This is a genomic window from Priestia sp. YIM B13486, assembly GCF_042787865.1.
GTDB classification, from domain to species: Bacteria; Bacillota; Bacilli; order Bacillales; family Bacillaceae_H; genus Priestia; species Priestia megaterium.
In genome coordinates this window covers 1-50,000 of the sequence record NZ_JBHZOZ010000018.1, presented here as the reverse complement: position 1 = coordinate 50,000, position 50,000 = coordinate 1, and the positions used below count along the sequence as shown (strand labels likewise).

49 protein-coding genes and 4 tRNA genes are annotated in these 50,000 nt (G+C 37.9%); 46 read left to right on the top strand and 7 right to left on the bottom strand.

Annotated elements, in window-relative coordinates:
* From ACFX4G_RS26415 to rocF, 4 genes are all read left to right on the top strand, one after another.
* Positions 1–73, top strand: a tRNA-Lys gene (locus tag ACFX4G_RS26415).
* Between the two features lie 9 nt (positions 74–82).
* A tRNA-Gly gene (locus ACFX4G_RS26410) sits at positions 83–157 on the top strand.
* A 22-nt stretch (positions 158–179) separates the two neighbouring features.
* Positions 180–255, top strand: a tRNA-Ala gene (locus ACFX4G_RS26405).
* A gap of 163 nt (positions 256–418) precedes the next feature.
* Entirely contained in the window at positions 419–1,318 is a 900-nt protein-coding gene (rocF, locus tag ACFX4G_RS26400; protein ID WP_013054967.1) for an arginase, read from the top strand.
* An 82-nt stretch (positions 1,319–1,400) separates the two neighbouring features.
* Here the strand turns inward: rocF and ACFX4G_RS26395 are convergent, their stop codons facing one another.
* Complete coding sequence (locus tag ACFX4G_RS26395) at positions 1,401–1,571, bottom strand: aspartyl-phosphate phosphatase Spo0E family protein (protein WP_223260213.1); 171 nt, start codon at positions 1,569–1,571, stop codon at positions 1,401–1,403.
* A gap of 155 nt (positions 1,572–1,726) precedes the next feature.
* On the opposite strand from ACFX4G_RS26395, the gene sigW reads away from it, so the two are divergent.
* The 12 genes from sigW to ACFX4G_RS26335 all read left to right on the top strand — a co-directional run bounded on the left by sigW (position 1,727) and on the right by ACFX4G_RS26335 (position 18,073).
* Positions 1,727–2,290, top strand: coding sequence for an RNA polymerase sigma factor SigW (sigW, locus tag ACFX4G_RS26390; RefSeq protein WP_013054969.1), 564 nt, complete (start codon positions 1,727–1,729; stop codon positions 2,288–2,290).
* A gap of 14 nt (positions 2,291–2,304) precedes the next feature.
* Entirely contained in the window at positions 2,305–2,910 is a 606-nt protein-coding gene (locus ACFX4G_RS26385) for an anti-sigma factor family protein (RefSeq protein ID WP_013081391.1), read from the top strand.
* 192 nt (positions 2,911–3,102) lie between these two features.
* Positions 3,103–3,924: a diadenylate cyclase CdaA gene (gene cdaA / locus ACFX4G_RS26380; RefSeq protein ID WP_013054971.1), complete on the top strand. Its 822-nt coding sequence runs from the start codon at positions 3,103–3,105 to the stop codon at positions 3,922–3,924.
* Positions 3,917–5,470: a CdaR family protein gene (locus ACFX4G_RS26375; protein ID WP_097825458.1), complete on the top strand. Its 1,554-nt coding sequence runs from the start codon at positions 3,917–3,919 to the stop codon at positions 5,468–5,470. The genes cdaA and ACFX4G_RS26375 overlap by 8 nt, the downstream gene beginning before the upstream one ends.
* Positions 5,471–5,498: 28 nt before the next feature.
* Entirely contained in the window at positions 5,499–6,845 is a 1,347-nt protein-coding gene (gene glmM / locus ACFX4G_RS26370; RefSeq protein WP_013054973.1) for a phosphoglucosamine mutase, read from the top strand.
* A 430-nt stretch (positions 6,846–7,275) separates the two neighbouring features.
* A complete protein-coding gene (gene glmS / locus ACFX4G_RS26365; protein ID WP_043977775.1) occupies positions 7,276–9,078 on the top strand; it encodes a glutamine--fructose-6-phosphate transaminase (isomerizing) in 1,803 nt (600 codons plus the stop codon).
* A gap of 861 nt (positions 9,079–9,939) precedes the next feature.
* Positions 9,940–10,656 (top strand): YebC/PmpR family DNA-binding transcriptional regulator, encoded by a 717-nt coding sequence (locus ACFX4G_RS26360; protein ID WP_013054976.1) that lies wholly within the window; start codon positions 9,940–9,942, stop codon positions 10,654–10,656.
* 158 nt (positions 10,657–10,814) lie between these two features.
* Positions 10,815–12,146 (top strand): SH3 domain-containing protein, encoded by a 1,332-nt coding sequence (locus ACFX4G_RS26355; protein ID WP_377577990.1) that lies wholly within the window; start codon positions 10,815–10,817, stop codon positions 12,144–12,146.
* 160 nt (positions 12,147–12,306) lie between these two features.
* Positions 12,307–14,199: a PTS mannitol transporter subunit IICBA gene (locus tag ACFX4G_RS26350; protein WP_097825559.1), complete on the top strand. Its 1,893-nt coding sequence runs from the start codon at positions 12,307–12,309 to the stop codon at positions 14,197–14,199.
* A 60-nt stretch (positions 14,200–14,259) separates the two neighbouring features.
* Positions 14,260–16,350, top strand: coding sequence for a BglG family transcription antiterminator (locus ACFX4G_RS26345; protein WP_377577987.1), 2,091 nt, complete (start codon positions 14,260–14,262; stop codon positions 16,348–16,350).
* Between the two features lie 5 nt (positions 16,351–16,355).
* Positions 16,356–17,498 (top strand): mannitol-1-phosphate 5-dehydrogenase, encoded by a 1,143-nt coding sequence (locus ACFX4G_RS26340; RefSeq protein ID WP_377577984.1) that lies wholly within the window; start codon positions 16,356–16,358, stop codon positions 17,496–17,498.
* A gap of 89 nt (positions 17,499–17,587) precedes the next feature.
* Positions 17,588–18,073: a VOC family protein gene (locus ACFX4G_RS26335; RefSeq protein WP_075422356.1), complete on the top strand. Its 486-nt coding sequence runs from the start codon at positions 17,588–17,590 to the stop codon at positions 18,071–18,073.
* 37 nt (positions 18,074–18,110) lie between these two features.
* On the opposite strand, the gene ACFX4G_RS26330 is transcribed toward ACFX4G_RS26335, so the two are convergent.
* Positions 18,111–18,650, bottom strand: a complete 540-nt coding sequence (locus ACFX4G_RS26330) for a L,D-transpeptidase (RefSeq protein ID WP_230185242.1) — start codon at positions 18,648–18,650, stop codon at positions 18,111–18,113.
* Between the two features lie 280 nt (positions 18,651–18,930).
* On the opposite strand from ACFX4G_RS26330, the gene mscL reads away from it, so the two are divergent.
* From mscL to ACFX4G_RS26280, 10 genes are all read left to right on the top strand, one after another.
* Positions 18,931–19,326: a large conductance mechanosensitive channel protein MscL gene (gene mscL, locus ACFX4G_RS26325; RefSeq protein ID WP_043977792.1), complete on the top strand. Its 396-nt coding sequence runs from the start codon at positions 18,931–18,933 to the stop codon at positions 19,324–19,326.
* A gap of 195 nt (positions 19,327–19,521) precedes the next feature.
* Entirely contained in the window at positions 19,522–21,591 is a 2,070-nt protein-coding gene (locus ACFX4G_RS26320; RefSeq protein WP_377577981.1) for a sulfatase-like hydrolase/transferase, read from the top strand.
* 196 nt (positions 21,592–21,787) lie between these two features.
* The gene (locus ACFX4G_RS26315) at positions 21,788–22,330 is read left to right on the top strand and encodes a helix-turn-helix domain-containing protein (RefSeq protein WP_013054985.1); all 543 of its coding nucleotides are present in this window, start codon (positions 21,788–21,790) and stop codon (positions 22,328–22,330) included.
* 20 nt (positions 22,331–22,350) lie between these two features.
* On the top strand, positions 22,351–23,460 hold the full coding sequence (locus ACFX4G_RS26310; RefSeq protein WP_028410433.1) for an ABC transporter ATP-binding protein: 1,110 nt from the start codon (positions 22,351–22,353) through the stop codon (positions 23,458–23,460).
* On the top strand, positions 23,450–24,250 hold the full coding sequence (locus tag ACFX4G_RS26305; RefSeq protein WP_377577978.1) for an ABC transporter permease: 801 nt from the start codon (positions 23,450–23,452) through the stop codon (positions 24,248–24,250). Before ACFX4G_RS26310 ends, ACFX4G_RS26305 begins: the two co-directional genes overlap by 11 nt.
* Position 24,251: 1 nt before the next feature.
* The gene (locus ACFX4G_RS26300; RefSeq protein ID WP_043977800.1) at positions 24,252–25,058 is read left to right on the top strand and encodes an ABC transporter permease; all 807 of its coding nucleotides are present in this window, start codon (positions 24,252–24,254) and stop codon (positions 25,056–25,058) included.
* Positions 25,055–26,128, top strand: a complete 1,074-nt coding sequence (locus ACFX4G_RS26295; RefSeq protein ID WP_377577976.1) for an ABC transporter substrate-binding protein — start codon at positions 25,055–25,057, stop codon at positions 26,126–26,128. Before ACFX4G_RS26300 ends, ACFX4G_RS26295 begins: the two co-directional genes overlap by 4 nt.
* A gap of 218 nt (positions 26,129–26,346) precedes the next feature.
* Positions 26,347–27,459 (top strand): acyltransferase, encoded by a 1,113-nt coding sequence (locus tag ACFX4G_RS26290; RefSeq protein ID WP_377577973.1) that lies wholly within the window; start codon positions 26,347–26,349, stop codon positions 27,457–27,459.
* 145 nt (positions 27,460–27,604) lie between these two features.
* Positions 27,605–28,282 carry a response regulator transcription factor gene (locus ACFX4G_RS26285; protein ID WP_377577970.1) on the top strand — a complete coding sequence of 226 codons (678 nt, stop codon included), beginning with the start codon at positions 27,605–27,607 and terminating at the stop codon, positions 28,280–28,282.
* Entirely contained in the window at positions 28,275–29,510 is a 1,236-nt protein-coding gene (locus tag ACFX4G_RS26280) for a sensor histidine kinase (protein ID WP_162215155.1), read from the top strand. Before ACFX4G_RS26285 ends, ACFX4G_RS26280 begins: the two co-directional genes overlap by 8 nt.
* Positions 29,511–29,526: 16 nt before the next feature.
* Here ACFX4G_RS26280 and ACFX4G_RS26275 read toward each other — a convergent pair whose 3' ends face one another.
* The 3 genes from ACFX4G_RS26275 to ACFX4G_RS26265 are packed head-to-tail and all read right to left on the bottom strand — an operon-like array spanning position 29,527 to position 31,854.
* Positions 29,527–30,414, bottom strand: coding sequence for an RnfABCDGE type electron transport complex subunit D (locus ACFX4G_RS26275; protein WP_377577967.1), 888 nt, complete (start codon positions 30,412–30,414; stop codon positions 29,527–29,529).
* The gene (locus tag ACFX4G_RS26270; protein ID WP_230185234.1) at positions 30,398–31,327 is read right to left on the bottom strand and encodes an FAD:protein FMN transferase; all 930 of its coding nucleotides are present in this window, start codon (positions 31,325–31,327) and stop codon (positions 30,398–30,400) included. Before ACFX4G_RS26270 ends, ACFX4G_RS26275 begins: the two co-directional genes overlap by 17 nt.
* Before the next feature lie 14 nt (positions 31,328–31,341).
* On the bottom strand, positions 31,342–31,854 hold the full coding sequence (locus ACFX4G_RS26265) for an FMN-binding protein (protein WP_097825547.1): 513 nt from the start codon (positions 31,852–31,854) through the stop codon (positions 31,342–31,344).
* Positions 31,855–32,147: 293 nt separating this feature from the next.
* Here ACFX4G_RS26265 and ACFX4G_RS26260 point away from each other — a divergent pair, with 293 nt between their 5' ends.
* The 4 genes from ACFX4G_RS26260 to uvsE all read left to right on the top strand — a co-directional run bounded on the left by ACFX4G_RS26260 (position 32,148) and on the right by uvsE (position 37,484).
* Entirely contained in the window at positions 32,148–33,230 is a 1,083-nt protein-coding gene (locus ACFX4G_RS26260) for a D-alanine--D-alanine ligase (protein WP_097825546.1), read from the top strand.
* Between the two features lie 96 nt (positions 33,231–33,326).
* The gene (locus ACFX4G_RS26255) at positions 33,327–34,709 is read left to right on the top strand and encodes a UDP-N-acetylmuramoyl-tripeptide--D-alanyl-D-alanine ligase (RefSeq protein WP_377577962.1); all 1,383 of its coding nucleotides are present in this window, start codon (positions 33,327–33,329) and stop codon (positions 34,707–34,709) included.
* A 196-nt stretch (positions 34,710–34,905) separates the two neighbouring features.
* Positions 34,906–36,417 (top strand): degradosome RNA helicase CshA, encoded by a 1,512-nt coding sequence (gene cshA, locus ACFX4G_RS26250; RefSeq protein WP_016762753.1) that lies wholly within the window; start codon positions 34,906–34,908, stop codon positions 36,415–36,417.
* Positions 36,418–36,512: 95 nt separating this feature from the next.
* Positions 36,513–37,484, top strand: a complete 972-nt coding sequence (uvsE, locus tag ACFX4G_RS26245) for a UV DNA damage repair endonuclease UvsE (RefSeq protein ID WP_377577960.1) — start codon at positions 36,513–36,515, stop codon at positions 37,482–37,484.
* Positions 37,485–37,492: 8 nt separating this feature from the next.
* Here uvsE and ACFX4G_RS26240 read toward each other — a convergent pair whose 3' ends face one another.
* A complete protein-coding gene (locus ACFX4G_RS26240) occupies positions 37,493–38,095 on the bottom strand; it encodes a rhomboid family intramembrane serine protease (RefSeq protein ID WP_097825545.1) in 603 nt (200 codons plus the stop codon).
* Between the two features lie 64 nt (positions 38,096–38,159).
* On the opposite strand from ACFX4G_RS26240, the gene acpS reads away from it, so the two are divergent.
* From acpS to ACFX4G_RS26170, 14 genes are all read left to right on the top strand, one after another.
* On the top strand, positions 38,160–38,525 hold the full coding sequence (gene acpS / locus ACFX4G_RS26235; protein WP_025753519.1) for a holo-ACP synthase: 366 nt from the start codon (positions 38,160–38,162) through the stop codon (positions 38,523–38,525).
* A 58-nt stretch (positions 38,526–38,583) separates the two neighbouring features.
* Complete coding sequence (locus ACFX4G_RS26230) at positions 38,584–39,642, top strand: LolA family protein (RefSeq protein WP_013081419.1); 1,059 nt, start codon at positions 38,584–38,586, stop codon at positions 39,640–39,642.
* Between the two features lie 62 nt (positions 39,643–39,704).
* Positions 39,705–40,946 (top strand): alanine racemase, encoded by a 1,242-nt coding sequence (gene alr / locus ACFX4G_RS26225; RefSeq protein ID WP_483879943.1) that lies wholly within the window; start codon positions 39,705–39,707, stop codon positions 40,944–40,946.
* A gap of 200 nt (positions 40,947–41,146) precedes the next feature.
* Positions 41,147–41,428: a CopG family ribbon-helix-helix protein gene (locus ACFX4G_RS26220; protein WP_013055003.1), complete on the top strand. Its 282-nt coding sequence runs from the start codon at positions 41,147–41,149 to the stop codon at positions 41,426–41,428.
* A gap of 4 nt (positions 41,429–41,432) precedes the next feature.
* A complete protein-coding gene (ndoA, locus tag ACFX4G_RS26215; protein WP_013055004.1) occupies positions 41,433–41,783 on the top strand; it encodes a type II toxin-antitoxin system endoribonuclease NdoA in 351 nt (116 codons plus the stop codon).
* Between the two features lie 157 nt (positions 41,784–41,940).
* Positions 41,941–42,777, top strand: coding sequence for an RsbT co-antagonist protein RsbRA (locus ACFX4G_RS26210; protein ID WP_013055005.1), 837 nt, complete (start codon positions 41,941–41,943; stop codon positions 42,775–42,777).
* Positions 42,778–42,779: 2 nt separating this feature from the next.
* Positions 42,780–43,136 (top strand): STAS domain-containing protein, encoded by a 357-nt coding sequence (locus tag ACFX4G_RS26205; protein WP_013055006.1) that lies wholly within the window; start codon positions 42,780–42,782, stop codon positions 43,134–43,136.
* Positions 43,137–43,139: 3 nt separating this feature from the next.
* Positions 43,140–43,541, top strand: coding sequence for an anti-sigma regulatory factor (locus ACFX4G_RS26200; protein ID WP_013055007.1), 402 nt, complete (start codon positions 43,140–43,142; stop codon positions 43,539–43,541).
* 13 nt (positions 43,542–43,554) lie between these two features.
* Positions 43,555–44,565 carry a PP2C family protein-serine/threonine phosphatase gene (locus ACFX4G_RS26195; protein WP_377577951.1) on the top strand — a complete coding sequence of 337 codons (1,011 nt, stop codon included), beginning with the start codon at positions 43,555–43,557 and terminating at the stop codon, positions 44,563–44,565.
* A gap of 59 nt (positions 44,566–44,624) precedes the next feature.
* Positions 44,625–44,957: an anti-sigma factor antagonist gene (locus tag ACFX4G_RS26190; protein WP_013055009.1), complete on the top strand. Its 333-nt coding sequence runs from the start codon at positions 44,625–44,627 to the stop codon at positions 44,955–44,957.
* Positions 44,954–45,439 (top strand): anti-sigma B factor RsbW, encoded by a 486-nt coding sequence (gene rsbW / locus ACFX4G_RS26185; RefSeq protein ID WP_013055010.1) that lies wholly within the window; start codon positions 44,954–44,956, stop codon positions 45,437–45,439. The genes ACFX4G_RS26190 and rsbW overlap by 4 nt, the downstream gene beginning before the upstream one ends.
* Complete coding sequence (sigB, locus tag ACFX4G_RS26180; protein WP_013055011.1) at positions 45,405–46,199, top strand: RNA polymerase sigma factor SigB; 795 nt, start codon at positions 45,405–45,407, stop codon at positions 46,197–46,199. Before rsbW ends, sigB begins: the two co-directional genes overlap by 35 nt.
* Positions 46,199–46,804, top strand: coding sequence for a PP2C family serine/threonine-protein phosphatase (locus ACFX4G_RS26175; RefSeq protein ID WP_057243274.1), 606 nt, complete (start codon positions 46,199–46,201; stop codon positions 46,802–46,804). Before sigB ends, ACFX4G_RS26175 begins: the two co-directional genes overlap by 1 nt.
* 84 nt (positions 46,805–46,888) lie before the next feature.
* Positions 46,889–49,063: a Tex family protein gene (locus ACFX4G_RS26170; protein WP_097825543.1), complete on the top strand. Its 2,175-nt coding sequence runs from the start codon at positions 46,889–46,891 to the stop codon at positions 49,061–49,063.
* A 56-nt stretch (positions 49,064–49,119) separates the two neighbouring features.
* Here the strand turns inward: ACFX4G_RS26170 and cmpA are convergent, their stop codons facing one another.
* Positions 49,120–49,236: a cortex morphogenetic protein CmpA gene (gene cmpA, locus ACFX4G_RS26165; RefSeq protein ID WP_013055014.1), complete on the bottom strand. Its 117-nt coding sequence runs from the start codon at positions 49,234–49,236 to the stop codon at positions 49,120–49,122.
* Positions 49,237–49,345: 109 nt separating this feature from the next.
* Between cmpA and ACFX4G_RS26160 the strand changes: the two genes are divergently transcribed.
* A complete protein-coding gene (locus ACFX4G_RS26160) occupies positions 49,346–49,795 on the top strand; it encodes a SprT family protein (RefSeq protein ID WP_097825542.1) in 450 nt (149 codons plus the stop codon).
* Positions 49,796–49,929: 134 nt separating this feature from the next.
* A tRNA-Asn gene (locus ACFX4G_RS26155) sits at positions 49,930–50,000 on the top strand.

Genomic DNA, 50,000 nt, shown 5'->3' with positions numbered 1-50,000 from the left:
GAGCCATTAGCTCAGTTGGTAGAGCATCTGACTTTTAATCAGAGGGTCGAAGGTTCGAGTCCTTCATGGCTCATTTTAATAAGCGGAAGTAGTTCAGTGGTAGAACACCACCTTGCCAAGGTGGGGGTCGCGAGTTCGAACCTCGTCTTCCGCTCCATTTCTATATAAAAAAAGATATTGGGGCCTTAGCTCAGCTGGGAGAGCGCCTGCCTTGCACGCAGGAGGTCAGCGGTTCGATCCCGCTAGGCTCCACCATACATATAAACGTATAACCTTTAAGCAAATTGCTTAAAGGTTTTTTTGTGTAGTTTTTACAAATTAGAATTGTATATATATTCAAAAAAGTGTCGAGTTGAGCCATCGCTCATTTAGCCGTTACAATAGGAGAGTAGCAACATTTGTGATGGGGGGACATATTATGAATAAGCTTTCAATTATTGGAGTACCAATGGATTTAGGTCAAACTCGCCGAGGGGTGGATATGGGGCCAAGTGCGATACGATATGCAGGTGTTATTGAACGCATCGAGAATATTGGATATAGTGTAGAAGATAAAGGGAATATTGAAATTGCCTTAGCTGAACGAGTACATAGTGATGAAAATACAAACTTAAAGAATTTAAAAGCTGTAGCAGATGCTAGCGAGAGGCTTGCTCAGACCGTAAGTGATGTTATTACAAATAAAAGGTTTCCTTTAGTGCTAGGGGGAGATCACAGCATCGCTATCGGAACACTAGCAGGAGTAAGTCGTCATTATAAAAACTTGGGCGTGATTTGGTATGATGCACACGGAGATTTGAATACAGCAGATACGTCTCCTTCAGGAAATATTCACGGTATGCCATTGGCGGCAAGTATAGGTATAGGAGACGACGCATTGACTCGAATTGGTGGTTATACACCTAAAGTCAAGCCTGAAAATATTGTGATTATCGGAGCACGTTCTTTAGATGAAGGAGAAAAAGAGTTAATAAAGGAAAAAGGGATTAAAGTGTATACGATGCATGAGATAGATCGAATGGGTATGACAAAAGTAATGGAAGAAACAATTTTATATTTGCGTGATAAAACAGATGGCGTTCATCTATCACTCGATTTAGATGGATTGGATCCACATGATGCACCTGGAGTAGGAACGCCGGTCATCGGTGGAATAAGCTACAGAGAAAGTCATTTAGCTATGGAGATGTTAGCAGAATCTCAGCTAATCACTTCTGCTGAGTTTGTGGAAGTGAATCCTATTTTAGATGAACGGAATAAAACAGCTACCGTAGCTGTTGCATTAATGGGCTCACTTTTAGGAGAGAAATTAGTATAAAACATTAGTACCTACCAAAAGGTACATAAAATATATATGAAGATAAAAAAAAGAAGCTCTTAGTTCGGATTCGAGAGCTTCTTTATATAGAGAAAAACTTTTCATATTCATTTAATAAACCATCTAGCTCTGAACTGACTCTCACTACTGTTAGTGATGATAAAGGGTTTTCTGCTGCAAGAGTGACCATGTTATTTCTGCATTCTTCAATTTGATTCAAAAGGTTCTCTTTTGTATGAGTCAAGCTTTCCACTCCTCTTCTTTTCATCTATACTAATTACATAACCTACGTATGATCTTTTTAAACGTATTTGACAAATTTTTGTTAAAATAATTAAGCATAAGTGAAACTTTATGATAAAGTACACGTATATATACTATCCCGCAATGGGCGGAGGTAACCGTTACATGGATTTATTATTAAAAAGAAAAATAAAAAAAGTAAAAAAAGGTGACCAGGATGCGTTTGCTGACATAGTAGAATATCACAAGGATAAACTTTTTCATCTATGTTATCGAATGTTAGGAAACCGGGAAGAAGCCCAAGACGCTGCCCAAGAAGCGTTTATTCGAGCCTATGTAAATATTCATAGCTATGACACGAGTAAAAAGTTTTCCACCTGGTTATATCGAATTGCTACAAATCTTTGTATTGATCGAATTCGTAAAAAAAAGCCAGACTATTATTTAGATGCAGAAGTAGCCGGGACCGACGGGTTAAATATGTACTCTCAAATAGCTGCCGATCAGGCCTTACCAGAGGAAGAACTAGAGCAAGTAGAATTGCAAGAATTCATTCAGTCGGAAATATTAAAGCTACCTGAGAAATATCGAACTGTCATTGTCCTAAAATATATAGATGAGCTGTCGTTAAAAGAAATCAGCGATATTTTAGACCTGCCTCTTGGTACGGTAAAGACTAGAATTCACAGAGGACGTGAAGCTTTAAGAAATCGACTTCGCCACTTGTAAGGAGTGAACTAAGAATGAAATGTCCAAAAATGTATGTAAATCTCATTCATGAGCATTTAGATGGAGATATTACAAAAGAAAATGAACTGTTATTAAAAGAGCATTTGCATCAATGCAAAGGTTGTCAGCAGCATATGCATCAGTTAAAAAGAACCATTGCATTTGTGCAAAGCACTTCTCATATAGAATTACCTATGAACTTTACAGCAGGTGTTATGGCTGGGTTACCACGTGAGAAGAATCGAATTCGAATGAATAGATGGTTTACAAACCACCCGATTCTTAGTGCAGCTGCTGTATTTGTGCTGTTAATGTCCGGCACCGTGTTTTCAGCTTGGGAAACGGATGAAGACTTTTCTGTTTCAAAGCAGCCGAACTTGGTCATTCACGATAAAACAGTCGTTGTACCAAAAGGTGAGACCGTCAAAGGTGATATTACTGTGAGAAATGGCGATATTAAAATTGAAGGAAAAGTAGATGGAAACGTTACTGTTATACATGGTGATAAGTATCTAGCTTCTGCAGGAGAAGTGACAGGCAATATTGAAGAGTTAGACAAGATTTTTGACTGGGTATGGTATAACGTCAAAACTCATGCCAAACAAGCTGTTGACTTTTAATAGTTGAAACATAAAACCGTCCGCTTATCTTGTTAGAGAGGAACAGTGGACGGTTTTATTTATATAAAAAGAAGGCTACATTATATAGGAACAAGGATTTAAAAATAAGATGTAATTTACAGTGTAATTTTGTTTTATGGTATAATAAAACGGTTATGTTATCTTTATTACATATATAGAGGAAGTGAGAAGATGCCTATTGGAGACCTGCCAATCCTCTCATATTTAGGAAAAATTGTTGATGTTCTCCTGGTATGGTTCGTCATATATAAATTAATTATGGTCATAAGAGGTACAAAAGCAGTACAGCTTTTAAAAGGAATTACGGTGATTTTAGTTGTTCGCTTTATAAGTAACTTCCTTGGACTAAATACGCTGCAATGGTTAATGGACCAAGCGTTAACGTATGGGTTTTTAGCTATCATTATTATCTTCCAGCCAGAGCTGCGCCGAGCGCTTGAACAGCTTGGGAGAGGACGTTTGTTTTCACGCAGTAATTTGCCTGAAGAAGACGAACGTACCGTTACGATTGAGGCGATTATAAAAGCAACGCATTATATGGCTAAAAGACGCATAGGTGCATTGATCTCAATCGAAAGAGAGACGGGTATGGGTGATTATATTGAAACAGGTATACCGCTCAACTCTAATATTTCTTCTGAATTATTAATCAACTTATTTATACCAAATACACCACTTCATGATGGAGCGGTTATTTTACAGCGGGATCAAGTAGCCGCTGCAGCATGTTACTTACCTTTATCTGAAAGTCCTTTTATTTCAAAAGAATTAGGTACTCGCCATCGTGCTGCTGTAGGAATAAGTGAAGTAACAGATAGTGTGACTGTCATTGTATCTGAAGAAACTGGAGGCATTTCCGTTACCAAAAATGGTGAATTGTATCGTGAATTGACAATTGATACATTGAGAGAAATGCTAGAAAAAGAATTAGTCACAACTTCTAAAGCAACTTCTTCCACTCGTTGGCAATGGAGGTTGAAGAAGAATGGATAAATTGATGAATCGATCGTGGGTTATGAAAATTATCGCGTTGCTGTTAGCCTTCATGTTATATTTATCTGTTAATTTAGATGATGGTGCCAGTTCATCAAATAAGATTCTGAACCGAAGCAGTTCTGCCAACACTGGAGTAGAAACATTAACAGATGTTCCGGTTCAAGTATCCTATAATGAGAAGAACAGAATTGTAAGAGGTGTTCCGGATACGGTGATTATGACACTGGAAGGTCCTAAAAATATTTTGGCTCAAACAAAGCTACAAAAAGATTATCAAGCTTATATTGACCTTGATAATTTAAGCTTAGGGCAGCATAGAGTCAAGGTTCAGTATCGAAATATCTCTGATAATTTAAACGTAGTGGTTAAGCCTGATATTGTAAACGTAACAATTGAAGAACGCGATTCAAAACAGTTTTCAGTAGAGGCAAGCTATGATAAAAACAAGGTCAAGAATGGATATGAAGCAGGGGAAGCAACTGTTAGTCCAAGAGCCGTCACGGTAACGGGCGCATCAAGTCAATTGGACCAAGTTGCTTATGTGAAAGCTATTATTGATTTAGATAATGCTTCAAAAACAGTGACGAAACAAGCAACTGTTGTCGCACTAGACAAGAATTTAAATAAATTGAACGTAACAGTTCAACCAGAAACGGTCAATGTAACAATCCCAGTGAGAAATATTAGTAAAAAAGTGCCGATCGATGTGGTTCAAGAAGGCACGCCAGGCGACGGTGTCAACATTACGAAGCTAGAGCCTAAAACAGATACAGTAAAAATTATCGGTCCATCTGATTCTTTAGAAAAAATCGATAAAATTGATAATATTCCAGTCGATGTTACCGGTATTACGAAATCTAAAGATATTAAGGTGAACGTCCCTGTTCCAGACGGAATAGATAGTGTAAGTCCTAAACAAATTACCGTTCATGTGGAAGTAGACAAACAAGGTGATGAGAAAGACGCAGAAGAAACGGATGCAAGTGCAGCTGAGACTAAGTCATTTAAGAATTTACCGGTTTCTTTAACTGGTCAATCCTCAAAGTACACGTATGAACTGCTTTCTCCTACTTCAGTAGATGCGGATGTAAAAGGACCAAAATCTGATTTAGATAAGTTGACGAAAAGCGGCATTAGCTTGTCAGCGAATGTAGGGAATTTATCTGCCGGGGAGCACACGGTTCCTATTATGATAAATAGTCCCGACTCCGTTACATCAGCTCTATCGACTAAACAGGCAAAAGTTCGTGTAACAGCGAAAAAACAATCAGGGACAAATGATGAGCAAACAGATAAAGAAACAAGTGGAAGTACGAGCGATAAAGAAACAAAGCCAGACACGGGAACTGGATCAGGAACAAATCCTGGGACGGGAAATTCAGGTGATTCAGCTGATAAACCAAGCGAAGAGACTGATACACCTGAAGACAATACAGATACACCAACAGATAGTACAGAAACTGGTGACGACAGTAGTAATAATCAAAGTGATGAAAATTCTACACCCGTAGATGGACAGACAGATAATACATCAGGAAACTAAATGTTTTGACATGAAGGAGAGAAAATTAATGGGTAAGTATTTTGGAACAGACGGAGTAAGAGGAGTTGCCAATAGTGAATTAACTCCTGAGCTTGCTTTTAAAATTGGACGCTTAGGTGGTTACGTTCTAACAAAAGATTCAGAGCGACCAAAAGTATTAATCGGACGCGATACACGCGTTTCTGGTCATATGTTAGAAGGAGCGCTTGTTGCAGGATTGCTTTCAATTGGAGCAGAAGTTATGCGACTAGGTGTTATTTCAACTCCAGGGGTAGCGTATTTAACAAAAGCACTTGGCGCACAAGCAGGAGTCATGATCTCTGCTTCGCACAACCCAGTTCAAGATAACGGAATTAAATTCTTTGGTCCAGATGGATTTAAACTTTCAGATGCCCAAGAGAATGAAATTGAAGCGTTAATGGATAGTGACACAGATCAATTACCAAGACCCGTTGGGGGAGACTTAGGTCAGGTAAATGACTACTTCGAAGGTGGACAAAAATATCTGCAATACTTAAAACAAACGGTTGATGAAGACTTCTCAGGTATTCATGTGGCATTAGACTGTGCGCACGGGGCAACGTCATCTTTAGCAGCACATTTATTTGCAGATCTAGATGCAGATATCTCTACAATGGGGGCATCTCCAAACGGATTAAACATCAATGACGGTGTAGGATCTACACATCCGGAAGCATTAAGTGCCTTCTTAAAAGAAAAAGGAGCGGATGTTGGGTTAGCATTTGATGGAGACGGAGATCGTTTAATCGCAATCGATGAAAAAGGCGAGATTGTAGATGGTGATCAAATCATGTTCATTTGTGCAAAATACTTGTATGAACAAGGGCGTTTAAAGAAAAACACGCTTGTTTCTACCGTTATGAGTAACTTAGGTTTCTATAAAGCACTAGAAGCTAGCGGGATTGAAAGTGCACAAACTGGTGTAGGCGACCGTTATGTAGTGGAAGAAATGAAAGCTAATCAATATAACCTAGGTGGAGAACAGTCAGGTCATATTATTTTCTTAGATTACAACACAACAGGTGACGGTATGCTTTCAGCTATTCAGCTTGTAAATATTATGCAAGCAACGAAAAAGCCTTTATCAGAATTAGCAGCCGAAATGAAGAAATATCCTCAGCTTCTTGTAAATGTAAAAGTAACAGATAAGCATCATGTTACAGATAACGAGAAGGTAAAAGTGGTTATTGAAGAAGTGGAAAAAGAAATGAACGGTAATGGCCGAGTACTTGTACGCCCTTCAGGAACAGAGCCGTTAGTACGTGTGATGGTTGAAGCACAAACACAAGAAGAATGTGAAACTTATGTAACGCGTATCGTAGAAGTAGTAAAAGAAGAAATGGGCTTAGAGTAATTCATTAATTATATGCATAAGCGGTGACGTTTCAAGCCGTTTATGCATATTTTTATATTGTTGAGAAAAATTCTTGGAAATTATCTGATGCTAAAGGCTGTTTTTACAGATAGTAAAGAAGATAATTGACGTTTTCTCACTTCTTATTGTAATATTAAATCTGTTCGTCTCTTAATTTATGTAAAGGAGTGAACAATCTAGTTTAAAAGTGAATACAAAGCGCCTGAACTAAGTAAAGGGACGGAAACGACTTAGTTGACGAGGAGGAGGTTTATCGAAGTATCGGCGGATGCCTCCCGGTTGTTGATTATCACGGCCGAAAACTTGATGTGAAAAACAATGAGGTGACTTATTGGACAAAAGCATTGAGATGATAATCATTGATGATGAAAAGAGACTCTCTTTTCATACATGAAGGAGGATTTTATCTATGTGCGGAATTGTAGGATATATTGGAACAGAAGATTCGAAAGAAATTTTATTACGTGGTCTTGAAAAGTTAGAATATCGTGGCTATGACTCAGCAGGTATTGCAGTTGTTAACAATGAAGGCGTACACGTATTCAAAGAAAAAGGCCGTATTGCAGAATTGCGTCAGGCAGTAGATAACAGTGTTGTAGCACCAGCAGGTATCGGTCATACGCGTTGGGCAACTCATGGTGTACCAAGCCAAGAAAATGCTCATCCGCATCAAAGTACATCTGGACGCTTCACACTTGTGCATAACGGTGTAATTGAAAACTATGCTATTTTGAAACGTGAATATTTACAAGATGTAACGTTCAAAAGCGAAACGGATACAGAAGTAATCGTTCAGTTAATTGAAAAAATCGCAGCAGAAGGCTTAGATGTAGAAGAAGCGTTCCGTAAGACAGTGAGCTTGCTTCACGGTTCTTATGCACTAGCTCTTGTTGATAACGAAGATAAAAATACAATCTACGTAGCTAAAAATAAAAGCCCGCTTCTTGTAGGTGTTGGCAAAGGATTTAACGTTGTAGCGAGCGATGCTATGGCAATGCTTCAAGTAACAGATCAGTACGTAGAATTAATGGATAAAGAAACAGTAATTGTTACAAAAGAAGGCGTAACAATTAAAACGCTTGATGGTGAAGTGGTAGAAAGAGCACCTTATACAGCAGAGCTTGATGCAAGTGATATTGAAAAAGGTACGTACCCTCACTATATGTTAAAAGAAATTGATGAGCAGCCTTTAGTTGTTCGTAAAATCATTCAAGAGTATCAAAATGAGAACAATGAACTGCACATTGATGCTGACATTTTAGGAGCAATGGATGAAGCAGACCGCATCTATATCGTAGCATGTGGAACAAGCTATCATGCAGGCCTAGTAGGTAAACAATTCATTGAAACGTGGGCGAAGGTTCCAGTAGAAGTGCACGTAGCAAGTGAATTCTCTTATAACATGCCGCTTTTATCTGAAAAGCCATTGTTTATCTTTATTTCTCAAAGTGGAGAAACAGCTGACAGCCGTGCAGTATTAGTTCAAATTAAAGAACTAGGTTACAAAGCGTTAACAATCACAAACGTTCCGGGATCAACATTATCTCGTGAATCTGATTATACGTTATTACTTCATGCAGGTCCGGAAATTGCTGTAGCATCAACAAAAGCTTATACAGCTCAATTAGCAGTGCTATCAATTCTAGCGGCTGTAACAGCAAAAACACGCGGCATTGAATTAGAATTTGATTTAGTTCAAGAGTTAGCAATCGTAGCAAACACAATGGAAGTACTTTGCGACGACAAAGAAGAAATGGAAAGCATTGCTCTTCAATTCTTAGCAACAACTCGCAACGCATTCTTTATTGGACGTTCTGTCGATTATTATGTAGGTTTAGAGGGTGCGTTAAAACTAAAAGAAATCTCTTACATCCAAGCAGAAGGGTTTGCTGGAGGAGAGCTTAAGCACGGAACAATCGCTTTAATTGAAAACAATACGCCAATTATTGCATTAGCAACACAAGAGCATGTAAACTTAAGCATCCGTGGTAACGTAAAAGAAGTAGTAGCACGTGGAGCTAATCCTTGTATCATTTCAATGAAAGGATTAGAAACAGAAGAAGATCGCTACGTGATTCCGAAAGTTCACGAAACACTTTCACCACTAGCAGCGGTTATTCCTTTACAATTAATCTCTTACTACGCTGCATTGCACCGCGATTGCGATGTAGATAAACCACGTAACTTAGCAAAATCAGTTACTGTAGAATAATAAGGTTCTAGACACCCTTCTATTATAGAAGGGTGTTTTTGTATATAATTCTCATTGAACTAAAAAATATATTTGCTTGCTCAATTTATTTTATATAATAGAGTAGGTAAATGAACGAAACTCACTTATAAAAAAGGAAGTGAAAAGTATTAGTGGAGTAGCTCAAAGTATAAAGTACGTGTTGCGAGGCATTTTTTTTGTCTTGTATTTTCCCTTTTATTTTGTATTTCAAATTTTGTGTAAGCTATGGATATATTTTATCGTTAAGCCCCTCATATGGATAGGAACAAGAATTATTCAACCTGTCATTGATTTCATTTGGAGATACATTATACGTTTCTTGTTCGTTTATCCTATTTCTTGGCTATGGAGTGTCCTCATCTATCCTTTTATTCTCTTCGTTTGGAAACGATGTTTTTTGCCTATAACTAGATTTATATGGAAGTACGTTTTATACCCTGTGTTGTATCTAGTTTGTTACCCTTGTTATCTTTTCTGGAGATATGTTGTGCTGCCATTTTACAATGAAATTGTTATCCCTGTGGTTTCATTTTGTCAGCGTATATTTCTCTGTTTCTGGAAAGGAGTTAAGTGGATCGTAATTCATATGATCTACTATCCTTTACGGTGGATTTGGATGAGATGTATATACAAACCGCTTAAAAATGTATATACAAAAATCATTCAGCCGGTTATCAAATGGTTTTCTCATTTATTTAGTTAATGAAATATACCAAAAGATTGCTTGTCTTTTTTAGGTATTAAACTCGAAAGATAAGAGGGAATTGATGTATAATAAAGACGGATATATCATTGCCTATTTATTTTATTAGATTCAATTTTGAAAGAGAGTGAAACAATATGGGCCGTAAGTGGAACAATATTAAAGAAAAGAAAGCGTCAAAAGATGCTAATACAAGTCGTATATATGCCAAGTTTGGCCGTGAGATTTATGTGGCTGCGAAACAAGGCGAGCCAGATCCAGAATCAAACCAAGCGTTAAAAGTTGTATTAGAACGCGCGAAAACATACAATGTGCCAAAAGCAATTATTGACCGTGCGATTGAAAAAGCAAAAGGCGGATCAGAAGAAAATTACGATAATCTTCGTTACGAAGGTTTTGGACCAAATGGCTCAATGGTTATCGTAGATGCTCTTACGAATAACGTAAACAGAACAGCTTCAGACGTGCGTGCTGCTTTTGGTAAAAACGGCGGTAATATGGGAGTAAGCGGATCAGTAGCGTACATGTTTGATCCAACAGCTGTTATTGGTGTAGAAGGTAAGGATGAAGAAGAGACGCTAGAACTGTTAATGGAAGCAGATGTAGACGTGCGTGACATTTTAGAAGAAGAAGATTCTGTAATTGTTTATGCTGATCCGGATCAATTCCATGCGGTACAAAAAGCGTTCAACGATGCTGGTATTACGGAATTTACAGTAGCTGAGCAAACGATGCTTGCTCAAAATGATGTAACTCTTCCTGAAGATGCACAAGCTCAGTTTGAAAAAATGATTGATGCATTAGAGGACCTAGAAGATGTGCAGCAAGTATATCACAACGTTGATTTAGGATAATAGTGAAAGAGGCAGACCTATCAAAGAGGTCTGTCTTTTTTTATAGGCCGTGTGAAAAGCATCTATTGACCCTTTCCCTTCTTTTGGAATATGGTAAGATAATGAATTAAGAATAGAAAATAGTAGAATTTTATAAGAGATAAATGGAGGGAAAGCAGTTGAAAAAATTAATGGTGGGGATGGCGTTAACAGCTACACTTGCAACGGCTGTAACGCCTGGCTTTGGCTCAATCGGAGGAAATCAAGAAAAGGCATATGCAGCGACAGTTACATATAAAGTAACGGCAAGCAAGCTAAATGTGAGAAGCGGAGCGGGAACGACTTACGGGATTATCGGCAGCGTAGTGAAAGATCAAACGCTATCTGTGGTGAGTAAAAGCGGAAGCTGGTACAAAATCAACTATAACGGCCGCACGGGCTATGTAAGCAGCGATTATGTACAAGCATCAGGAACAGCAACGCCGCCAGCAGAAAGCACAACGTACACAGTAACGGCAAGCACGCTGAATGTAAGAAGCGGAGCAGGTACCAATTATGCATCCATAGGAAGTGTGACAAAAGGCCAGAAGCTGTCTGTGGTGAGCAAAAGCGGAAGCTGGTACAAAATCAACTATAACGGCCGCACGGGCTATGTAAGCAGCGATTATGTACAAGCATCCGGAACAACAACGGCCCCAACAACGCCGCCAGCAGAAAGCACAGCGTACACAGTAACGGCAAGCACGCTGAATGTAAGAAGCGGAGCGGGCACTAGCTATGCATCCATAGGAAGTGTGACAAAAGGCCAGAAGCTGTCCGTGGTGAGCAAAAGCGGAAGCTGGTACAAAATTAACTATAACGGCCGCACAGGCTATGTAAGCAGTGACTATGTACAGGCTTCAGCTACAGCGTCTCCAAAACTCGTAGTCGATTCTTTTAAAACGTTAGGTAACGCTCAGCAAGTCATCTTGGTTACAGCAGATAACTACGATACGAAGTCTGCTAAAATTCAAACGTTTGAAAAAGTTGATGGGAAATGGAAGCAAGTTTTAACTGCGAACGGTGTACTTGGACAAAAAGGATTCGCTTTATCGAAAAAAGAAGGAGATATGGAATCTCCGACAGGGAAATATACAATTGGCACAGCATTCGGAAGCTATGCAAACCCTGGAACTAAGCTTCCATATCGAAAGATTACAGCAAATGATGTGTGGGTAGACGATTCAAAAAGCTCTCTATATAATACGTGGCAGCAAAAGCCGGCTAATGGCCGCTGGACGAGCGCTGAGAACATGGACATCCCCGCTTACGACTATGGGTTCGTCATTAATTATAACGAATCTAGAACGCCAGGAAAGGGAAGTGCAATCTTCTTCCATGTAGGAACAAATTATACCGCAGGATGTACGGCTACTTCTAAAGAACAAGTTGTCTCTATTTTAAAATGGTTAAACCCAGAGAAAAATCCGGTTATTATTCAATCTCCTGTAAGTGAATTAGATAAATATTAAGTTAGAAAGCAGCTGAACTTTGACAGTTCAGCTGCTTTTTTATGTAATTAAAAGCTTTGTCTGTCTGTGGTACGACAAAGTTAGTTTTCCTATTCATTGAATGAAAGCGTTTAATCTCTTACGATTAAAGTATCATCACTTAGAGAAAGGAAGAGAGCAAATGGCTCAATCTAATATAAAAGTAGCTGTACAAAAGTTTGGGAACTTTCTAAGTTCAATGGTTATGCCAAATATCGGAGCATTTATTGCATGGGGACTTATTACTGCTTTATTTATTCCAACAGGCTTTTTTCCAAATGAAAGCCTTGCCAAACTAGTGGATCCAATGGTCAAGTATTTGCTTCCGCTGCTAATCGGCTACACAGGAGGAAAGCTTGTCCACGATCAGCGCGGAGGCGTTGTAGGTGCTATAGCGACCATGGGCGTCATCGTTGGATCTGATATTCCGATGTTTCTAGGCGCTATGATTATGGGACCACTTGGCGGTTATATCATCAAGAAGTTTGATCAGTTTATTGAAGGTAAAGTCAAAACAGGATTCGAGATGTTAATTAATAATTTCTCAGCAGGTATTCTTGGAGGAATTCTAGCAATTCTAGCCTTTTTAGGAGTTAGTCCAGCCGTGGACGGATTTACAGGCGCGCTTGTAGTGGGTGTAGATTGGATGGTTGCACATGGCCTTCTTCCACTTACAAGTATTCTAATTGAACCAGCTAAAATTTTATTCTTAAACAATGCTATTAATCACGGTATCTTATCTCCGATCGGAGCAGAACAAATTCGAACAAACGGACAGTCAATTCTATTGTTATTAGAAACAAATCCTGGTCCGGGATTAGGAATTTTGTTAGCGTATTGCTTCTTTGGAAAAGGAACAGCAAAACAGTCAGCGCCGGGAGCAGCCATCATTCATTTTATTGGCGGAATTCACGAAATTTACTTCCCTTACGTTTTAATGCGTCCGCTTCTAATCATTGCGGCTATTTTAGGCGGAATGAGCGGCGTATTTACATTTGTTCTTTTAGGCGGAGGCTTACAAGCGGTTGCTTCACCGGGAAGTATTTTGGCTATTTTAGCTGCTACACCAGGTAATGCAGGCAGCTATGTTGCAAATATCTCCGGTGTTCTCGTTGCAGCCATCGTATCGTTTATTGTAGGTTCGTTAATTTTAAAAACGGGCAAGCAAACAGAAGATTTGGATGAAGCAGCTCGCAAAATGCAAGAGATGAAAGGCAAGAAGAGCTCTGTAGCAGGAAGCTTTACAAAACAGCAAGGAGAAGTACCAGCAAGCGTTCAGAAAATTGTTTTTGCCTGTGACGCAGGTATGGGATCGAGTGCGATGGGCGCCTCTCTTCTTCGCAAGAAAGTTAAACAAGCAGATTTAAATATTTCGGTAACGAATACAGCCATCAGTAATATTCCAAGTGATGCTCAAATCGTTATTACACAGGAAGAGCTGACGCCAAGAGCTCAAAACAAAGTTCCAGATGCGTATCATATCTCGGTTGATAATTTTCTATCTAGTCCGGAATATGACAAACTAATTGATCAACTAAAAAATGATCATACTACTTCTAAAGCGGAAGAAGAAAAAAGAGTATCTGCAGAAAATAATACAGATAGTAATGATGGTTTATTAAAAGAAGAAAACGTTTTCTTAAATCAGCACTTTTCTTCTAAGGAAGAAGCAATTCGATTTGCAGGGAGCGTGTTAGTAAAAGGCGGATATGTAGAAGAAAACTACGTTGAAGCGATGATTGAGCGCGACAATATGACTTCTACTTATATGGGAAATGACGTAGCGATTCCGCACGGTACGGAAGAAGCGAAAAAGAACGTTTTAAGGTCGGGTTTTACAGTGATTCAAGTGCCAGAAGGCGTTGATTTTGATGGTGAGAAAGTTCGTTTGATTTTTGGAATTGCCGGAAAAGACGGCACTCATTTAGAAATTTTATCTGGTATCGCGATTACATGTTCTGATATGGACAATATTGAAAAGATGGTTCATGCCAAATCAGCTAAAGAATTAATGGCTATTATTCAAAGTAACTAACGGGATAGAAAGGCATGGAAATGCCTTTTTATCCTTTGTTTATAAATAAGAAAAGAGTTGATGTTCTTGTTTATTACTTCAAGAGAAAAATCAATCATTGAGTTAATTATTAAAACGGCAGGAAAACATACAGCCCTTACACTTGCTACTTTTTTGAATGTAAGTGTAAGAACCGTTCACCGAGATTTGAAGGCAATTGAATCAATACTTGAAAAATTTGATTTGAAGCTGATTCGTACGCAAGATGAAGGACTAATGATTGAAGGTAAAAATGAACAAATTTTTCGCCTTATCCAAGAGCTGATGAAGATTAAAACGACGGATCAGTCTCCACAGGAAAGAAAACTAATTCTTTTAATTCTTCTTCTAGAAGAAGGAGATTCATTTAAATTACAAACGCTGGCTAAAGACTTAGAAGTAAGTATTACTACACTCACTGCTTATTTAGATGAATTAACAGAGTGGTTAACCACATTTGACGTTTTCCTTCAACGAAAGAGAGGGGTGGGAGTAGAGGTTCAAGCTACTGAAGCCAATAAACGAAAAGCATTAGCTAATTATTTTCTTGTTTACTTTAATGAAGAGTTAATTGAGTGCATGTTTTTAGCAGAAAACCAGCAGCATACGGATGAAACGATTTTGCACTATTTTTATCCGGATTATTTGGCAGAAGTAGACAGAATTGTACATCAAGCGATTAATCAGCATCATTCTAAGCTGGCTGACAGCGATTATATAGGGCTCATTGTTCATATTTGCATTATGATACAGCGAACGAAAAAGCAAATGTATCTAGAAGACGACGGCGGCCAAACGGAAGAACTGGCGAGTGAAATGTTTTTAATGAAGGATATTTGCCGCGAAATTGAACGGGTATTTTCTCTTTCTTTTACAGAAAAAGATATTCATTTCTTAGCAGTGCGGCTGCGTGCAGCAAAGTTCCAAACTACTAGAGACGTATATTACGACAGCGTAGTGGTTGGGCAGATTATTAAGAATATGATTGCTCACGTTTCTGTTCAGCTTAACACCGACTTAACCGGTGATTTTTCCCTTTACCAGGGGCTGCTCGCTCATATGGAACCGGCAATTTTTCGTCTTAAGCAAAAAATGGAGCTTTTTAATCCATTAACAGAAGAGATTAAGAAAAAGTACCCGGTTTTATTTATGGCTGTGAGAAACAGTATCGATCAAGAGCTGCCGCATTTAGTTTTTCCAGATGATGAAGTAGCATATCTTGTTTTGCATTTCGGTTCAACGCTAGTGCTAAAAGAAGAAGTTATGGAAATTCAGGCACTGATCGTCTGTCCAACTGGAATTGGCACCTCGAAAATGTTAGCTAGCCGTATTCGTAAAGAGATTCCGGAGATTAATTCAGTTGTCATTAAATCGGTAAAAGAAATCAAAGAAGCCGCGCTTGAAGGGTATGACGTAGTGATTTCAACAGTAAGACTGCCTTTTTTAAATGTCGATTACATTTTAGTCAATCCACTCTTAACCGAAGAGGATATTCAATCCGTCCAGAATTTTTTACAGAAAAACATTCAAAAGTTAACCAAAGATAAGGACTATCGCTCGTTCCAATATAAAAATAAGACTGTTTCTAAAGAAAAACCGTCTTTTGAGGAAACGATGAAGCAAATTAAAGATGTGCATGGAAGTATCGAATCAATTCTTCAAAACCTTAGAATGTATCGATTTTCGGGTGAAGTGAGTCACGATCAAGTGATTTCGCAAGTAGTAAAAGCTGCTGAAAAAGAACGTTTAATAACCAATGCCAGCTGCGTTATTCATCAGCTTAAGGAACGAGAAAACAAAGGCGGTTTAGGCATTCCGCAAACGAGTATGGCACTGTTCCATTGCCGTGAACATCACGTGAACGAGCTGATTTTTCAAGTTTCACATTTAGAACAGCCTTGCACAGTTAAAGGCATGGACGGAACAAACATGCAGGCGCGTAACCTTCTATTAATGCTCGCACCTGAAGAGTTAAGTGAAGCACAGCAAGAAATTTTAAGTTTAATTAGTACCAGTTTAATTGAAGACCATGAAGCAATGATGATTTTTTCGTCTTCGAACGAAGAGATAATTCGCAAAAAGCTAGAGGATACGTTTCATGAGTACCTTCGAAATAATTTGATAAAGGAATGATTTTTGTGAAACAAGCAGTTCATTTTGGAGCAGGCAATATCGGTCGAGGATTCATTGGGGCATTGTTTTCTCAAAGCAACTATCATGTCACATTCGTAGATATTGCTGAAAAGATTATTAATCAGTTAAACATAGATGAAGGGTATAACGTAATAACAGCCGCAGAGCATCCCGAGACATTAGCTGTTCAAAACGTATCTGGTTTAAATAATCTGACACAAGAACAAGCGGTCATTAAAGCGATTAAAGAAGCAACGTACATTACGACGGCCATCGGACCGAACGTTCTGCCTCGCATTGCTCCTTTAATTGCTAAAGGTTTGGCTGAACGTGTAAAAGCAAGCGACGAAAATGTATATGTGATTGCATGTGAAAATCAAATCTCTGCGACAGATTTATTAAAAGGCTATATTTTTGACGCGCTGGATGAAGAGACAAAAGCTCATATGATAAATAAGGTCTTTTTCTTCAATTCAGCTGTAGATCGTATCGTGCCTATTCAACATGATCAAGGTTCGCTTGATGTTTTAGTAGAATCCTATTATGAATGGGTAGTAGAGGCACCTGAAGATATTCCTTTTGTAGAAGGAATGACGATTGTGCCTGACCTTGCTCCTTTTATTGAAAGAAAGTTATTTACAGTGAATACGGGACACGCGGTGATTGCATATTTTGGTTATTTAAAAGGAAAAGAAACAATTGATCAAACGTTAAGAGATTCAGATATTTATGAACAAGTACAGCAAACGCTACAAGAAACAGGAAACTATCTAATTAAAAGATATGACTTAGATAAAGAGGAACACAAAGCCTATATTACTAAAATCATTGAACGCTTTAAAAATCCTCGTTTAAATGATTCAGTTAAAAGAGTAGGAAGAGCACCAATTCGCAAGCTTGGACCTCAGGATCGTTTGATTCGTCCAGCGCTAGAAGCAAAAAAATCGGGCCTTTCTTATACCTATTTAGCAAAGGCTATTGCCGCTGCGCTTTTATTTGACCCGCAAGAAGATAAAGAGGCTATGAAGCTTCAAGCGAATATTCATGAGTATGGTATTGAGTATGTATTAAAAGAGATTAGTGGGTTAGAGGCAAGTAATGATTTAACAAAAGAAATCATTGCTCAATATAATGCTTTAAAATCGTGAATGAATTTAGTATGTGTAAACAGTCCATTTTAAATGGGCTGTTTTTCTTTTAGCAGAAAGGGAATGTTTGTGTATAGGAGGGTGATAAAATGGTAGCTATTACGCACGTTGGATTAGCTGTACCTGATGTAGAAGAAGCCGTGCAGTGGTATGGAAAAGTTTTAGGTTTTAAGCTGATTGCCGGTCCTTATATGTTTAATGCGGAGGAAGAAAAAGCTGAAAATATGACTCAAGATTTACTGGGGTCTCATATCAAAAAAATGAAAAATGCTCACATGACAGCTGACAACCAGGTAGGCATTGAACTGTTTGAATTTAATAAGCCGCAAATGCCTCTTGTATTAAAAGACAGCGATGAGCAGTATCAAAGTTATTTTCACATGTGCTTAATAGCCGATGACGTGGAAAAGTTAGCGGATAAAATCGAACAATCAGGCGGTAAAAAGCGAAGCCAAGTATGGAATACAAGACCAGGAAAACCTTATTACTTGGTTTATTGTGAAGATCCGTTTGGGAATATTATTGAGCTATATTCACACAGTACGGAGCTCATGTATGGGAATAGAGAAGAATAAAAGCTTATCCAGATTTCTTGGATAAGCTTTTATTTTTTCATAGCTGTCCGTAGCCGTATACTTTTGCCAGCTCTTCAAAGGTTTTTGATGAATACGTAATAGTTACAGATGTTCCTACTGCCACTTTATTGAATAATTCTTCGACATCCGCATTATGCATTCGTACGCAGCCGTGGCTTACATATTTGCCGATGCTATCTTCTGAGTTATTCCCATGAATAGCGTATGTGTCGCCGGTTGTTCCGTTTGCATTAAGCCCTAGCCAGCGGCGAGAGCCAAGATGATTATTAGAAGCGCCTCCTGCAATATGCCCTGTATAGTAAGGACGATTTTTAATTTTGTTAACAATCTTGAAAAAGCCTACCGGCGTATCGCTCCATGTTTTTCCCGTAGCTACTGAATACGTTTTTTCTAACTTTCCATTATGAAAATAAGCAAGCTGATTTGTTTTTTTATTAATAATAATTAAATCTCCACTTGCTGCGTTTTCACTTGCATTCGCCGCACTTGCTGTATAAGAAATGCTGATAATAGCTACGAGGCATAAAGCAGCTGCTCGCAGTATAATTTTTCTCACGTTCTAGCCATCTCCTCTATTGTTCATTTACATATTTGGTGAATTACATGCTATTAGTGTATAAAAGGAAAATGGACTGAATATGAATCTTTCCTGAATGAAAACTGAAAGTGCATTTTATTTATAAGGGAATATAAAGTAAAAATCTGGGCAGAAATACAACTAAAGGTCTGGTACATATCTCATGAAAAAGAGAAAAGTGAAAATACACCTTGTATGTTTAATTTAGGATGTATTATCATGAAAGTTTGAAATGAAGGGCAGGAGGTGGAAGAAACAGATGCTTAAAGAATTTAAAGAGTTTGCTTTGCGTGGAAATGTATTGGATTTAGCTGTCGGTGTTATTATTGGAGCGGCATTTGGAAAAATTGTAACGTCTCTTGTAAATGATATTATTATGCCACTGATTGGTTTGTTGTTAGCAGGGATAGACTTTAAAGATTTATCCTTCACGGTTGGAGATGCTACGGTATTATATGGATCTTTTATTCAAACAATTGTTGATTTCTTAATTGTCGCATTCTCGATTTTTTTATTTATTCGTTTCTTTAATCGTTTTAAGAGAAAAGAAGAAGAGAAAGTAGAGGAAGAAGTGGCTGTTCTGTCAAAAGAAGAAGAGATCTTAACAGAAATTCGCGATCTGCTAAAAGCAGAAGCGTTGAAAGAACGTTCATAACAGCAATTTTTACATACGTATAAAACGGCTAAGAGGCCCGTCTTTTCATAAGAAAAGCGGGCTTTTTTCGTGTGAAATTTCTCGGGAAATGTTAGTGGTATGATCATGGGGAAATTAGGCGTGAAAGCGAGAGAGATAGGAATGTTAAAATCATATTAAAAGTGTTAAGATATTGTAAATAGGAGGCTTAAGGTTATGTTTAAACATTTGTATCGTTCTTTGCCAATGCTGGCAGCGTATGGGCTGCTTAGCGTTTTTTTATACAGTGTTGTTATGTTTAATGTATCAAATGACACAAAGATATTGTTTGACTGGGCCCAAATCCATACAGCTGGGTTCGTAGTATTAATAGGGGGATGCTCCCTTGTTTTATGGGCGCTCACTTTCTATTTGCTACTTCGGTTTAATCAGATAGAGAGAATACAAGCTTCGCAGTGGTATGCCATTTTTACGGCAATTGTGTTTTCAATTGCAGTAGCAGCTGTTTCTGCCATGGTTTTTGTTGTCTATCATATTGATATACATAACCCAGGCAAAACAATAGAGTGGATGCAGGCGTACCCTCAACGCTATCTCTTTACGGTATTTTTGCTTTCGCTGTTAACACTAGCGATCATTATGCTAGTAGGGGAAGCTTATTTAGGGGCTGGGATTGCCTTTGTTCTGTATTTTATTTTAGCTCTCGTAAACTATTACAAAAAAATCTTTCGAAATGAACCATTGTTCCCAAACGATTTTATTCAGGCCAGTCAGTTAAAAGAAGTTATTCCGATGATTAAAGATTCGATTTCAATTCCTATTGTAATAGGAGTTATTGGATCTATTATCGTACTGATTACTCTTTGGTTTTTCTTGCCGAAAATTAAAATTCGATGGTTTCTTCGAATTATTATGATTCTGCCGCTCATCTTTTTAATGAAATCATTTTTATTCTTTGAACACTCGTTTGCTCAAAAATATTATGATCAATATGCTGCGCTGATGCCTTGGAATCAGCAAAATAATTATTACTATAATGGACCTGTTATTGGCATGATTTCAAATGTTAAAACAGATGTGCTGCAAGAGCCGGATGACTACTCAGAAGAAGCTATGGCAAAAGTGGCAAAGCGCATTCAGTCAAAGGAAGAGAAAACACAAGAAAGCAAGACTGAAGTCAAACCAAACGTTGTGTTTGTGATGAACGAAACATTTTGGGACCCAACAAAGCTTAACGTGACGTTCTCTGAAGATCCAATGAAAAATACAAGAGAACTTCAAAAGAAATATCCTTCCGGATGGTCTTTAAGTCCTTCGTTTGGCGGGGAAACAGCTAATGTGGAGTTCGAAGCGCTGACGAGCTACTCTTTGTCTTTCTTTAACCCTGGAGGCCTTCCTTATCAGCATGTATTGAGTAAAAAAGAATATCCGTCTTTTGTTTCTTATTTAGAAAAGCAAGGCTATGCTACAACAGCTATGCATCCAAACAGCGGCATGCTTTATATGAGACAAAATGTATATCCAAACTTGGGATTTGATCAAGTGAAGTTTATTGATGAAATGAAGCATACGCAAAAAGATAACAAAGAGTTTGTTTCCGATGAAGCGGTAGTTGATGAAGTACTCGATACGCTTCGTCAGTCGAAAAAGCCTGCATTTGTGCATGCTGTAACGATTGCAAATCATCTTCCTTATTCGGCGGATAAGTATAATGGTCAGGAAACCATTAAGGTAACCGGTAAAGGGTTATCACCGGAAATGCAAAAGGAAATTGAAATTTATGCTGAAGGAATTAAACGTTCAGATGCTGCTTTAAAACGATTGAACGATGAAATTCAAAAGCTGGACGAGCCGACCATTGTAGTATTTTGGGGAGATCATTTGCCGGCGCTTGGCCAAAACCTTCAAGCTTACAAAGAAACGGGTTTTGGAAACGAGAAAACGCAGCAAACATCTCAAAAATTTTATGAAACGCCGCTCTTATTTTTATCTAATTACGATACGAAAATAGATAAAAATCTCGGTACGATGAGTCCTATTTATATTGCTCCGACGCTTGCTCAATCTCTTGGTTACAAAAGTAATCTGTTCTACGATCAGTTGAATCAAATGAAAACAGAAGTGCCGGCTTTTCGTTCAAATATGTATATAGATTCGAAAGGAAAGCTAGTCGATGATCCGGCGGCGCTATCTAAAAAAGCTGCAAAAGACCTTCAAGATTACCATGAAGTTGAGTTTGATACATTATCCGGGAAACAGTACGAAACGCATAAGTTGTATAAATAAAAATAAAAACTCCTTTTAATATAAAAGGAGTTTTTATTTTTTAAGTGTTTAAGGTTGTACTAAAAAATAATTCATGTATAATATTTTAAGGTTAAAAGTAAACTTTAAGTTAAGTAAAACAAAACTTGAGTTTGGAACAGCATGAACAATCATTCATGCTGTTTGCTAATTTTAAATACAGTTGAGGATCGAGAGTATGGAAATAGGAAAGAAAATTAAAAATTTACGATTAAAAAAAGGTTTAACACAAGAAGAGCTAGGAGAACGTACTGATTTAAGTAAAGGATATATTTCCCAGCTAGAGCGCGATTTAAGTTCACCGTCTTTAGAAACATTTTTTAGTATTTTGGAAGTGCTAGGGTGCGAACCGAAAGAATTCTTCGAAATTGATACGCATGTTCAAAAGGTTGTATACAGAGAGGAAGACTACACGAGTTATTGCGAAGATGAAAAAGGTTACCATATTCAGTGGCTTGTGCATGAATCAAATGAAAAAGAAATGGAGCCGATTCGTCTTATTCTTCATGAAAAGGGTGCATTTAAGAGATTTGAGCCTTCCCTTTCAGAAACGTTTGGCTACATTTTGCGCGGGTGTGTGAAGGTAAAGCTTGGAGGCAGAATATATGAAGCCAAACAAGGAGAAACCATCTATTTTCAAGCTTCTGAAGAACATCAGATTTTAAATGCTCATGACGGAATAACAGAGTTAATTATCGTGGCGACAGAGTCTTATTTATAGAACAAAAGAGGTGAAGTGAAATGACATCTACGAATACAATTATTCAATTTGAAAATGTGACCAAGCAATATGATAATGATTCAGTTGTATTGGATCATGTAAGCTTTGAAATTGAAAAAGGGAAATTTTATACCCTCTTAGGTCCATCGGGATGTGGAAAGACAACGATTTTACGATTAATTGCAGGCTTTACGGAAGCCTCAAGCGGAACGATTTATTTTAATGGGAAAAGAATTAATGATGTCCCGGCTAACAAACGACAGGTTAATACGGTTTTTCAAGACTACGCGCTTTTCCCCCATTTGAATGTATTTGAAAATGTAGCATTTGGTCTTCGAATCAAGAAGATGAAAAATGCTGATATTGCAATAAAAGTTAAAGAAGCCCTTCGTTTTGTTAACTTAGAAGGATATGAAAACAGAGAAATAAAGGAAATGTCGGGCGGCCAAAGACAGCGTGTAGCAATTGCACGAGCAATTGTAAACCAGCCCGAAGTCATTTTGCTGGACGAGCCGCTTTCAGCTCTTGATCTAAAATTGCGTACAGAAATGCAATACGAGTTAAGAGAATTACAGCGTCGTCTAGGTATTACGTTCATTTTTGTTACGCACGATCAAGAAGAAGCGCTTGCGATGTCCGATGAAATCTTTGTTTTGAATAAAGGAAGAATTCAGCAGAGCGGGGAACCTACAGATATTTATGATGAGCCAATTAATCGTTTTGTTGCCGATTTTATTGGTGAATCAAATATTGTACCAGGTAAAATGATTGCTGACTTTTTAGTGGAGTTTGGCGGCCAGCAATTTGAATGTGTCGATCAAGGATTAAACCAAAATGAGCAGGTTGAAATTGTGATTCGCCCTGAAGATTTAGCCATTACAAGCTCCGATCAAGGAAAGCTGCAGGTTCGTGTAGATTCACAGCTGTTCAGAGGAGTCCATTATGAAATTTTAGGCTATGACCATGCAGGGAATGAGTGGCTCGTTCACTCTACGAAAAAGGCAACGGTTGGCGAAGAAATTGGTTTATATTTTGAACCTGAAGCTATTCATGTTATGCGATTTAATGAAACGGAAGAAGAATTCGATAAGCGACTCGAAGGTTATGAAGAGGATTACGATGCAAACTAAATCAAGAAATATTTACTTAGTCCCGTACGTGTTATGGATTTTGCTTTTTGTAGTTGCTCCCATTGTATTAGTTGTCTATTATTCTTTTTTCAACATCGATAATGAGCTGACGCTTGAAAACTATAAGAAATTTTTCACCCCAGTTTATTTACAGATGACGCTGAGTTCATTTTGGTATGCCTTTTTAATTACGTTATTTTCCTTGTTTTTTTCTTATCCTACAGCTTATTTACTAACGAAGCTTAGGCACAAGCAGCTTTGGCTTCTACTGATTATTTTACCGACGTGGATTAACCTATTATTAAAAGCTTATGCTTTTTTAGGTATATTTGGCACGTATGGTACGGTTAATAAGTTTACTGAATTTCTAGGACTTGGTACTCATCAAATTTTATTTACTGACTTTAGTTTTGTATTTGTATCGGTGTATATTTTTATCCCCTTTATGATTTTGCCGATCTTTAACTCTTTAGAAGAACTTAATCCCTCGCTTATCTACGCTTCGCGAGACTTGGGGGCATCTTCATGGGTGACATTTAAGCGCGTGGTATTTCCGCTAACGCTAGAAGGGGTTAAATCAGGTTGTCAGGCTGTTTTTATTCCAGCACTATCACTCTTTATGATTACACGTTTAATTGCTGGAAACCGCGTCATTACACTGGGAACAGCGATTGAACAACATTTTTTAGTGACGCAGGATTGGGGTATGGGCGCCACAATAGCCGTCTTTTTAATTATTGCGATGGCCGTTATGATGCTCATAACAGGCACTGGAAAGAGAGGTGTGTAAAATGAAGAGAAAGTGGAAGTTCAGCCACCTTTATTTATTTTTTGTATTTTTCATTTTATACGCGCCCATTTTTTATTTAATGTATTACTCTTTTAACAGCGGAGGAAACATGCGTGAATTTGAAGGGTTTACGTTAGATTGGTACAAAGAAGTGTTTCAAGACACGCGTTTGCTTATTATTGTCTTGAATACTCTTATTATTGCTCTACTGTCTTCCGGTATTTCAACTATTATTGGCGTGATAGGGGCACTTGCTATCGTATACGTGAAGCGCAGACGTGTTCAAAATACGTTGTTAACATTTAATAATGTGTTAATTGTGAGTCCAGATGTTATTATTGGCGCATCTTTTTTAATTCTATTTACCATTATCGGTGTAAAGCTCGGATTTATATCGGTATTATTAGCGCATATTGCATTCAGTGTACCGATTGTGGTCATCATGGTTCTGCCTAAGCTGCAGGAAATGAGTCCGACACTGCTTGATGCAGCCCGTGATTTGGGCGCAAGCCGCTTTGAAGTACTTTCGAAAGTGGTATTGCCATTTATTCGCCCGGGTATCTTTGCAGGCTTTTTTATGGCTTTAACTTACTCTTTGGATGACTTTGCGGTTACGTTCTTTGTGACCGGGAACGGTTTTTCCACGCTTTCAGTAGAAATTTACTCGTTAGCAAGAAGAGGGGTCTCGCTGAAAATCAATGCTCTTTCTACTCTTATTTTCATGTTTACCGTGCTGATTGTGATTGGTTATTACTTTATCAGTCAGCGATATAGCAATAAAGTGAAAGGGGTGGCGACTGGAAAATGAAGCAATTAGCAAAGCCGTTTATCTTCATCGTCATCCTTTCTTTCGTTCTTATGTATGTGGTTCATCAGTTGAACAATGCCGAAGGATACTCTGGAGGAGATACGCTGACTGTCTATAATTGGGGAGATTATATTGATCCTGATTTAGTGAATCAGTTTGAAAAAGAAACCGGAATTAAAGTCATTTATCAGACCTTTGATTCGAATGAAGCAATGATGACCAAAATTGAACAAGGCGGTACGACATTTGATATTGCTGTGCCTTCTGAGTACGCGATTAGCAAGATGCGGGAAGAAAATTTACTATTGCCAATTGATCATTCGAAGCTGCCTAATTTAAAATACATTAATCCGCGTTTTTTAGACTTATCCTTTGATCCTGGCAATAAGTACTCTATTCCTTATTTTTGGGGAACTGTGGGTATTGTGTATAACTCTGATATGATTCATGGCAAGAAGATAAAAAGTTGGAATGATTTATGGGATCCTAAGCTGAAAAATCAAATTTTACTTGCAGATGGCGCTAGAGAAGTGATGGGGATGGGGCTAAACAGCTTAAATTATTCATTAAATGATACGAATAAAGCCCATCTTCAAGAAGCAAAAAGAAAGCTTGGTACATTAACACCAAATGTTAAAGCCATTGTAGGAGACGAGATTAAGATGCTCCTAGCAAATGAAGAAGCGGCAATTGGCGTTGTTTGGTCAGGCGATGCTTCTGAGATCATGAGTGAAAACGATAAGCTGAATTACGTTGTTCCAGAAGAAGGTTCGAATTTATGGTTTGATAACATGGTTATTCCAAAAACGGCTAAAAACGTAGAAGGCGCACATAAATTCATGAACTTTATGCTAGATCCTAAACATGCTGCTCAAAACGCGGAATATGTAGGGTATTCTACCCCTAATAAAAAAGCGTTAGATTATTTGCCGAAAGAAGTAGCGGAAGATGAACGTTTTTATCCAGAGGAAGAACTAACAAAAAAGCTTGAAGTATATAATAACTTAGGCAAACGAATGCTTGCTTATTACAATGAATTATTTTTAGAATTTAAAATGCACCGTAAATAAAAGGAACTTAATTAGGTATTTGTACTTAAGTTCTTTATTGTTTTTGTAAATTCAGTTGCGTGATAGCAAGAGGAAAGATAAAATACAAACGAGTAAAGCTAATAACATTTATTTTGTGTTATTAGCTTTTTTATTTGTAAAACGGGAAAGATAAGAAAAAATTGAATGTTCTATTATTCATCTAGAAGTTATATTTCACATTATATAGGAGAGAAAAAGTGAAGCAAAAACAAAAGCAGCATATTCAATCCATTTATTTTTTACGATTATTCGCTATGATGATGGTTGTGCTCGTACATGTAACAGCAGCATATGCAACGGTACTGCCATTTGCAAGCGAAGCTTATCAGAAATATCATTTTCTTAACCGAATTGTTCGAATTGAAGCAGGAATCTTTATTGTGATCACAGGTTTGGTTTTCTTTTATAGTTATATTAACAAGCCTTTAACAAAGACTTTATGGAAAACGTATTATGCTCGAAGAGTGACATATATTTTGGTTCCCTATATTATTTGGGCACTTATTTATGAATTTTATTCGTACTATGTAGGAGCAACAGAATTAAATGCAGCTGATATTGTGAAACGTATTTTACGCGGAGAGTCCTACTATCAGCTTCATTTTATCTTTTTAATTGTACAAGTTTATCTCGTGCTGCCGGTTTTTGTATGGCTAGCACAAAAAGTAACCATTTTTAAAAAATACATGTGGCTGTTTGGCATCATCATTCAGCTTGGTTATTTAATGCTTAACAATACGTATCATATCACTTCATTTAATTTATTTTTAAATACAATGGCTACGTTTTTACTCGGCGGTTGGATTGGCATTTATTATCGCGAGCAAGTGGATAAAAAGTACAGTCGTTCGAATATTGTATTATTTCTAGTGACGCTCGGATCGGGAATAGCTATTTCACTGTTGAATTATCACTTGTACACAATGAAGACAATCCACATTTCAGGCTTTACGTATGAGGCTGTTAATACGCTTTATTTGGTTGCTGGAAGTTATTTCTTCTTCCGAATTGCAGAGATATTAGCTGAAAAGCTTTCTGCGAAGTCCGTGACGGTTGTTAAAAATATTGCCATGTACTCGTTTGGCTTTTACTTGATTCACCCAATGGTTTTAAACTTTGTGGCAAAAGCAGTACCAATACAAGGCAACTACATGTTTCACATTGAAATCTTGGCACGCTATATTCTAACATTAGCGGGCTGTTACCTCATCATTTGGGGATGTCATCGTCTTTTACCCTTTGCTAGCTTTTTGTTTGGTAAACTGCCAAAAGAAGCGGTGTTCATTTACCGACGTCCTGATCATAAATAGCGTTTAGTTAAAAGTTATGTCTGCTTGCAGGCATAACTTTTTTTATAAAGTATAAGAGATGATAACACGTGAGTTTTAAAATATTTTTAAAAGTGACATGCTAAGATAATGCTTACTTAGGTACTCACAAAAGGGGGAATTTGATATGCGTGTACTTGTGGTAGAAGATGATGCTTCCTTATTACACGGTATCGTAGAAGGCTTAAAAGAAGAAGGATATGAAGTTGATTGTGCGTCTGAAGGAGATGAAGGTTTGTTTTTAGCAGAGCAGAATATTTATGATGCTTTGATTTTAGATATTATGCTGCCGGGTATGACAGGACTTGACATACTAAAAAAACTAAGAAAACAAAAGGTGCTGACGAAAGTTATTTTTCTCACTGCAAAAGATAGTGTAGAAGATCGAGTGAAAGGACTCGATTATGGAGCTGATGATTATTTGGTTAAGCCTTTTGCCATGGCTGAACTTTTTGCGAGGTTAAGGGTGATGCTCAGAGACTTGCAGGCAGAAGAAGGCATGATTTCATATGGTCCCATTTCTATACGAGAAGCCGATCATGAAGTTATGATAAATGGGAGTGCCCTAACGTTAACGATTAAAGAATTTCAGCTTTTGGAATACTTTATTCGAAATAAAGAACAAATCCTTATTCGAGATCAAATTTTTAATCGCGTATGGGGATTTACATCTGACGTAGGAGTGGGTGTAGTAGACGTCTATGTTCACCATTTAAGAAAGAAGCTTCAGCCTTTTAATTGTGACGGTTATGTACGTACAGTGAGAGGCGTAGGCTTTATGTTAAAAGGGGAAGAGCATGTTTAAAAAGACGAGAATCAGGCTTGTGTTATTTAACACAATCGTGCTGATGGTTATTTTGAGCATTTTTAGTTTAGTTTTATATTTTTATATGCAGCATGTTATTTTTTTAAATCCAGACAATCGGTTAAGTGAGATGAGCGAGCAAGTTAAAAAAAGAAACTTACATGAGATTCAGGAAAACAATGAGAGAGAAACAGAAAGACGGGTTGCGTTTTTACTTTGGAGCAGTGATAAAAAACTAATCAAAATCACACCTAAAAAAGGGTTATATACAAACGATATTGACGACTTTAAGCCTGCGCTCTCAGAAGGGAAAGCCCAAACGTCGCAAGAGGTAAACGGTCATGCTTATCGAGTGATGAATGTGAAAAACGAAGGGTATATAAAAGATCAAGACGTTTCAACGATTCAACTTGTCTTAAACGTAGATCCAGAAACTCAAACCTTAGAGCACCTTGCTTTTCTTCTTATCATTTCAGCGTTTATTGGACTGCTTCTTTCGCTTGTGGCTGGCTTGTTTTTAGCTAATCGAGCGCTTGTACCTATACAAAAGTCGTGGAACAAACAGGTCGAATTTATTGCAGATGCTTCCCATGAGTTAAGAACGCCTCTTTCCGTGATGCAAACGCATCTCGAGCTATTGTTTAGACGGCCAAATCATACGATCGAGCAAGAAAGCGAAAATATTTATCAAAGCTTAAACGAAGTGAAGCGGATGACGAAGCTGGTGGGTAACTTACTAACACTGGCTAGATCTGATTCAAGTGCGCAGCTGCTAAACAAAACGGTCTTTAATATGGGCGAGCTGGTTGATAAAGTAGCTAATCAATTTGAGCCCATATTTGAACTGAAGGAGCTGCACTTCACCAGGGAAATTGAATCGTTAATGTGCGGAGGAGATCAAGAACGACTTCATCAGCTATGTATGATTTTATTAGATAACGCTTTTAAATACACTCCATCTGGAGAAAGCATTCACATCAGTCTAAAGAAACATCATCACTCTATGACGTTAATCGTTAGAGACACAGGCATTGGAATTGAAGCGAAAGACCTTCCATATGTGTTTGATCGCTTTTATCGAAGTGATAAGAGCCGAGCACGTGCCGAAGGAGGGTCAGGTTTAGGTCTCGCGATTGCCAAATGGATTGTACAAGCTCACGACGGAGAAATTAAGGTTTTTAGCCAGAAAAACGTGGGTACGGAATTTCATGTGAAAATTCCGCTATGAAAAAAGCTGCCTATCATCAGGCAGCTTTTTTCATCACTTTTTTAGTGGCGGTCTTCCACGCTTTCCATGCATTAGCAAGTAACAGGCCAATTAATAAATAGGCAAGGCCGCCAAAAACTAAGTAATCTATAGCGCTAATCGCCCCCGCAAGCAGCCCGAATTTTATTTGGTCTTTATACTTGGCAGGAGAAGTTGGCGGATCCGTCACCATGAAGAAGGCTAAAAATAAAGCGGAATTAACAAAAGGAGCTCGTAAAGCATCTGCTACATCGCCTACTCCTATTAATGACATAATCGTGAAAATAGCAAAATACACGCCCAAAAACGCAAATACTTGAGGGAATTTATTTACCTTGCTCGTCACAAGGTACCCCGTCACAAACACGAATACAATGAGCCATACGGGTAGTAAAGATAAGCTTCCCCACCAGCTTTGGCCGCTTGAAAAGACAATAAGTGAAAAGAGAAGACCAAAAGCAGCAGGGTTAAAAATAGGCTTCTTTTTTACTTTTACGAAGTGCTTCGATAAAATCGCAACAGCTACAGTGCAAAATGTGACCCAAGCAGGTGTAGAGGTGCTGAGTACTAAGGCAATAATTAATCCAGTAATAATTCCGCCGTCAGGAAGCTGAATTTTCTTTTTATAAGCAAAAGAAAATCCTAAATCTAAGGCAGCCGCCGAGCATACGGCAAGCAGTAGGTGTCCTAATCCTTGAAAGGCAGAAGAGTTGAATTCACCTAATAAAGTTAAAAGCAGAAGCATAGCGATTACATATCTTTTAGGGGTTTTAACTAGCTGCACCCAAAGACTTATTTCTTTTGGTTTGTTTTCATCTACAGTAATATAACCTTTTGGTGTACTGATATATTTAACACCGCTTCTTCGTTCAGAACGTGTGGTCATAATTTATTAATTCCTCCATATCTGATGTGAAAAAAGGAGTGAAACTAGAGTCGAAGAGCACGCCGCGTATGTCGGCATCATTCAATAAATTTACTCCTTTTTCCGCTCCTAAAATAAAAGCTGACGTAGATAATGCATCGGCCAGCATGGCAGAAGGAGCAATAGCTGTGCAACTCAACAGACTGCTTCGAGTGGATGGAGATAAGGGATTAACCAAATGATGCGTTGATGGATGTGTCTTATTTTTTCTAGCATAATTTCCTGATGTGCAGACAGCCGTATCTGTTACACGTAAAGTCAGTAGTGACTGCGTTTGAATCACAGGGTGCTGAATCCCAACTTTCCACAACTCTCCGTGTTGATTGCGTCCTTTAACTAGGATGTCTCCTCCTGCATTAATCATAAAATGCTGATAAGGAAGGGAGCGGGCAGCTAAATCAATCGCCAACCCTTTGGCGACCGCTCCAAGATCTATAATCATCGGTTTTTGTAAACAAACCGTTTTTTTATGTGTATCCAATACGATGTCTTTATAACTTCCAGAATCGACTGCTTCGTTCACTTGTACGGGTTTTCCATATAAGTAATGTTCATTAAAACCGCGGTTTTCTAATTGCTTTCCTACCGTTGGGTCAAAGATTCCATGCGTTTCATTTGCCACTAAGACAGCGAAATGAAGGGCTTCAAATAATAGATGACTAACAGAAACAGGCTCTTTGACATGTCTAATTAGTTTCATAACTTCGCTTTTGGCATCAAATCGACTGCATGTCGTTTCAACGGTTTTAAAAATAGTAAATGCCTTTGAGATATGGTGAAGGACATTTGCTTCTTCTGATTGGGGAGCAATTACTTGAATGGAGACGGTTGTTCCCATACATAATACGGAGCGGCTATATGTTTTTATGGACATCATTCGTTTCTCCTTTATGCATTGATTGCTTGCTGAAGTGCGTCGTCCACGGCATTTTGAAAATCTTCTGTACTAAGCGTTGCTCCGCTCACGACGTCGACATCTGAGCTTTGTCTTTGTACGACTTGAGCCGGAAGGCCCTCAATGTAACTTTGAGAATAGTGAGTATCTGCTTCTGTAATTTCAACTGTATCAATTCGGTCGTTTTTAATGGTCACGGATACGTAGACAGTTCCGATACGGTTGCTTCCTTGGCCAGAATACGTTCCATCTTTGTATTTTGTTTTAGGAGAAGAACTTTCGGCACTCGCTGATGAATGGTTCCGATTAGAAGAAGCTATATCTTCTCCCCAGCTGTCATTGACAATCGTTTGATTGTCTGTTTGATCCGTCGTTTTCTTCTGATGATGAGCCGGGGTGACTTGAACAGCTTGTGCATCAGATAGAGTGTTTATATAACCAGTTGCATAAATACTTCCAATGGCTACGCTGCATGCAGCAATCATCGTTTTTCCCATTTTACTCATGTTTGTTGAACCTCCTGATTTATACCAGAACTATAGTTTCGATTATTGATGGTGATCTTTAGCATAAATAAACTTTACAAATAAAATTTTAAAAAAGATTTAAAATCAAAAAAGTTTTTTCGAAAATAAATGATCCAAGTGAAAAGGTCATTTTAAATAATGAAAGGAGAAGCTGGAATTTCTTTCACAAGCCTAGCTATTTTGACATACGTAATAATAGTTAATATTTCTGTTTACTATCTAAACGTGCATGATAAAATAGAAAAGATGAATATGTGTTAGGAGGAACATCAGTGAAAATTAAGCTTGGCCTTTTATACGGAGGAAAATCCGCTGAACATAAAGTATCTTTACAAACAGCTCTAGCAGTTTCAAAAGCAATTAATCACGATAAATATGAAGTGCATCCAATTTACATTACAGAAACAGGAAAGTGGATTCGCGGCACACAGCTGACTGGTCCGCTTGAAACAGTTGCTCAATTAGAAATTCAAGATAACGGAACTGCTATTTCACCAGTTTCATTGAATACGGAAATGTTTGCATTAACAGATTCAAAAACAGATGATCAGCTAGATGTTATTTTCCCACTTCTTCATGGTCCAAATGGAGAAGATGGTACGGTACAAGGATTATTAGAATTATTGAATATTCCTTATGTTGGAAACGGTGTATTAGCTTCAGCAGCTGGTATGGATAAAGTTGTAATGAAGCAGCTGTTTGCACAGGCAGGTCTCCCTCAAGTAGAGTACGTATCATTTATCCGCCGCGAGTGGGAAGCAGATCGAACGGTTGCTTATGAAAAAGTAGAAACACTTGGATACCCTTGCTTTGTTAAACCAGCAAACTTAGGTTCAAGCGTTGGGATTAGCAAATGTGATAACCGTGAAGAGTTAGAAGCGGCATTTGTTGAAGCTTTCTTATTCGATCGGAAAATCATTGTAGAAGCAGCAGCAGTTGGTCGTGAAGTTGAAATTGGTGTGTTAGGTAATGATGAAGCAGCTTGTTCAGTAGTTGGAGAAATCTTACCTAAAAAAGCGTTTTACGATTACAAAGCCAAATATGAAGACGGCGATACAGGCCTTATTATTCCAGCTGAAATTACAGAAGAACAGCATCAAGAAATGTCAGCACTAGCAATCAAAGCATTTAAAGCAATTGATGGATCTGGTCTTGTACGTGCAGATTTCTTCTTAACATCAGAAGGTAAATTCATTATTAATGAAGTGAATACGATGCCTGGTTTTACACCTTTCAGTATGTTCCCGTTATTGTGGAAACACGCAGGTGTTGAATATCCAGATTTAATCGAAAAACTTGTATCACTAGCAATTGAACGTCATACCGAAAAGCAGCAAATTAAACACACAATGTAACTCACACAACACTATTCATCATGAATAGTGTTTCTGTGTTTAGTTTCAATTAATGTTATCCATAGTTAACTTTATATCGAGAGGAGCAAACCAACAATGATTAAACGTACGCTTACACAGCTAGCTACAATGATTCCAGGAAGTGTATTTCATAGCGGAAACGAAACAGCTGTAATTGAGGGAGTCTCAATTGATACGAGAACCATTCAGCAAGGTAATTTATATATCCCAATTAAAGGGGAACGTTTTAACGGGCATGCATTTGTTCATAAAGTAATTGAAAACGGAGCGGTCGCTACACTGTGGAACAAAGATGAAGAAAATCCACCGACAGACATTAGTGTTATTTTAGTCGATGATACGCTAGAAGCTCTTCAGCAATTAGCGAAATCCTATCGTCACGAGTTAGATATTAAAGTAGTGGGCATTACAGGAAGTAACGGAAAAACAACAGCAAAAGACATGGTAAAAGCTGTGCTCGATACAACTTACCGCGTTCTGAAAACAGATGGAAACTTTAATAATCATATTGGTATGCCGCTTACTATTTTGCGTTTAGATGAAACTCATGATATTGCAGTTTTAGAAATGGGCATGAGTAGCCGAGGGGAAATTGAGTTTCTTTCTAATTTAGCGGAGCCTGATGTAGCCATTATTACAAATATCGGAGAATCGCACCTTCAAGACTTAGGAAGCCGTGATGGAATTGCGGAGGCAAAATTAGAAATTACAAGCGGCTTAGCGCCAACAGGTCAGCTTGTCTATAATGGTGATGAGCCACTTTTAACGTCGCGCGTTGTTAATCCAGTATTTGAAACGGTGACATTTGGCAGCTCAGAACAAAACGATTTGTATCCAAGTGCTATTTCAGCTGAAGAGTTAGGCACAACATTCACTGTTTCACGTGAAACAACATATCCATTCTTTATCCCGGTATTAGGTAAACATAATGTTCACAATGCGCTTTCTGCTATTGCGGTAGGTCATTATTTTGGACTAGACAATGAAACAATCGCTAAGGGGTTAAAAGAATTAAAGCTAACCAATATGCGTATGGAGCTCGTGAAACGAACAGATGGCCTGACCTTCATTAATGACGCATATAACGCAAGCCCAACGTCCGTTAAAGCTGCTATCACGTTGATGCATGATTTAGAAGGCTATAAGCAAAAAATTCTTGTTCTCGGGGATATGCTTGAATTAGGCGATCAGGAAAAAGAGTTCCACAAAGAAGTGGGAGAGTTTATTCAAGCAGAAAAAATTGATTATGTTCTAACATACGGCCCCTTATCTGTTGAAATTGAGCAAGGAGCAAAAAATAATTTTGCAGAAGATAAGGTAATGCACTTTGAGGAGAAAGATGAGCTTGTTAAAAAATTAACAGCGATTACAACAAGAGAAGATGTGGTTTTAGTGAAAGCATCTCGAGGGATGAAGCTTGAGGAAGTTATCTCAAAAATGATGCATAAATTACCGTGATATTAAAAAGAGTATAAGTAAGCTCTATTGCAAACGGAAAGCCATAGTGTTATGATGTAGTCTGAGTGTCTTGAGGCGCTTATACTCTAAACGTTGAATTTATTGAAGTAGTCGTTTAGAGCATTTTCCGTTTCCTCGGAGAATGCTTTTTTTTGTAAAATATAGATAGTCTAAATATAAAAGGAGTTTGAAAAACTTGGCATTATTTCAAGATTTAGGATTAAGTCAACAGCTTAATAAAGCTGTGAGTAAAATGGGTTTTGAAGAAGCAACACCAATTCAATCAGAAACTATCCCATTAGCACTAGAAGGTCACGATTTGATCGGACAAGCACAAACAGGAACAGGGAAAACAGCGGCATTTGGTATTCCTCTTATTGAAAAAGTTGATGTAAACGTAGATGCAATTCAAGGGTTAATTATTGCTCCTACTCGTGAACTTGCTGTACAGGTATCTGAAGAACTTTACAAAATTGGTCAAACAAAGCGCGTACGCGTGCTATCAATTTACGGTGGTCAAGATATCAGTCGTCAAATTCGTGCATTGAAAAAGCACCCTCATATCATCGTAGGGACACCAGGGCGTATGCTAGATCATATTAATCGTCGTACACTTCGTCTACAAGATGTTCATACAGTTATTTTAGATGAAGCAGATGAAATGTTAAACATGGGATTCATCGAAGACATTGAAAAAATCTTATCAAACGTACCTGAGAACCACCAAACACTTTTATTCTCAGCAACAATGCCTACTCCAATCCGTCGCATTGCTGAAAAATTCATGAACGAACCAAAAGTGGTAAAAGTACAAGCAAAAGAAGTAACGATGCCAAACATTACGCAGTATTATTTAGAAGTACAAGAAAAGCGTAAATTTGATATCCTTACTCGTCTTTTAGATATGCAATCACCTGAATTAGCTATCATCTTTGGTCGTACAAAGCGCCGTGTTGATGAGTTATCAGAAGCATTAAATATGCGTGGTTATTCTGCACAAGGTATCCATGGTGACTTGACGCAATCGAAACGTCTATCTGTACTACGTCAATTTAAAGAAGGTTCTATTGATGTATTAGTTGCAACGGACGTAGCTGCACGCGGACTTGATATTTCTGGTGTTACTCATGTATACAACTTTGATATCCCTCAAGATCCAGAGAGCTATGTACACCGTATCGGACGTACAGGACGTGCTGGTAAAATGGGTGCTGCTATGACATTTGTAACACCAAGAGAAACTGGACAGTTACACAATATTGAGCGTACAACAAAACGTAAAATGGAGCGTCTTACTCCTCCAACGCTTGATGAAGCAATGGAAGGTCAACAGCGTATTGCAGCTGACAAATTAACAGAATCTGTGACACAAGGCAACTTATCTTACTACAAACAGTTGGCAGAAGAGTTACTTGAAGAGCACGATTCAGTTTCATTAGTGGCAGCAGCGATCAAATTATTTACAAAAGAACCAAACGAATCACCAATTCAATTAACTGCTGAACCACCGGTAATTGCAAAAGGTGATAAAAACAAACGTGGAAATGGCGGAGGTCGTTCACGTTCTAACTCTAAAAACTACTCACAACAAAATCGTCGTGGAAACTCAAAACGTTTTGGTGACAAGCGTCGCGGTGGAAGCAACGGCAGTGATAATAGAAATCGTAATAGCAGCAGTAATCGTAAAGATTCTCGCAGCAAAGCGTAAAATAAAAACGAGCCTTAACAGGCTCGTTTTTTTTATGTGTTAATTGCTATTTTATTGGTGCACACTATGAGTAAAATAAAATGGGGTGTTCACTGATGTCGACCATTGTTCGGTTAGGTTATGTGGCGATGAGCGTTCATTTGGAAAATAGTTCTCCTTCTCAAACAATGACTTTTGCACAATTTCAGCGTGTGAAAGACCATGAAGCGGCCATTCGCAAGCTCGAACGTATTGCAATATCCAACTTAGAAAACTGCTTACGTTTATTAAAACATAATGCGTGGAGTGAAATTGAGTTTTTTCGATTCAGTTCTAAGTTAATTCCATTAGCTAACCATGAGGCGCTAAAAGAGTGGAACTACATAGCTCCTTTAAAGGATGCTCTTCAGCGTATTTCTGTATTTTTGAAGGAACATCCAATGCGAGTAGATTTTCACCCGGATCATTTTGTTGTTTTAAACTCAACGGATAAAGAGGTTTTTAAGCATTCTATCCAAACTCTTCGCATGCATCAAAAGTTGCTAAAAGGAATGGATATTCCGCTTCAAAATCGCTGTGTTTTACATGTCGGAGGGGCTTATAATGATAAAGAAAAAGCATTGGAGCAGTTTATTCATAATTGGGGGCTTGTACCTCAATCCCTTCAGCAAATGATTATGTTAGAAAACGACGATACAACCTTTCATATAAAGGACGTCTTGTATTTATGTGAAAAACTAAATGTCCCAATCATTTTTGATCTTCATCATCATCAGGCAAACAACGATGAAACTTCATGGCAAGAGCATTGGGACCGTATCACTAGAACGTGGGAACAGGAAACGCTTCCTCTAAAAATGCATATATCTAGTCCTAAAAGTGATAAAGAATTTAGAGCCCATGCAGATTATATCGATGTTCATGGGTTTTACAGCTTTTTAAAAGAAGTAAATGGAACGATACCGCAAATTGATTGCATGATTGAAGCTAAGAAAAAAGATGAAGCGCTCTTTCAGTTAGTAAGAGACTTGAAGCCTTATGAAGATGTGGAATTTATTAACTCATCCACTTTTTATATTAAATCTTAAAGCAGGCCTCATATCTGTGGCTTGTTTTTCTGTTTGAACGCGAGAAAAGCGAGAAGAAATCCAGCAATACCTCCAACGAAATGAGCTGTGTTGTTGGTTCCTGGCGTTAGCAGACCTGAAAGTAATCCAATAATTAAGAAGACGATAATGATTTGCTGGTTACTTTGAGAAAGCATATGTTTTTGTTTTATTACAAGGTAGAGGTAAAACCCGAGCAGCCCGAAAATGGCACCGGATGCACCTACATGGCTGTAGAAAGAAGATTGGGTTAGAAATGTAACGATATTTCCAAGAAATCCACACGTAAGGTAGAATAGAAGAAACTTATAAGAAGAAAGAATACGCTCAGCACCTGGCCCTAACAAGAACAATGAAAATGAGTTAAAAAGAAGGTGTGAAAAGCTTAGATGCAAAAAGATAGGTGTGAAAAGTCGCCAGTAGTCTCCTTGAGAAATTAAGCTATTCACACCGATAAGCTGATGTATAAAAGATTCTGCAAGGTTTGAGGGAAGAGCGGCAAGTAACCATAGCGCAATGTGAATGCAGATAAGCGTGAAGGTAACAGGGTAAAAACGTTTAAATTCAGCTGCATTTTCTGTGCGTACGAACATATTTGTCACTCCTTTTTATAAAGGCATTTTTATATACTATTCTGTAAGAGAGGATTAAATGAAAATGATTATAGGAACTGGAATTGATATTACAGAGTTAGAGCGGATTGAAAAAATGGTGCAGCGTCAAAGTGCTTTTGTTACTCGGATTTTAACAAAAAATGAAAAAGAACGCTATGAAAAGCTATCAAGCCGACGTAAGGTCGAATTTTTAGCAGGGAGATTTGCTGTGAAGGAAGCATATTCGAAAGCTCTTGGAACAGGAATAGGAAAAGATTTCAGCTTCCAAGATATCGAAATCGTGAATGATGAAAGAGGAAAGCCCCACATTGTTACAAAACAACCACTGGACGCGTCCGTACACGTATCTATTTCCCACAGTGCGCACTATGCGATTGCTCAAGTAATTATTGAACGCTTGTCAAGCTAGTCTGCATATTCACTATTTCTTGTTCATATATTCATAGTGTGGATAGGGGAGACAAGATATGTTCTTGCTTCTCCGTTTAGCTGTGAATATACGAAATAAAGGAGTTGGGGAAATGCATAAAAAATGGATTGGCTTATTTGTTTGCGCCTTTTTTCTCTTAGCCTTATCAGCATGCGGTGAAAAAAGTCAGCAGGATGTAACAGATGCATTGGATGCCAAGGTACAAGAAATGGCCGGGTATAAATCAGATGCTAAGATGACATTGAATACAGGGAAAGATGCTCAAGTATACGATGTAGAGATTTGGCATAGTAAGCCTATGTATTATCGAGTGAATTTGAAAAATACAAAGAAAGATCAAAGCCAAATGATTTTGCGTAATGATGAAGGGGTTTTTGTTTTAACGCCCGCCTTAAATAAAAGCTTTCGTTTTCAAAGTGACTGGCCACAAAATAGCAGTCAAGCTTATTTGTATGAATCCCTTGTCCAAGATATTGTGAAGGATGAAAAGGCAAGTTTTAAATCAACAAATAAGCATTATATTTTTGAAACAAAAACCAACTATCAAAATAGCACGATGCTTCCTAAACAAGAAATTACGCTGAACAAAAGTGATTTAGCGCCTGTTTCGGTTAAAATTATGGATACGGATAACAAAGTGTTAATAAAAGTTGATTTCTCTAAGGTGAAATTCGATTCTAAGTTTGATAAAGGGGCTTTTGATACAAAAAGAAACATGACAAGTGCAAAGATTGACGTTCCGACATTAGCTCAGCAGAAATCATTTAGCGTCCTTTATCCTAAGGATGTTCCAAAAGGTACAAAGCTGTCCAAGGAAAAGAAAATTGAGACGGAAAATGGCGAGAGAGTCGTTTTAATGTACAAAGGAGAAAAGCCGTTTACGCTTGTACAAGAAAAAGCGCAAGTAGCTAAAACAGCAACATCTACAGTTACTGCCGGAGAGCCATTTGATTTAGGTTTTACTGTGGGAGCTTTAACGGATAAAAGTCTATCTTGGACATATAATGGAGTAGACTTTATGCTGGCTTCTGATCAGCTAACACCAGATGAATTGAGTACAGTTGCTAGATCTGTGCAAAGTCAGATGGGAAAATAAGAGAAGCTTACAAGCCTGCATATATGTAGGCTTGTTCTTGCGTAATTTGAATAAAGATCGAGATGAAGTTTGACTATAGATGTATTATACTAACAGAGGAAAGTACGTTTAGAATGGTTCTGAAAAAAGGAAGTGTCGTAGTAATGGATGCATTTTATAGAGAAACATGGGCAGAAATTGATGTAGAAGCCATTTTTCAAAATGTGAATCATGTAAGAGAACTGATACCGGGGCATAAAACGTTAATGGCCGTAGTGAAGGCGAATGCGTACGGGCATGGAGATAAAGAAGTAGCAGAGATTGCGCTTCAAGCTGGTGCTGATATGCTAGCTGTAGCTTTTTTGGATGAAGCTATTGCTCTTCGGAAAAAAGGAATAAAGGAGTCCATTTTAGTATTAGGCGCCGTGCCTACCCTACACATTCAAACTGCATTGGAGTGGGATGTAACGGTCACTGCTTATAGCAAAGCTTGGATTGAAGAAGCGGCGTCCATTCTAGGTGAAAACAGTCAGCTGCATATGCATTTAAAAATAGATACAGGCATGGGTCGCTTGGGAGTTAGAACAAAAGAAGAATTACACGAAACAATGAAGATCATCGCTTCTCATTCGGGATTCGTGCTGGATGGAGTGTTTACACACTTTGCAACAGCAGATGAGCTAAACTCGACTTATTTTGAAGAACAATACACATTCTTTGAAGAAATGGTTCGAATTGTGAAAGAATATAATTTTACACCTCCGATGATTCACTGTGCAAATAGCGCAGCCTTGCTTCGTCGTCCGAAAGATATCTTTAATGGCGTACGCTTAGGTATCTCTATGTATGGCTTGAGTCCTTCTGAGGAATTAAAAGAAGTCTTGCCAATTCCGTTAAAACAAGCTTTTTCGCTGCACAGCCGTATTGTCCATATTAAAAAAGTCAAAAAAGGGAGTCATATCAGTTACGGAGCTACTTATGAAGCTAAAGAAGATGAATGGATTGCTACTATTCCAGTAGGATACGCAGACGGCTGGATTCGTAAATTAAGCAATTTTGAAGTATTAGTAGATGGAGTTAAAGTGCCAATTGTTGGTAGAATCTGCATGGATCAATTGATGATTAAATTACCTAAAATGTATAAAATGGGTACAAAAGTAACATTTATTGGAAAACAAAAAGGTGCTGAAATTACAATTGATGAAGTAGCGAAGCATCTTGAAACAATTAATTATGAAATCCCTTGCATGGTTGCAGCAAGGGTTCCGAGGGTTTATACAAGAGATTCGCAGCACATTGATGTTAATAATTATATCTTGCGCTGAATATACATCTTCCTGAGTCAACATAAAAAGTCTGCGAACACAAGACAATAAAATAATAACTTCCATGCATAAAAGAGGGTATCAATTGACGATAATAGTGTAGAAATTGACAGAATTAACTTTCCATTAAAGCTAATCAATGTTATGATAAGGAAAGATGAGACTATTGGTGTGTGTATTGATGTTGGAGGTGTATGTTTGTGTCTGAAGCGAGCGCAACTACAGAAATCCTAGTAAGATTACCGAAAAATTTAGTATCGGAGCTCGATCTTATGGTTAAACAAGAAAATGGCAACCGAAGTGATTTTATTCACCAAGCAACAAAATTGTACCTTCGTGAGCGAAAAAAACGCCATATTCGCGAATCAATGAGACGTGGATATATGGAGATGGCAAAGATAAACTTAAATATTGCTTCCGAGGCTTTTCTAGCAGAGTATGAAGCTGATCATACTGTGGATCGTTTAGTAAGCGGGGGGTAATGACTTGGTAGTCAAACGTGGCGACGTTTATTTTGCTGACCTATCTCCTGTTGTTGGCTCAGAACAAGGAGGCGTTCGCCCTGTACTTGTCATTCAAAATGATATAGGCAATCGTTTTAGCCCAACTGTTATTGTAGCTGCGATCACTGCTCAAATTCAAAAGGCAAAGTTACCTACGCATGTTGAAATTGATGCAAAGCGCTATGGATTTGAGCGAGATTCAGTTATTTTACTAGAACAAATTCGTACTATTGATAAACAGAGGCTAACAGACAAGATTACCCATTTAGATGATGAAATGATGGACAGAGTGGATGAAGCCTTGCAAATCAGTGTAGGACTTATCGACTTTTAGAATTATACTTCCATTTATGCTAAGTTGCTCCTTTATGAGCAACTTTTTTAATTTGACTAGGAATAATCAGTAAACGTATATTGTAATAAGAAACCTTTTAAAAATGATAATATATATATAGATATAAATGAGTGTATTGACTCACAAGGAGGACCTCATGAATCAAGATTTATTCAATTATATACAAAATCATAAATCAGAAATTTTTGATCGATGGCTAGTGTTAATGAATGATGTGGAAACAGAGCGCATTAAAAACATTGTATCCGAGCAAGTGTACGTAAATGTAAGCTCTGATTTTGTAAATTTACTTTTGGCAAAAGCATTCCGTGATCAGGAAAATTTTGCAGAGGAACTAGAGGAAGTAGTAGGACGAGTTGTGAGTTTAGGGTGGCCTCTTGCTTATTTAACACAGGGTGTACGTAACTTGGGTCACGTAGTGGTCGAAGGGTATGTAAACAGTGAACATGTAAAGGCTGACCAAACTCATTCTGAATTATTCTATCGGTTTGACAAATGGTTAAGCCCTATTTATAACAAAATAGTAGAACAATACTCCAACTCGTGGGAAAATACAGTTATGTTGCAAAAAGTTGCACTTCAAGAATTGTCTGCTCCATTAATACCGGTATTTGATAAAATTACAGTAATGCCGCTTGTAGGAACAATTGACACTGATCGCGCAAAGAAAATTATGGAAAACTTACTGCAAGGTGTCGTAAAGCACCGATCAGAGGTCGTATTAATAGATATTACCGGAGTACCAGTAGTGGATACGATGGTTGCCCATCATATTATTCAAGCTGCTGAAGCCGTACGTTTGGTTGGAGCCAAGTGTTTGTTAGTAGGAATTCGTCCGGAAATTGCTCAGACTATTGTGAACTTAGGTATTAACTTAAACGAAATTATTACGAAAAATTCATTAAAAAAAGGCGTAGAGTTTGCGTTAGAAATGACTGAGCGGAAAATAGTGGATATAGAATCGGAGGAATAAACGTGAGAATACCCATTTTGAAATTGTACGACTATTTATTGGTATCCATTCAATGGGAGCTGGATGATCAAACGGCTATTCAATTCCAAGAAGATTTGCTAAGTAAAATTCATCAAACTGGAGCAAAAGGAGTGGTAATCGATTTAACTTCAATTGATATGATCGATTCATTCATCGCAAAAGTTTTAGGTGACGTGGTTAGCATGTCTAATTTGATGGGGGCTAGAGTAGTATTAACAGGTATCCAGCCTGCAGTAGCTATTACACTTGTTGAGTTAGGGATTGGCCTAAATGATGTTCTTACTGCACTCGATTTAGAAAAAGGTCTTGAGAAACTCCAATCGGAATTGGGGGATTAGTATATGGAATTCCAATCCAGCGTAAAAATCGTAACAGAATGGGACATCGTAGCGGCACGCCAATTAGGTAGAAATGTGTCGAAAGAGCTAGGGTTTGGAACAGTTGACCAAGCTCGTATTACAACCGCCATTTCTGAATTAGCTCGTAATATTTACCTATATGCGGGTAAGGGTCAAATCTATATTGAGAAATTAAATCGTGGAGGAAAAAACGGTCTTCTTGTCGTAGCAACAGATGAAGGGCCAGGTATCCCCGACGTTCGCAAAGTAATGGAAGATGGATACTCAACATCGGGTGGACTAGGAGCTGGGCTTCCTGGGGTAAAACGATTGATGGATGAGTTTGACATCGAAACAAATGTCGGAGAAGGTACTGAGATTAAAGCAGTTAAGTGGCTCCGGTAGGAGGAAATAGATAATGTCTTTTGATAAAGAGATGAGAGATTTATACAAAGATATTTTGGGGAACTATATCCAAACACAAAATGAACAAATTTTGTATCAAGGACAAAAACTAAGTAGAAAATCTTTAGAGAATGAAATATCGCCAGAAGATATTGTGAGCATTCATAAAGAAGTGATTGAAGAAATTTATTCTGATATTCCAGAAAAAGTGCTGCATTCTCTGGACTTTTTACTTGAGGTAATGATTAGCTACGGTCTTGCTCTTCGTGAGCATCAAACATTAAAAAATAAGCAGCGGGAACTTCGTTCTGAAATTGAAGTTGCCGCTAACGTCCAGCAGACGCTGTTGGGGACAAAGGTTCCGGCTAGTTCAACTTTAGAAATTGGTGCGATTAGCGTACCGGCTAAACAGATGAACGGAGATTATTTTCACTTTGTAGAAGAAGAGCACGGCGGGTTAAGTATTGCCATTGCCGATGTGATCGGAAAAGGAATTCCAGCTGCAATGTGTATGTCTATGATCAAGTATGCAATGGACAGCTTACCGGACTCAAGAAAAAATCCAAGTTATGTATTAGAGAACTTGAACAATATTGTAGAGCGAAACGTAGATCCAAGTATGTTTATTACGATGTTCTACGGAAGCTATAATCCCCAGACAAACTTATTTGATTATGCATCTGCAGGGCATGAACCAGGTTTTTATTATGATGCCAAAGCTGATTCATTTGAAGATTTGGAAGCAAAAGGACTCGTGCTAGGAGTCGATCGCCATGTGAAATATCTTCAGTACGAGCAGCAGCTTTCAAAAGGCGATATGATTGTTCTGTTAACAGATGGCGTAACAGAATGCAGAACTGAAGAAGGATTTATTGAAAGATTGGACATCATAAAATTAATTCGAAAATACATGCATTTGTCTCCTCAAGAAATTGTAGAATCTGTATATAAAGAGCTGGAAAAATTACAGCATTTTCAATTGAGGGATGACTTTACATTGATTATTTTGAAGAGTTTAGTTTAAGTATTCTAAATAAGGGTACAGAAAAGATAGCACAAAATTAGAGGGGGTCTACTAATACGATGAATTTAAAAATAGATATACAAAAGGACGGTCAAGCATATCGTATTAAGCTGGCTGGAGAGATTGACGCATATACAGCACCTAAGCTAAAAGAAAAGTTCATGGAAATTACTGAACATACCGAACCAGAAATTATAGTCGATTTAACCGATGTATCATACATGGATAGTACAGGACTAGGTGTATTTATTGCATTGTTAAAAGCCAATAAGAAAAATAACGGCTCTTTGAAATTTGTTGGTGTATCAGAGCGCATCAAGCGCTTATTTGATATTACGGGCCTCACAGACATTTTAAACGTGAATTCACAAGTAGAAGGTGGCGTAAAATGAAACAGCCTTATGACTTTGTTGAGATGAAGATTCCTGCTAAGCCAGACTACGTAGCGATTATTCGACTGACGCTGTCTGGTGTAGCGAACCGGATGGGTTTTTCTTATGATGAAATTGAAGATATGAAAATTGCTGTGAGTGAGGCATGTACAAATGCCGTACAGCATGCTTACAAGAATGAAGAAAATGGTGAAGTGAGAGTAGGTTTTGGTTTATTTGATGACCGTTTAGAAATCATGGTGGTCGATAAAGGTGAAAGCTTTAATTTTGAAGAGCTTAAGGAACATATAGGACCTTATGAAACATCAAAAGAAGTTGAATTTCTTCCTGAAGGTGGACTTGGTTTATATTTAATTGAAACACTAATGGACGAAGTGAAAATGGTCAATTCAAAAGGTGTAACGCTAATGATGACTAAGTATGTGCAAAGAGAGCAGGTGGAGAGTGATGAAAACACAGTCTCAACCTATGAAATTAACTAAAGAACAGGTTCAGGAACGAATTGAGCGCTTTCAAAAAACGCAGGATGAAGAAGCACAAAGTGATCTAGTAGTACATTACAAGAACCTTGTTGAATCTATTGCACGTCGCTATTCAAAAGGCAGAAGCTTACATGAAGATATTGTGCAGGTAGGGATGCTAGGACTGTTAGGAGCTATTAGAAGGTATGATGCTTCATTTGGAAGAAGCTTTGAATCGTTTGCTGTTCCTACAATCATTGGAGAGATTAAGCGGTTTTTACGCGATAAAACGTGGAGTGTCCACGTACCGCGCCGCATCAAAGAATTAGGTCCTAAAATTAAAGCAGCTGTCGAAGAGCTAACAACCCGTTTACAGCGATCTCCTCAAGTGAAAGAAATTGCTGATCATATCGGAGTGACAGAGGAAGAAATTTTAGAAACAATGGAGATGGGGCAAAGTTATCAAGCGTTGTCTGTTGATCATTCCATTGAAGCAGACTCTGATGGAAGTACTGTTACAATCCTTGATTTAGTAGGTGAACAAGAGTCGGGTTATGAGAAAACTGATCAGCGCTTAGTGTTAGAAAAGATTCTTCATGTATTAAGCGATAGAGAAAAAGAAGTGATTCGCTATACATTTATTGAAAATCTGAGTCAAAAAGATGCCGGTGAGAAGTTAGGGATTTCTCAAATGCATGTATCTCGACTGCAAAGAAGAGCTCTTGATAAGCTAAGGACTGCAGCTCGCTCAGATTCTAACGATTCGGAGTATATGTCGTGATGACAGTAGACCCTAATACAAAGTTGATTCAAACTCATATATACCAAGAGCCAAAGCAAGGGAACTTATGTTGTGGAGATAGTTACTATGTCAAAGAAACGGATGACTATTTTCTATGTGCAGTGGCAGATGGATTAGGAAGCGGTGAACAAGCTAGAGCCGCTTCTGTAGCTGTTACGGATGTAGCGAAAGCTCATCATCATCTAGATGTGGATGAGATCATTTCTAAGTGTAACAAAGCTACTCGACATACAAGAGGTGCGGCAGTAGCTATTTTGAAAATTGATAAAAAACATAACGAATTTCATTATACAAATGTAGGTAATATCCGCTTTTATCTGTATTCTCCGGAGGGAAAATTAACGTACCCTCTACCAATTCAAGGTTTTTTATCAGGGAAAATTCAAAAGTTCCGCACACAAACCTTCCCATATGACTCCGGTTCTAAATTTTTGATTCATACAGATGGCTTAGAATTAAAAGAGATTAAATCTGTTTTTGCTAACTCGATGAATGTAGATCAATTGTCGACACGGCTACAGGCAGCAATTCGATCTCATAATGACGATATTACGTATATCGCTGGTCATCTTCCAACTGCATAGCCTTTCTTTTTAGCTCACATGTGTTATTGCATGTGAGTTTTGTTACAATAAAGACAAAGTTTCATTTAGCTAGGAGGATAAGCTGTGTCTGTTGCAACGAAATTAGATAATCAAATTGTTCAACGTGTAAGTAAAGAGGTGGAGATTTCACAAAAGCAAGTACAAAACGTAATTGCTTTAGTAGAAGACGGTAATACAGTTCCCTTTATTGCTCGATATAGAAAAGAACAAACTGGTGCTTTGGATGAAGTCCAAATCCGGAATATTTTAGATTCCTGGAACTACTTAATGAATTTAGAGGAGCGTAAAGAGGAAGTTCTTCGATTAATTGAAGAGCAAGGGAAATTAACTGAGGCACTGGCTGCTCAAATTCATCAAGCGAAGAAATTGCAGCAAGTAGAAGATTTATACCGCCCTTTTAAGCAAAAACGACGTACAAAAGCAACTGTAGCAAAAGAAAAAGGTCTTGAACCATTAGCACAGTGGTTACTAAGTTTTCCACGTTCCGACGTGAAGAACGAAGCGAAAACATACATAAATGAAGAAGCGGGAGTTCAATCTTCTGAAGAAGCTATTCAGGGAGCCCTAGACATTGTAGCGGAACAAATTTCTGACGAAGCATCTTACCGTCAATGGATTCGTACGACTACTGTAAAAGATGGCATAATTGTTACTTCAGTCAAAGATCCCGAAAAAGATGAAAAAAATATCTATGAAATGTACTATGAATATACAGAAGCGGTAAAGCGAATCGTTCCTCATCGTATCTTAGCCATGAATAGAGGAGAAAAAGACAGTATTTTAAAAGTGAGTATTGATGCGCCTACAGATCGTATTCTTTCATATTTACATAAACAAGTAATCAAAAAAAGGGATTCTTCAGCTGAAAGTTATATCATCTCAGCTATAGAAGATGCTTATAAACGCTTAATAGAACCATCTATTGAACGCGAAATCCGTAAAGAGCTATCAGAAAAAGCCGAAGAAAGAGCCATTCACATCTTTTCTGAAAACTTACGGAAACTTCTTCTCCAACCTCCATTGAAAGGGAAAGTGGTATTAGGAGTAGATCCAGCTTTTCGAACAGGCTGCAAATTAGCTGTAGTAGATGAAACAGGCAAGGTATTAAAAATTGATGTTATTTATCCACATCCTCCTGTGAGAAAAGCAGCTGAAGCGCAAAATAAATTAAAGAAAATGTTCGCTGAATACCCTATTGAAGTAGTAGCCATTGGAAACGGAACGGCATCTCGCGAAACGGAGCAATTTGTAGCGGATGTTCTTAAAGAAATTGAAAACCCAGTTTATTATTTGATTGTGAATGAAGCGGGAGCAAGCGTATATTCGGCTTCTGATGTTGCTAGAGAGGAATTTCCTGATTTTCAAGTAGAAGAGCGAAGCGCTGTATCGATTGCCAGAAGGCTGCAAGATCCGCTGGCTGAACTTGTGAAAATCGATCCTAAGTCGGTAGGAGTAGGGCAGTATCAGCATGATGTGTCTCAAAAGCAATTAAATGATTCACTGACTTTTATTGTAGAGACAGTAGTAAATCAGGTAGGAGTAAATGCAAACACGGCTTCTGCTTCGCTTCTACAATACGTTGCTGGTCTAAATAAGACAGTTGCTCAAAACATTGTAAAATATCGGGATGAAAACGGAAAATTCTCTAACCGAAAACAGCTGAAGAAAATTCCGCGTCTAGGTGCTAAAACGTATGAGCAGTGTATTGGGTTTTTACGTATTATAGAAGGTGAAGAACCTTTAGACAGAACGGGTATCCATCCTGAAACATATGGAGACGTTAAAAAGCTTTTAAAGAAAGCTGAAGTGAAAGAGACTGAGCTTGGAACGGAGAAAGTAAAAGAAGCATTAAAACATATTTCTTTACCCGAAATATCAGAAGAACTAAGTATAGGGGAGCTTACTTTAAAAGACATTATAGAAGCGCTCGTAAGACCGGAAAGAGATCCTCGTGATGAACTGCCAAAACCTTTGCTCCGTCAGGATATTTTGAAGCTAGAGGATCTTGCCAAAGGTATTCAGCTTGAAGGTACTGTGCGAAACGTCGTAGACTTCGGAGCGTTCATCGATATAGGAGTTAAGCAAGACGGTCTAGTCCATATTTCTAAATTAACGAATCGGTACGTTAAGCACCCCCTCGATGTCGTTTCAGTAGGAGATTTGGTGAATGTGTGGGTAGAAGACGTAGATATGAAAAAAGGAAGAGTCGCATTGACGATGATTCCGCCCCATCAATAATAAAATTGCCTTTTCAGATTTTCTGAAAAGGCAATTTTATTTTTAAAAAGAAGTGATTAAGAAGCGGAGTTATTTTTTTGATAAAAAAACCAACATTGATTGAGCAATTTTATTTGTGCACGGTCTTTTTCAGAATAAGCGCGCCTCATTTGTTTTTGTAGCCACATTGGCATAAGGACAATCACTCCTTTTCATTTATGATAAGGTAAATAGTGAGTATGTAATGAAGTGTATGCCCAAAGAGCTAGTCAGGTGATTTCATACAGTAGAGGAGTATATAAGATGAATGATAAGGATTTACAAATACTTGTAGAAGAAATTTCATTGAAGCTGTTTCACAAACCATTTCGTCATGAAGCCACTTTTAATCCTCGTTTACGTACGACAGGTGGAAGGTATTTATTACGTACATCTAATATAGAAGTAAACTACAAATACTTTGAACAATATGGCACACAAGAAATAGTAGCAATCATTAAACATGAGCTCTGTCACTATCATTTACATATTGAGGGGAAAGGGTATAAGCATGGAGATCAAGACTTTAAAAGCCTAATGAAAGAAGTAGGGGCCCCCCGATTTTGTCAGGCATTGAAAAAAGAAAGTGATGGAAAGAAAAAAGAGCACATATATGTATGTATGCAGTGCGAGCAAAAATATGTTCGAAAAAGAAAAGTGAACACGGTTAAATATGTTTGTGGAAAGTGTAAAGGTAAATTGAAAAAAATGTAGAAGATGCTTGACTAAAATAGATTGATTATGATAAATTAATAAAGCCGTCTCAAATAAACGGCAAATAAATTACAAAAACTTATTGACATTACATACAATGTCGATTACAATGTAAGAAGTCTGATAAATATTATTCCACAGTAGCTCAGTGGTAGAGCTATCGGCTGTTAACCGATCGGTCGTAGGTTCGAGTCCTACCTGTGGA

What these genes read in the sequence shown, in the direction of transcription:
- ACFX4G_RS26315 (WP_013054985.1), top strand. Translation starts at nt 21,788, where the DNA reads ATGGAAATAGGAAAGAAAATTAAAAATTTACGATTAAAAAAAGGTTTA.
- ACFX4G_RS26160 (WP_097825542.1), top strand. Translation starts at nt 49,346, where the DNA reads ATGAATGATAAGGATTTACAAATACTTGTAGAAGAAATTTCATTGAAG.
- ACFX4G_RS26310 (WP_028410433.1), top strand. Translation starts at nt 22,351, where the DNA reads ATGACATCTACGAATACAATTATTCAATTTGAAAATGTGACCAAGCAA.
- ACFX4G_RS26230 (WP_013081419.1), top strand. Translation starts at nt 38,584, where the DNA reads ATGTTCTTGCTTCTCCGTTTAGCTGTGAATATACGAAATAAAGGAGTT.
- ACFX4G_RS26360 (WP_013054976.1), top strand. Translation starts at nt 9,940, where the DNA reads ATGGGCCGTAAGTGGAACAATATTAAAGAAAAGAAAGCGTCAAAAGAT.
- glmM (WP_013054973.1), top strand. Translation starts at nt 5,499, where the DNA reads ATGGGTAAGTATTTTGGAACAGACGGAGTAAGAGGAGTTGCCAATAGT.
- sigW (WP_013054969.1), top strand. Translation starts at nt 1,727, where the DNA reads ATGGATTTATTATTAAAAAGAAAAATAAAAAAAGTAAAAAAAGGTGAC.
- glmS (WP_043977775.1), top strand. Translation starts at nt 7,276, where the DNA reads ATGTGCGGAATTGTAGGATATATTGGAACAGAAGATTCGAAAGAAATT.
- mscL (WP_043977792.1), top strand. Translation starts at nt 18,931, where the DNA reads ATGCTTAAAGAATTTAAAGAGTTTGCTTTGCGTGGAAATGTATTGGAT.
- ACFX4G_RS26375 (WP_097825458.1), top strand. Translation starts at nt 3,917, where the DNA reads ATGGATAAATTGATGAATCGATCGTGGGTTATGAAAATTATCGCGTTG.
- ACFX4G_RS26270 (WP_230185234.1), bottom strand. Translation starts at nt 31,327, where the DNA reads ATGTCCATAAAAACATATAGCCGCTCCGTATTATGTATGGGAACAACC.
- ACFX4G_RS26285 (WP_377577970.1), top strand. Translation starts at nt 27,605, where the DNA reads ATGCGTGTACTTGTGGTAGAAGATGATGCTTCCTTATTACACGGTATC.
- ACFX4G_RS26195 (WP_377577951.1), top strand. Translation starts at nt 43,555, where the DNA reads ATGTCTTTTGATAAAGAGATGAGAGATTTATACAAAGATATTTTGGGG.
- ACFX4G_RS26280 (WP_162215155.1), top strand. Translation starts at nt 28,275, where the DNA reads ATGTTTAAAAAGACGAGAATCAGGCTTGTGTTATTTAACACAATCGTG.
- ACFX4G_RS26210 (WP_013055005.1), top strand. Translation starts at nt 41,941, where the DNA reads ATGAATCAAGATTTATTCAATTATATACAAAATCATAAATCAGAAATT.
- ACFX4G_RS26300 (WP_043977800.1), top strand. Translation starts at nt 24,252, where the DNA reads ATGAAGAGAAAGTGGAAGTTCAGCCACCTTTATTTATTTTTTGTATTT.
- ACFX4G_RS26320 (WP_377577981.1), top strand. Translation starts at nt 19,522, where the DNA reads ATGTTTAAACATTTGTATCGTTCTTTGCCAATGCTGGCAGCGTATGGG.
- uvsE (WP_377577960.1), top strand. Translation starts at nt 36,513, where the DNA reads ATGTCGACCATTGTTCGGTTAGGTTATGTGGCGATGAGCGTTCATTTG.
- rocF (WP_013054967.1), top strand. Translation starts at nt 419, where the DNA reads ATGAATAAGCTTTCAATTATTGGAGTACCAATGGATTTAGGTCAAACT.
- ACFX4G_RS26265 (WP_097825547.1), bottom strand. Translation starts at nt 31,854, where the DNA reads ATGAGTAAAATGGGAAAAACGATGATTGCTGCATGCAGCGTAGCCATT.
- ACFX4G_RS26275 (WP_377577967.1), bottom strand. Translation starts at nt 30,414, where the DNA reads ATGACCACACGTTCTGAACGAAGAAGCGGTGTTAAATATATCAGTACA.
- ACFX4G_RS26305 (WP_377577978.1), top strand. Translation starts at nt 23,450, where the DNA reads ATGCAAACTAAATCAAGAAATATTTACTTAGTCCCGTACGTGTTATGG.
- ACFX4G_RS26175 (WP_057243274.1), top strand. Translation starts at nt 46,199, where the DNA reads ATGACAGTAGACCCTAATACAAAGTTGATTCAAACTCATATATACCAA.
- ACFX4G_RS26350 (WP_097825559.1), top strand. Translation starts at nt 12,307, where the DNA reads ATGGCTCAATCTAATATAAAAGTAGCTGTACAAAAGTTTGGGAACTTT.
- cmpA (WP_013055014.1), bottom strand. Translation starts at nt 49,236, where the DNA reads ATGCCAATGTGGCTACAAAAACAAATGAGGCGCGCTTATTCTGAAAAA.
- sigB (WP_013055011.1), top strand. Translation starts at nt 45,405, where the DNA reads ATGAAAACACAGTCTCAACCTATGAAATTAACTAAAGAACAGGTTCAG.
- rsbW (WP_013055010.1), top strand. Translation starts at nt 44,954, where the DNA reads ATGAAACAGCCTTATGACTTTGTTGAGATGAAGATTCCTGCTAAGCCA.
- ACFX4G_RS26295 (WP_377577976.1), top strand. Translation starts at nt 25,055, where the DNA reads ATGAAGCAATTAGCAAAGCCGTTTATCTTCATCGTCATCCTTTCTTTC.
- ACFX4G_RS26200 (WP_013055007.1), top strand. Translation starts at nt 43,140, where the DNA reads ATGGAATTCCAATCCAGCGTAAAAATCGTAACAGAATGGGACATCGTA.
- ACFX4G_RS26255 (WP_377577962.1), top strand. Translation starts at nt 33,327, where the DNA reads ATGATTAAACGTACGCTTACACAGCTAGCTACAATGATTCCAGGAAGT.
- ACFX4G_RS26335 (WP_075422356.1), top strand. Translation starts at nt 17,588, where the DNA reads ATGGTAGCTATTACGCACGTTGGATTAGCTGTACCTGATGTAGAAGAA.
- cdaA (WP_013054971.1), top strand. Translation starts at nt 3,103, where the DNA reads ATGCCTATTGGAGACCTGCCAATCCTCTCATATTTAGGAAAAATTGTT.
- alr (WP_483879943.1), top strand. Translation starts at nt 39,705, where the DNA reads ATGAAGTTTGACTATAGATGTATTATACTAACAGAGGAAAGTACGTTT.
- ACFX4G_RS26385 (WP_013081391.1), top strand. Translation starts at nt 2,305, where the DNA reads ATGAAATGTCCAAAAATGTATGTAAATCTCATTCATGAGCATTTAGAT.
- ACFX4G_RS26345 (WP_377577987.1), top strand. Translation starts at nt 14,260, where the DNA reads ATGTTCTTGTTTATTACTTCAAGAGAAAAATCAATCATTGAGTTAATT.
- acpS (WP_025753519.1), top strand. Translation starts at nt 38,160, where the DNA reads ATGATTATAGGAACTGGAATTGATATTACAGAGTTAGAGCGGATTGAA.
- ACFX4G_RS26190 (WP_013055009.1), top strand. Translation starts at nt 44,625, where the DNA reads ATGAATTTAAAAATAGATATACAAAAGGACGGTCAAGCATATCGTATT.
- ACFX4G_RS26240 (WP_097825545.1), bottom strand. Translation starts at nt 38,095, where the DNA reads ATGTTCGTACGCACAGAAAATGCAGCTGAATTTAAACGTTTTTACCCT.